This is a genomic window from Sorangium sp. So ce295 (genome assembly GCF_051527405.1).
Lineage (GTDB): Bacteria > Myxococcota_A > Polyangia > Polyangiales > Polyangiaceae > Sorangium > Sorangium cellulosum_B.
Genome location: NZ_CP150324.1, coordinates 3,247,501 through 3,305,171, shown reverse-complemented (window position 1 = coordinate 3,305,171; position 57,671 = coordinate 3,247,501). Strand labels below are relative to the sequence as shown.

Below are 57,671 nucleotides of genomic sequence, written 5' to 3'. Positions count from 1 at the left end.
GGTCCGTCGCGAGGTTCTCGAGCTTTGCGACCACCATGCACTCGGTCGTCGAGGAGAAGGCATAGACCGTCTCACGCCCCGATTCGGCACGAGCGGTCCGGCTGTAGGCCGTCCACACGTTCGCGCGCCCCTGGCTCGTCGTGCTGTGATTCAAACGATCGCCACACGTGATCGGTAACGCTGCCCCACACGGGTCGGCCGCACCGTCCATGCCCCCGCCCGCGACGCTGCCTCCGCTGCCGCCCGGGTCGCCGCCGGCGCCGACCGTTTCCGCCGAGCCGACGGCGCCGCCCTCGCCGCTGTTCGCGACGGATCCGCCGGTGCCGCTGGCGCCACCGGTGGCGCCAGCGCCATTGCCGGCAGCACCACCCGTCGCGCCCGGCTCGTACACATCGTTGCCGCACGCCGCAACCATGAGCACCGCGTAGCCAAGCGTTGAGTGAAGTCGAAGCACGTTGCCCCCTTTCCGTCCACCTGCGCTCCGCAGCATATCATGCCGAGAGCCGCCTCCTGCGCGCTATGCTCCGTCATGCTCGCGTCCAGAGGTCGCTTCATGTCCAGCGCGGACATCGCAGCGCTCATGCTCGTTCTCCTCCTGCCAGCCGCGTGCGCTCACGGCCCGGCAGCGCCGTGCGCGGCGCCGTCGCGGCCCGCCGACATCGGGGCGCTGCGGCTCGCGGACTGGCAGCCCGTACCGCTTCTGGCGCTCGAGCGCACCGCGATCACCCACCTGGCCGTGCCCGCCATCGATGTCCACACCCACCTGCACCGTGTCGTGGACGTGGCGGCCGAGGTCGCGCGCATGGACGCGTTCCACGTCGAGACCCTGGTCAACCTCGATGGCTCCTCGGGCAAGCGCCTGGTGCGCGAGCTCGAGCGCTTCGACCGCGCCTATCCGGGGCGCTTTCTGACCTATGCCAACCTCGACCTCACGCTCGTGGGCGCGCCGGGCTGGGGCGAGCGTGTGGCCGCGCAGCTCGCGACCGACTTCGAGGCCGGGGCCAAGGGATTGAAGATCTTCAAGGAGCTCGGGCTCACGGTGCGCACGCCCGAGGGCCGGCGCGTCGCGCTCGACAGCCCGGAGCTCGAGCCGGTCTGGCGCACGTGCGCGCGCCACCGCCGGCCCGTGCTCTGGCACGTGGCCGACCCGGCGGCGTTCTTCGCCCCGCTGGACGCGAAGAACGAGCGCTGGCACGAGCTGCACGAGTTCCCGAGCTGGTCGTTCGCAGACCGGACGCGCTTTCCAACCCGCGCGCGGCTCTTCGAGGAGCGCAACCGCGTGATCGAACGCCACCCCGACGTCACCTTCGTGGGCGCGCACATGGCCAGCTCGTCCGAAGACCTGAAGCAGCTCGCGGGCTGGCTCGATCGCTTCCCCAATCTGCAAGTCGACATGTCGGCCAGCATCAGCGAGCTGGGCCGGCAGCCGCGCGCGGCGCACCGCTTCTTCGTGCGCTACCAGGATCGCGTGCTCTTCGGCACCGACCTCAAGAGCGCCAAGACGGCGGGCTACGAGGTCTATGCGCGCTTCCTCGAGACCGAGGACGACTACTTCGACACCGAGGCCGCGAACGGCCGCCAGGGGTCCTGGAGGATCTACGGTATGCACCTGCCCGCGCCCGTGCTGCAGAAGATCTACCGCGACAACGCGCGCCGCCTGCTCTGGCCTGCAGATCCCGCTCGGCTCGCGGCGCACCCGTGACGCTCGGCGCCCGGCGCGACACACGATGTTCCGTCCGGCGCGACGCGCGTCGTGCGCCGTTCCGCCCGTCACAAGCGTTGTTTTACTTGCCGTTCATTCGGTCGTCTGCTCGCTTGTTTCGCCCCTCGCCCTGGCCGAGGCGAGACGCTCGATCGCCATGCCGGCGGCCATCGCCGCGACGAACGCGAGCACGGCGCGCGATCCGGTCGCCAGCGAGACGAGCGCCGGCCCCGGGCAGTACCCGGCGAGACCCCAGCCGACGCCGAACAGCGCGGCGCCAGCGACGAGGCGCGCGTCGATGTCGGCGCGGGTCGGGACGTCCGCGCGGTCGGCCAGGAGGGGAAACCGCGGCGCGCGGGCGGGGCCGGCCGCGTCGGCGCCGCCCCCGCGCCGCCGCCAGCGAAGGACGCGGTAGGCCAGGAAGTGCACGGAGACCGCGCCGGCCATCACGAACGCGAGGCTCGGGTCCCAGCCGCCGGCCACGTCGAGGAAGCCGATGACCCTGGACGGCTGGGTCATGCCGGAGACGCCGAGCCCCACGGCGAACAGCAAGCCGGCGAGGAACGCCGCTGCGCCCTGCTTCATCGCGCCCCCCCGAGCAGGTGCCGGCTGACATACACCGTGATGGCCGCGGTCGCGATGAACGTCAGCGTGGCGACGAGCGACCGGACCGACAGACGGCTGAGGCCGCAGACTCCATGACCGCTCGTGCACCCGTTGCCGAGCCGCGCGCCCCAGCCGACGAGCAACCCCGCCACGATCACGAGGCCGAGCGAGCCTCCGCCCCCCGCCGAGGGGAAGGCGACCGGATGCGCGGCGACGAGCGCGAGGCCGCCGACGAGGAGGCCCGCGACGAACGCCGCGCGCCAGGCGGTATCTCCTGGCTTCCGGAAGAGCAGCCCTCCGACGATGCCGCTGACGCCAGCGACCCTCCCGTTGAAGAGCAGCAGGAGAGACGCCCCCACGCCGATGAGCGCGCCGCCGAGGAGGGGGCCTATCACGGTGAATTCATTCACGATGAGACCTCGCTGAGAGACCGGTGGCCAGCATAGCAATGCGCGTCATCCACGGAAGACGAACCACCACGCGGTGCGCAATGCCGGAGCCCGCTCGGCGTATTTCGGCCGGCCCCGCCGGCTCGCGCGCCCCCTGCCGCGTCCGCCACCGCTCGCCGCGCCACCGCTGCTGCGAGCGCGCGGCGCCACACCCCGCCTGGATCGCCGCCCGACAGCGCGGGTGGGGCTGGGAGCGGGCGTATCACACACGGCGCCGGCGGACGGCTGAGATTGTGCCGGGTCCCAGAGGTGCTGGTGTATACTGACGGCCGATGGCCCACGCAGGCTCGGACGCGGCGGAACCGGCTTCATGGCGCAGGATTCCGCGCGTCGGGGATGTCGTCGGCGGCAAGTACCGCGTCGAGCGCGTGCTCGGCCGCGGCGGCATGGGGATCGTCGTCGCGGCGCACCACATCTCGCTGCGCCACCGCGTCGCGCTGAAGTTCCTGCTGCCCGAGGGGCGCACCACGCCCGGCGCCACGGAGCGCTTCTTCCGGGAGGCGCAGGCCGCGGCGGCGATCGCCAGCGAGCACATCGCCCGCGTCATCGATGTGGGGCAGACCGACGACGATCTGCCCTATTTCGTGATGGAGTACCTGAATGGCATCGATCTGGAGGCGCTGCTCGAATCGCGGGGCCCGCTGCCCGTGGAGCAGGCGGTCAGCTACGTGATCGAGGCCTGCGAGGCGCTCGCCGAGGCGCACTCGCTCGGGATCGTCCACCGCGACCTCAAGCCGGGCAACCTCTTCCTCGCGAGCCGCAAGGACGGCTCGACCCTGATCAAGGTGCTCGACTTCGGCATCTCGAAGGCGTCCGAGGAGGGCGTGCTCGGCTTGAACGCCCAGCTGACCGCATCCGCCGTGGTGCTCGGCTCTCCCCGCTACATGTCCCCGGAGCACATCCGCAGCACCCGGACGGTGGACGCCCGCAGCGACATCTGGGCGCTCGGCATGACGCTCTATCAGCTCCTGACGGGACGGCTGCCGTTCGAGACCGAGTCCGTCTCGGCGCTGTTCGTGAGCATCGTGACCGACGTGCCCGTGCCCCCGCGCAGCCACCGGCCGGAGATCCCGCTCGCGCTCGAGTGGATCATCCTGATGTGCCTCGAGAAGGATCCAGCGCGCCGTCCCCAGACGATCGCCGAGCTGGCCACGCTGCTCGAGCCGCTCGCGTCGGAGTCCGCGCGCCAGACGGTGGCGCGCATCCTGCGCAGGGCGATGGGGAACGAGGCCGTCGACGCGCCGCCGCCGCCGGATCGCCCGCGCGCCATCGACGAGGAAGCCGAGACCCTGACCGGGCCGATCGGCCCCACGCGCGGGTCCCGGCACAGCTTGGGCGAGCAGGCGAAGGAGCGCGCCTCCTCGATGCCGCCCACGCAGGCGTCCGTCGCTCCACCCTCCTTCGCGACGGCGGCCTCGCCATCGATGCCGCCTGCGCGGGTGTCCGTCGCGCCGCTCACGCTCACCGCCACGGCCTCGCCGTCGGTGCCGCCCGCGCGGGTGTCGGTCGTTCCTCTCACGCTCACCGCGGCGGCCTCGCCGTCGGTGCCGCCCGTGCAGACGTCGGCTGCCGGACCTCCCTCCGTGCACGCGTTGCCCCCGGACGAGTCGCTGGCGCCGACGGCGGCGCCGTCCAGACGGGGCGAGCGCGTCGCCTCGGGGGATCCGCAGGGGCGGCGCCGGCGAAGCCTGATCGCGCCCCTCGCGGCGGCGGCGCTCGTCGCGCTCCTCGGGGGCATTGCGGCGACCGCGTGGCTCGGGCGCGGCGCGGCGCCGGCCGCGGGCGCGCCGCCCGCCGTCGAGGCGGCCTCGCAGGTCGCGCCGGCGCAGGACGAGCCTCCCGCGCCCTCGAGCGAGGATCCCGGGCCTTCGTCCCTCTCGCCGTCGGAGGTCGCCTCGCCGCCCACAGCGGCGGCCGCCGCGGCGAGCGGGTTCGCCACGGCCGGCGCCGCGCTCGCGCCGCTCGGCTCGGCGAGGGCGGGCCGCCCGCGCGCGGTGCTCGCGCCGTCGTCGCCGTACCCGGCCAGCAGCGAGCCGGCGCCGACGAAGGCGACGCGCCTGCGCGAGCACCGCTAGCGGCATGCGTCGAGCGCCCTCGAGCACGCGCGCTCGCCGGTGGAGGCTCGCCGCGGTGCCCCTCCTCGCGGGCGCCCTGCTCCAGGCCCCCGCCGCCCGCGCCGACGGCGAGGGCCAGGCCGACGAGGCCGACCTCCACTTCGACCTGGGCCGCGACCTCTACAAGCAGGGGCAGTTCCAGACGGCCCTCGAGCACTTCCTCGCGTCGAACCGGCTCGTACCGAACCGCAACGTCGTCTTCAACATCGCGCTCACCTACGAGGAGCTGGGCCGCTTCGCGGACGCGCACCGGTACTACGACGACGCGCTCGAGGGCGAGGCCGACCCGGAGGTCGTCGCCGAGCTCCAGGCCGCGCTCCAGCGGATCGCGCCGCGCGTGGCCGTGCTCCAGATCGTCACGTCGCCGCCGGGGGCCAGGATCTACGTCGATCGCAAGGACCTCGGCGCGCGCGGCACCGCGCCGCGCCGGCTCGCCATGTCCGAGGGGCGCTACCGGATCCTCGTCGAGCTCGCGGGCTACGAGCCCGTGGCCGTGGACGACGTCCCGGTGAAGCTGGGGCAGAGCAAGGAGGTCCTCATCGTGCTCCGCCGCATCGTCGGCACCGTGCGGGTGGACGTGCGCGGCGCGAGCGAGGCCACGGTGCACGTCGATCACGACGGCGCCCCGCCCGCCTGCACCGCCCCGTGCGATCTCGATCTGCCGCCGGGCCGCCACGTGCTCCATTTCTCGCGCCCGGGCTTCGAGGCGGCGCCGCAGCCGCTGACCGTCGCCGCGCACGAGACGGTGCCGATCACGGCGACGCTCAGCCCGCTCACCGGCTCGATCCTCGTGCGCGCCGACGAGCCCGACGCCCTCGTCGAGATCGACGGCCGCCCCATGGGCTTCACGCCGTCGGTGATCCAGGGCGTCCCCGTGGGCCGGCGCCGCGTCCGCGTCAGCCTGCGGGGCTTCGCCCCCGTCGAGCGGACGATCGACGTGACGGCCGGCCAGCAGGCGGAGCTGCGCGACGTCACGCTGGCGCCGCTCCGGGAGGTGTCGTCGGCCTCGCGCGTCCTCGAGCGCCTCGAGGACGCGCCCGCATCCATCAGCGTCATCGAGCAGCACGAGCTGCGCGCCTTCGGGTACCCGACCATCGCCGAGGCGCTGCGCGGCACGCGCGGCATCTACCTCTCGAACGATCACGTCGTCTACTCGGCGGGGATCCGCGGGCTCGGCGAGCCGCTCGACTACGGCAACCGGCTCCTCGTCCTCTCCGACGGCCACTCGACGAACGACAACGTGCTGAACGCCTCGTTCGTCGGCTCCGACGCGCGCGACGACCTCCACGACGTGGATCACATCGAGGTCGTCCGCGGCCCTGGCTCGCTGCTCTACGGCACGGGCGCGCTCTCGGGCATCGTCAACCTCGTCCCGCGCGGGCGCGACGAGCCCACGAGCGCGCACGTGGCGGCCGGCACCTACTACGACGGCGTGGGCCACGCGCGCGCCGGGTTCCACTACAACGCCCGCAGGGACGCGGGCGTGCAGGCGAGCGTCTCCGGCGCGCGCTCCGACGGGTTCGACGTCCCGGTGGCGCTGCGGGATCCCGGCGAGGGCCGGCGCGTGCAGATCGCCGAGCGCGCCGAGACCTTCCGGGCCGGCGGCACGTCCGGGCGCGCCTGGTACGGGCCGTTCACGGCGCAGTGGATGTACCACGCGCGCGAGCAGCTCGTCCCGATCGGCTACGTGGGCACGCGGCTCAACGACCTCGGGACGAGCTACGAGGACGCGCACATGATGGCCGAGGTGCGCTTCGAGCCGCGGCTCACGCCCGACCTTCAGCTCATGGCGCGCGCCCACGTGAACCGCTTCGTCTGGCACGGCGCCTACGCGTTCGAGGAGGGGACGATCTTCGAGCAGCAGCACGGCACCTGGCTGGGCGGCGAGCTCAGGGCGGCGTGGACGCCGCTCCCCTGGCTGAGGGTCACCGGCGGCGGCGAGGTGCAGGAGCACTCCGAGGCGACGCTGAGCAGCGTGCTCGCGGACGGCCGCGCGCACACGAAGCCCGTGCCGTACCGCTTCGGCGCCGGCTACCTCATCCTCGACAGCTCGCCGGCCCCGTGGGTCCGCCTCTCGTGGGGCGCGCGCCTCGACGTCTACAGCACGTTCGCGCCGATCGTCGTGCCGCGCGCCGCGGTCATCCTCCGGCCCGCGCCGGGAGGGGTCCTGAAGATCATGGGCGGGCGCGCCTTCCGCGCCCCGAGCATCTCCGAGCAGTTCTACACCGACGGCAAGACGCAGGTGCCCGCCGTCGACCCCGAGCGCGGCCTCGTGCTCAAGCCGGAGTCCATCGCATCCGCCGAGATCGAGTACTCGCAGCGCCTCGGCGACGACTGGACGGCGCTCGGCGCCGTTCACGCGAGCAAGCTGTCGGACCGGATCACCTCCGCCCAGGACAGGCCCGGCGTGCCCGGCGTGGTGCGCTACGTGAACAGCCGTCGAGACGCGTTCGTGGCGGGGTGTGATGTCGAGCTCCGCCGCGAGTGGCGCCAGGGCTGGATGCTCGCGGCGACGTACGGCTACCAGCGCGGCGAGCTCAGGCGCGGCGAGCGGCTGATCAACGCGCCGGAGCACCTCGCGTCGTTTCGCGGCGTCGTCCCGGTGGTGGAGCGGCTCGCCGCCGCGGCGCTCCGGATCAACCTGGAGGCGCCCCGGCGCATCGGCCGCAGCTCGGCCGACGAGACCGCGGGCGCGATCGTCGCGGACCTCACGGTGTCCGGGGAGCTCCAGCGCTTCCACAGCCGCTATGTGATCGGCATCTACAACGCGATGGACACGCGGTACGACTACCCGGCCGCGGAGAGCTACCTCTCGGCCACGAGCCGGCAGAACGGCAGGACCTTCCTCGCCGAGATCACCGTCAGCTATCCATAGCTCCGCGCGTCCAATGTGCTGCTGCGCGCGGGTCTGCAGCGGCCCGGAGATGCTGACCACGCGGACACGCTCGAGCCACGCGGAAAAGAGCAAACAGTCTGCCAGACGCCGCCGTCACGGGGTGCTGTACTCGTGCCGGAAGCGGCGGAACAGGTTCCTGACCGCGCTCGCCGAGGGGACGCCGGAGACCGCGAGCGCCTCCAGGATGGTGCCGTCATGCGGGAAGCTGCTCTGGCTGTCTCCGCCGAGCGTAAGCCCGGTCACCGTCACATTGTTCAGCGACACCGTGGTCGAAGCGCCGTCGATGAGGATCGCTGAGCTGGCCCCATTCACGATCACGCCCACGGCGTGCGCCACGAGCGGGTTGTACCCGGCGACCTGTCTGGTCACCGCGCCGTCGCTGAAGGCCAAAGAGGTGGCCGTGTTGTTGTAGAGCAGCGCCCCTGAGCTAGCGCTCGTCCTTCCGATAATGGCACCGAGAGCCGTGGAGTTCTTCTTGAACACGGCGAACAGGGCATAAGGCGCGGCGAGAGAAATCCCGTTCAGTCGATACTGCTGCAGGATGTTAGAAAACGAGATTGCCGGTGCGTGGTTGAGGCCGTCGATCTCGAACGCTGCGGGGCTCCCTGGGAACTGGATCGTCCAGTGCCTCGAGTTCCCGCTCCGGTCAACGGCCTGGCCAATCCCGAGCGGCAACCTCCAATAATGCAGGTTGCTGTACGTGGCAGAAGGGAACGTGAGCGTGATCCCGGTCGTACCAAGCGCAACAACGCCGCTCGACGGCACCAGGACATGATTCTCTGCCCACACGCCACCGCCGTGGACGCTCCAGTCGAACCTCGCGGTACCGCGCGGCCCCCCCAGGACCATCTCGACATGCAGCAAGCCAGTGACCGTCGACGTGCCGGCAGCGGTCAGGGCAGGCGGTGCGGAGCCGAACCCGGTGGGCGTCCCGGTCACGGCTCCACCGGGGAGGTCAAACCCGGCTTTGACCCAGGTAAAGAGCCCCGGAAGATGGTTCGGGCTGAACGGGAAGGCGTCCCCGGCGCATATCGCCGTCATCTTCTCCTGCCCTTTTTCGTTGGGATGAACGGTGTCCGCCGCGTTGTGCGCAGCCGCCGCCTCCGCCGTCCACGCGGAATCGGCATGGATCACCTCGCCCCACGGAGCGAGCGCGGCGACCGCCGCAGCCTCCGCATCGCGCTGCGAGTCCCAGGACGTGCCGGCGACGTCGTTCTCGGTCACCTCGCGCGTGTAGGTCATGGCGCGCACCACCACGCGCGGATCGGCCTCTTTGATCGCGTTCGCGAGGTCGACCTTGAACTGAACCAAGTTCGCGGCCGTCGTCTTCTGGTTGGCGAAGTCGTTCCTTCCGATCTGGACAATCACCTCGTCGGGACGGTTCGCCAGAATCTTTCTGGCGAGCGCGCGGCACGCAGCAACGGAAGGCGTCGCCGTCCCGGTAAGATGCACGAGGCCATCCCCACCGCTGCCTTGGGTCATGAACTCGAGGCCCTTGCGTTGCATCTGGAGCTGCCACGACGTCATGCCAGAGAACGCGGTGTACGCGCCCGCGCCCTTCGAATCGACGATGGCGATGATCACGCGAGCCCGGGGAGGTGTGACATCGAAGATCGATGCGCCTGGCACGTAGATCCCACCAGGGAAAACGCCGATGTTCTCGCCACGGATGGCGACCAGCGACGCCGTGTACGGTGATGCCATCTGAGGACCAGAATAGACTCTGATCTTGCGCGGCACGGCGCTGCGTGCGGCCGGAACGCTCACCCTGCTGAACGTGGTCGAGTTCCACGCCACGGGGAGCACCGGATCGATGGGCTCGCCGTCGGCCCAGACGGACGGATACGACCGGTTTCCGTTTCGTCGGTTCACCGTGTCGTAATACTCGACGTCAAAGACGTCGGCGTCGGTGGACAACGCGTAATACGCCAGGTTGGACATCTGGAGATGTCGAGGGTTGCGCCAGGCAGTGAGCTTTTCGTACCCCGCCTCGCTGGAGCCGTGGAGCAGCGCCGGGTGCACGTCCAGACGGTAGAAGTCGGGGTAGAGGACCCCCGTGGCGTCCACCGGGCGAATGCGGAGCCTGCCGCACAGGAACGTGGCCTGCGTCGCGCCGCTGCGAACGACGACCCGCGCGCGGTACGACAGCCCCGCGGTGACCGCGAGCGATGGCGTGATGCAGTCCGTCGGGGAGCTCGTGGGCGTGAACGACGCCGACATCAGGACGGAGGAGCCCACCGCGTCCAGGATCTGGAGCTGGAACGCGCCGGAGCTCCCGACCCCGGACGGGAGCGACACCCTGTCGAGCTCGAGGCGCACCGCGGGGACCTCGGACGGGACCGCGAACCAGCGCTCCTTCATCGCGCCGTCCGGCGCAGCCTGGTCGTGGTTCACCCAGATCAGGCTGCGTTGCCCGTCGGCGTCGACCCCCGCCAGGGGCAGGCACCGCGGGGCCAGGTGCGGCCGCTCCACGTGCCAGGCCATCGACTCGAGTCGCCCGGGGCCGAGCGAGTTCCGATCCACGTGCAGCCCGGCCGGATACGCGAGGCTCATGTGGTGCTCCGCGCGAGCTGACAGGCGTGCTCCCAACCCGGGCCGACATGGGTCCACGTGCGCGTCGCTCCCGCAGACGCCTCGGTGATGACCGCCAGGACTCCGAGCTGCGGACCTTTGACGATCTCGATCGTGCGACATCGAGCATCAACACCCTCCGCCGGGATGGGATCGGGGAGCTCGAACTCCTCCCCATCCGGCGGCACACCGATTGAATCAGGATCTGCCATGGCATGTTGTCTACTATACAGTGCCAATCCTGTCGAGGTCGCCCGTCAGGCGTCCGATGCCGGGACGCCGGCGTGGCGGGGGTCGGCGGAGGCGGCGACGGAGAGGGCCTCTCGAGCGCGCGGGGGCGGAGGGCCGCCCTTGCTCAGGTTCGGCGCCACGACCCCATGGCGTGTGGCCATGTCGTCCGCCTCCTCCTGGTCCACGTCGACCCCCGCAGCGCAATCTCTCTTCGCTCGCGCGACAGATCCATGGCCGGATTTCTGACACGCGGAGAGAGCGATCAAGAGCGCAGAGGGCGCTGGCCCAGGTCGGTGAAGAACCTCAGGAGATAGCCGTCGGGGTCGGCGACGACGAACTGGCGGTTGCCGAGCTCCGTGTCGCCCTCGCGGTACCACCTCTCCTCGAAGGGGATCACGATCTGGAAGCCGCCTGCGCGCACGCGCTCGTACAGCGGCGTGACGTCGGAGACCTCGATCTGAAAATTGACGCCGCGTCCGTAAGGATGCTCCAGCGGTGCGGTGCGGAACCTGCGGCCCGGCCCCGCCGCCTCCTGCAGCATGAGCTGCGCGCCCTCGAGGTCGATGAAGGCAAATCGCTCCTCGGGCCTCTCGTACCGCAGCGTGCAGCCGATGACACCAACGTAAAAGCCGAGCGAGGCGTCGAGATCCGCCACGTCGAGCTCCGGGATGAGCTTCTGCCCGCTCATGGTCCTTCCCCTCGAGATCGACCGATGGATCGAGCGGAGCGGCGGGTCATCGGGCAGAGCCTAGAACACCGAGCACGTTGAAACCCGGAGAATTTTCACAGGGAGGCGGGGAGGCGGGGAGGAAGAAAAAAAAATGAATTTCTCCCTCTTGCCGTCTCTCGCTCCCCGCCTCCCCGTCTCCCTGTGAAATTCTTGCTTTTTCTCGTGGTTTCAACCCGTTTGTCGCTCTAGCTCACAACGGAGACATCCACGCTGGGTTGGATCACCGACGAGGTGCTGCCATGCCCCGAAATCGCTGCCCGCCCGCGCCGCGGCGGCGGCGCGCCGGGGCCCCCCAGCTGCGTCACAGGCTCGCCCGTCTCGAGGTCGATCTCCTTCTTCGGCCCGTCGGGCCAGGGCGCCCTCGAGTCGAGCAGCGTCGCCCGGCGAACCCCGAGCGCCACGAGCTCGCGCGCGGCCACGGCGAGCTCGAGCCCCAGGGTGACGTCGGCTCCCGCCGATGTCGGCTCGGCCGGCGGGGGCACATAGACGACCGCGCCGGCGCCGGCGGCCTCGATGTCTCGCAGGGCGTCGAAGAGATGGGCGTCGCCGAGGAGGTCCGAGACGAGCGCGGCGCGGTGGGTGTACACGATGGCGGGGTCGCCGGCGTGCGCCGGCGCGCCGTGCGTCAGGAGGAGCAGCTGCCTCTCGCGACGTAGCGTGTACGTGTGCGCCCGCCACTCGCCGCTCAGGCCTGCGGGCCGGAACGGGGCGCTCCGGACGCGCGCGGCGACGTCCTCGCTCCGCACCCGGTGGCGGATGAGGTCGTCGATGGAGACGAGCGGCAGCCCCTGCCGCGCCCCGAAGCGCGCGAGGTCCCGGCGGCGCGCCATCGTCCCGTCGTCGTTCAGGATCTCGCAGATGACGGCGGCCGGCAGCGCCCCGGCGAGCCGCGCCAGGTCGACCGCGCCCTCGGTGTGCCCCTCGCGCTCGAACACCCCATCGCGGCGCGCCCGCAGCGGGAACACGTGCCCTGGCGACACCACGTCCCGCGGCGACGCGTCCGGCGCGATGGCGGCGGCGACGGTGCGCGCCCGGTCGCGAGCGCTGATCCCGGTCGTGACGCCCTCGCGCGCCTCGATGCTCACCGTGAACGCCGTCGACCGGCGCTCGCCGGGCCGGGTCGCCATGAGCGGCAGTCCGAGGCGGTCCACCTGGTCCTCGGCGAGGGCGAGGCAGATCAGCCCCCGGCCGTGGGTCGCCATGAAATTGATGGCGGCCGGCGTCGCGCGCTCTGCCAGGACGACGAGATCTCCCTCGTCCTCGCGCGCCTCGTCGTCGACGAGGATCACCATGCCACCGGACCCGAGCTGCTCGACGGCAGCCTGAACACGCAACGTGGATGTCGAAACGGCCATGGATTCCTCTTCGCTCAGCGGGCCTGGAGCGGCGCCAGTCGATCGATCTCTTCCAGATCGGCCCCGGTCAGCCGGAAGCCCGGGCCGTCAGCCCTTCGGCTTGCCGTTCGCGTCCCACTCGGCCCAGAAGCGCTCGAGTCCGGTGTCCTTCAGCGCCCGGTTGAGGAAGCGCCGATCGGTCCAGGGCTCGACCTCGAACGTGCTCCTGATCAGGCCGTACTTCTTCGAGTCGGCGACCGCCGACTTGTACCGGGCGATGGCGTACTCGTCGAGCAGCGGGCTGGCGTTCTGCTTCATGTCCTCGCCCTGCTGCGCTTCCTTGTAGTTCGCGAAGGGCGTGCCGGACTTCGACCAGAGCTGGAATGCCTGCGTGCGGTTCTTCTCATCCGCGAGCCACGCCGCGGACTTCACCGCGAGCGTGATGATCTTCTGCACGACGTCGGGGTATTCATTGATGAAGTCCTCCCGCGCGATGATGCCTGAATTGCTCGGGTAGGTCGGGGAATCCCCCTTCGTCGTGTAGACGACCTTCCCGATCCCCTGGTCGCGCAGCGAGAGGTAGTCCGTGCCGCCGAACACCGCGTCGATGTCCTTCGTGGCGATCGCCGCCTTCGCGGTGGAGGCATCCATGCTGATGGACCGGATGTCCTTCTCGCTCAGCCCGTGGCCCTCGAGGATCCGGTTCGCGGACAGCTGCGAGGCCGTGCCCTTCTGGAAGGCCACCTTCTTGCCGCGCAGATCCTTGACGCCGGTGATCGGCGAGTCGGCGGGCACCACGAGGTAGGCGTGTCCGCGCCGGCTGGCGCTGGCCAGGAGCCGCGTCTTGAGGCCGCTCGCCCGACCGACGACGGAAGGCAGGTGACCGTGGGTCCAGATGTCGAGCAGGTTGTTCGCGACCGCCTCGTTCACGGCGGGGCCGGCGCCGCGGAAGAAGCTCCACTTCACCTCGATGCCGTCCTTCTTGAACTCCTCGGCCAGGGTCCCCTGGAGGTGCAAGAGGGAGAAGAAGCTTCCTCCGGTGACGGGGCGATTGCCCACACCGACGCCGGGCACCCCGACGCGGATCACGCTGGGCCCGGCGGCCCGGGCCCTGCCTGCCAGAAGCGCTGCCGACACCGCCGCAGCGGCGCCTCCCAAGAACTGACGTCTTTGCATGGCGCCGTGATGTGCACCGTGCGTGCCATTCCACGAAACGCTTGGAATCCAGGGGCTGCCGCGAGGCGCTGTTGCCAGGGAAGCACCCGATCCGCAGGGGTGCTGGCGAGCGGCCCACGCGGCCCACGCGGGGCCGCCTCAGCCGCCGAGACCTCCCAGCCGGGCGCTCGCGAAGATCGCGACGTTCCTCGGCGTCACCTCGGGCTCGAACACGATGGCCGCCTCGACCTCGTGCCCGCGCTCGCCGAGGGCCATCGCGCGATCCAGCGCGACCGCGACCTCCGTGAGCCGGGCCAGGAGCGCGCGCGGCAGCGTGAGCCGGCGCATCTGGCCGAACGCCGCGCGCGCCGCGACCTCGCGCTCGCGGAGCTCGGCCTCGGTCGCCGGGCCGAGGCCCCGCAGCGCGAGCGCCCTCGCCGCGAGCTCGCGCAGCCCGCCGTGCGCGCGCCGCCGGTTGATCCCGCGCATCTCCTCGCCCAGGGCGACGTCGAGCCCGCGGCCGCGCAGCAGCGACAGCAGCGCGTGCCGCCGTTCGCGGGCCAGAAGCTCCTCGTCCAGGCTGGCCTCGACCCCCGCCGGGCGCGCCGTCAGGTTGGTGAGCCCCAGCGCCTCGCGCCGAAGGACGAGCCCCGCCGCCCTGGCCGCGGCCGAGAGCGGGGCGCGCGCCGGCGCGCCGATCTTTTGCAGGCAGCACGAGACGAGCGCCAGATCGCAGGGCGCCTCGGCCGCCGCCGTCACCGTGCGGTCCCCGAGCTCGCCGCAGGCGTGCAGGCCGACCGCCAGGTCGTCCGGAGCGAACGCCAGCGCCTGCTCGAAGGCGTCGAACGCCACGAAGCGCGCCCGCCCCCCGGCGGCCAGCGCGGAGGCGGTGGCCACGCGGTCGGGCTCGCGCTCCAGGCCGATCGCGTCCCGCTCGAAGCGCGCGGCGGCCAGGCGGGTGAAGTGGCCGTGCCCCGCGCCGACGTCGACCAGGCGGCGGGCGCGCGCGGCCATGGGGGCCACGGCGCCGAGCAGGGCCTCCAGCTGGAGCCGCTTGCGCGCGGGCACCGCCCGGAGCTCGTCCAGCGACGCCGGCGGGAGCGGCTGGACCGGCCGCCGAGGCAGCCTTGCGGCCTCGTCCGCGGCCCGCGCCAGGGCCACGAGGCTCGGGGGCGCGCCCTCGAGGCCGTCGATGCACGCCGCGAGCCCGCCGGCCTCGCAGCGGGCGAGCTCGGCGTCGGAGAGCGACAGGAGGAAGCCCGTCCAGCCCCGCGCCTCGCACCAGGCCGGCGGCGGCCCCTCGTCGACGCGGGCCTCGACGATGTCGAGCGCCGGCACGAGCACATCGAGGGCACGCGCGAGGCGCTGGGCGACGGAGGGAGGCGTGATCGACGGGGGCATGCGAGAGCCGGAGGCCGGGCGAGGACTACCGGATCCGCGCCGCGCCAGGAAGGCGCCTCGGGATCGATCCTCCGGCGGGGGTCAAGCGAGGTCAACTCTGGGCCTTCGTCGGAGCGGACCTGGTAGCATTCCTGTATGCACCGGGCTGGAGGGCGAAGCATCCAGCATAGTGCCGCATCTACCCCAGTGGGTTCACGGGCTGCATCTGCCGCTCGCCCCCGGCACGCCGCAACTCATACGCCATCGACCAGGAGGCCGCGTGGCAGCGGTGGTCACCTTCACCGCCGCCCCTTGGCAGGGCTGGAAGCCCTCGTTCCGAACTGTAGTAGAGTGCCCTGAGGAGGGTTCCGAGGGACTACGCAAAACTCGGACGGACCGGGCTGGATGTGTCGAGGATCTGCCGGTCTTGGCCGCTCGGAGCGCGCCGCGGCGCACGGCATGCTCGCGGTAGAACCGATCCGTGTTTACCGTTCCATCACTGCCTCAGGGCGGGAGCGCGGCGATGAAGTCGCGGATGCACGCGATCTCGGTGTCGCTGAGCGCCGCGCCGCCGAACGGCATCCGCTCGTTGCACGGCGGGTCCGGCGTGACCTTCGTGTAGATCGCGCTGGCGTCCGGGTCGCCCGGGACGAGCACCGAGCTGCCTTCGCCGCACACGGACGCCTGGCCCCGGAGCGTGTTCTCCCACCCGGCGGCCAGCGAGAGGCCCGCCAGCTTGGAGTTCTCGTCATGGCAGCCGGCGGTGGCGCACTTCATCGCGACCAGGGCCGGCGCTTCGGCGCATCCGCTCGCCCCCCCGCCCGTCGTGGCGCCGCCGCTGCCGGTCACCGCGGCGGAGCCGCCGCCGGCCCCCTGGTCGTCCAGGGGGAACTCGTCCTCGTCCAGGGTCCCAGCGCAGTTCGGGAGGAGCGCGCCGCCGGTCAGCAGGGCGGCCGCGGTGAGCGCGGCGCGCCCGTAAAAGGAAGTCATGAACGTCACGTGCTACCTCTCTCAATAGACGTAGGCTCCGGCGAGCCGCAGTCCCAGGTATTGGTCGATGGCCCCGCCTGCGATGTACGCGTCGCCCTGCTCGGGCTGGAACGACGAGAAGAACCGGGCGTACTCGACGAGCAGGCGCGCCTCGATGCCGGTCGCGACCGGGATCATCACCCCGGCCAGCGCGCCGACGCCCTGCACGCTCGCCCCGGTGAACCGCTCGTAGACCGGGCCTGACGAGAGCGGCAGGATGTACTCGGCGCCCAGCGCCAGCGCGATCGGGCCGACCGGGAAGCGCCCGTCGAGGCCCGCCCGGAACAGGGTGTACGAGACGTTCGGCACCGTCCTGGCGAGGTCCGCCGACGCGTCGATCTCGAAGGTCAGGAACCGGAGCCCGGCGGAGATCCCGAGCACGGACGCCTCGCCGAGCGACAGCCGCTCCCGGAGCCCCAGGTTGATGCGCTCGTAGGTGGTGCTGATCGGGTCGCCGCTGCCCACCGCCGAGTCGAGGCCGAACGCCCGCGCATAGCCCGCGGTGACCCCGAGGCCCTTGAGCACCGCGATGTCCGTCGACGCGAGCGGGTACAGCTCGCCCGAGACCGACAGCGCGGGCTGTCCGAAGACGCTGTAGGGCGGGAGGTTCCGCGTGCGCGGATCGGAGTAGTCGAACCAGCGGCCGACGAACTCGACGCCGAGCTCGATCGAGAAGAGCGCCGAGCCGGCCTCGTGCGGCTCGCGCTCGCCGCCCTTCCCGCCCTCGTCAGCGTCCCTCTCCTCGCCGCCTTTTTCCTTCTCGTCCCCCCCGTCGCCATCCTCGCCTTCGCCTTCCCGGTCGCCCTTCACCCCGTCCTCCTCGGCGGGCGGCGCGGGCGGCGGCGCGACCTGCGCCAGCGTCGGGCCGAGCAGCTCTTCCAGCGCCCTCTTGCGGTCGTCCCGCGAGCCGCTCAGCGGCACCGCGCTGTCCACGGCGAGGTCGCCGGCGTTCTCGTCGACGTAGACGAGGTGGACCTCTTTCTTCTTCTTGTTGGTCCGCGAGACGCCGTAGATCACCCCTTCTGCCTTCGCAGCCCTTCCTGCCTTGCGGATGCGGTCGATGGCCTTCTTCCGCTGAGCCTTCGACACGAGCGCGTCCCCGACGGGCTTGGTCTGGCCGGCGCCTTTCAGCGACCTCGAGAACGCGTCAGGGTCCACGACCCCCAGCGTCTCCGGCATGATGGCGAGGATGTCCTCGCGGATGTCATCCGCGTTGGGACCTTCGATGCGCACCGCGATCGACTTCGACGCCTTGGGGGCGGCGAGCGTGGCGGGCGCGAGCGCGAACGTCGCGGCGGTCGCGGCAGAGAGCCCGAGCAGGATCCGCCCGCAGAGGCTCATGGAAAGGAACAGCGTTGTAGTTCTGGCGGGTTTGCGCACGGGCCTCTCGCTGGCGGCAGAGACGTCAACCGGGGCTTGCACGCGCGTCAGCCTACAGGGGACCTGGACGAGCTCCCGCAGGCTGTGGAGTGAAGGCGGCCCCTTCGATGCACGGATAAGTTGCTGGCGTAGCGTCGCTATTCCAGGGGGGTCGTATAGAAAAGTTGTCTGTCAACCCAGAGCAGGTCCCGCAGTGTGACGGAACCTGGAGCGCCTGATCCCGGACGGGGCCAATGTGATGACACCGTGCACCCGAGGAGGGGCCGAGCAGAGCCCGCCGCAACCCAGGTCACGCTGCACCCGAAGTTGCCGTCCGCCCGCCTTGCCGGATCTCGGAGAACTCCGGTGGAGAATACCCTGGATCTCACGACAGCCGAACCGAGGCTTGCCGTGGTCTCCAGTGCATTCAACCTGGCAAAACGCCAAGCACCATCGATCGGCGATCGCTTCCGTGATGACCGACCGAACGGGATCGGTGCCGAGACCGATCAGATGACAAAAGTCTCGGCGCGCATGGCGACCCACCCGAGGCGAAGCAAAAGGAACCCTGTCGAGGGGAATGTGAACGATCACATGGCCGATGTCAACGCCAATTGATGGGCCGCGGGGATATCCCGGAGCCCGATGGAGGGCGAGGCTGGCGGGGCTCCTCCAGCGCGCCGCGTCAACATGGGCGGACGCCGGACAGCGTTGATCGCCGGCCCGCCCGACGCGCTCGAAGCCGAGCAGCGCATCGCCGGTCGGCGCTCGACGCTGCGAGCCCGCCGGTGCCTGGGCGCCGCCTCTCGTGCGCGGCGATCTGGTGCGCGGTGACTCGAACGCGCGGTCCAGCGCGAGCTCGCCCGCTGCTCCTGCGCTCGCCGGACCTCTCGGAGCTCGGGCGCCGCGGCCGGCCGCCGCTGCGCGCCCACCGGGATCGAGGAGAGCCGCGCGTCAGCCGATTCTGGTTGACGTCAGTAATGTGAACGTTCACAATTTGATGCTCCGAGCTGCGATAACTTGGCTGAGGTTGCTTCTTACATGACAGGAGACGTCGGATGTCGATGAGCATGAAGCTGATGAGCGCGGTGTTGATGAGCGTCGGCATTGGCTTTGCAGGCGCAGCATGGGCCGCGAACGGGACCGCGGACCTCCCCGGTTCTGTCGCCGAGGGGAAGGATTTTGGCTGCGGTGCAAAAGGACAGAAGGCCTGTCCGATGCAGGGCTGGATGAAGACGGTGATGCAGTCGGCGACCACGAGCGGCGACGGCGCGAAGATCGCGTCGGCGCTGGAATACGTGGCGTCGAAGCCGCCGCCCGGGATGCCCAAGTGGGTCGCGATCTCGAAGGATGGCGTGGAAAAGGCCAAGAAGGGCGATATCGACGGCGCCAAGGCGAGCTGCAAGGCCTGCCACGATCTGTACAAGGCGGAGTACAAGGCGAAGCTCCGCGACGCCGCCTTCTGAGGCGCCTCCCTCTGCTATCTCCCTCTCCGGTCCTCGCGCCGGGCGCGCGCTCTCCTGGCAGCCCCGGCCGTACCCGCCGGGCCGAGGCGAACACCGGTCCGGAGAGCTCGACGTATCCCACGGGCAGGCTCGCCGCCTCGCCGGGCCGTGGTACGAGCCGAGCGCATCGGAGAGCTCCCACGGGCGCCGCTGCGCCCCCTCGGGATCGAGGAAGCCCGCGCCGTTCCATTTCCGGTTGACACCGAAATGTGACCGTTCACAATGCCTTCTAGGGGTATCCTTCTGTTTTGCCCTGGACAGGCCGACGTGCGCGCCGGCCCTTCGTCCCCGGGATCGGGATCGATCTCGGCACCGGGTACGTTCGTTCGGTCGTCGAGCACGCGTGCAGCGGCGCGTTTGCGGGTACGCCACGGGAGGTCCGCATGGCCAGTGGACGCCTTTCACGCCGACGATTCCTCGCTCCTGCTGGGGTGACCATAACCCTTCCTCTCTTGCCTTCCTTGTTGCACACGCCGAACGCCGCGGCCGCGCCGTGCGCGCCTGTGAGGCGGTTTCTCGAGTACGCCACCATGAACTACAAGGAGCTCGATGTTCGGATCGCGCTTGGATTTCCTGGCCTCACCCAGCTTCCTCTAACATTCCATCCTAGCAAGAGCGTTCCATGCCAATCGCAAAACGAATCGGTGTACTACGTTCACTCATGAGCCGCTCGTTTGGCCTTGCGGCGCCGCTCGCGGTCGTCGTGGCCAGCGGGTGCACGGGCGTCTTGGGAGTCGAGGGCGAGGCGCCGCCGGCGACCGAGACGCCGCCGGCGGCCGAGTGTGGCGCCACCCCTGCGCTGGCCAAACCGCGCATCTGGCGGTTGACCAACACCCAGCTTGCCAACACCTTGCGCGACGAGTTCGACGTCCAGCCGGCAGCGCTCGCGAACTTGCCGAGCGAGGCCAGGCTCGACGGCTTCGCCAACCAGGCCTCAAACCTGCGAATCGCGCCGCTCCTCGCGGACGTATATTTCGCCGTCGGTGAAGAGCTCGGGGCGCACGCGCTCCAGAACCCCGACAAGTTCGGGATCGCTTGCGACGTCGACAGCTTGGCGCCTGGCCCTTGCCTGGACGGCTTCGTCACCGAGACGGGGCGAAAGCTCTGGCGCCGCCCGCTCTCGACGACGGAAGTCACCTCCTTGAGCGCGCTCTTCGCCAAGACCGCCGCGCAGGGCGAAGGTGCTGCCGGAGGCGTCAAGAGCGTCGTGCAGGCGCTGTTCATGTCGCCGAACAGCCTGCACCGCACGGAGCTCGGCACGGTGAAGGACACCGGAGCGGTGACGGCGCTGACGGACCACGAGGTCGCTTCGGCGCTCTCGTACCTGCTCTGGGATAGCGCGCCGGATGCCGAGCTCACCGCGCTCGCGGATCGAGGGGAGCTGCGCGACCGTACAGCGCTCTTGGCCCAGGCCAAGCGCATGTTCGAGGCGCGCGACAAGGCGGCGCCCGCCATGAACCACTTCTTCGAGCAGTGGCTGGAGCTCGAGAATCTCTCGACTTCGGTGAAAGAGGCCAGCGTCTTTCCGATGGTAACGCCCGAGTTGGCGCCCGAGTTCACCGCCGATTTGAAAGAAGAGCTGCGCCTGCTCACGAACAGCGTGCTCTTCGACGAGGGAGCGGATCGTCGCTTCGACTCGCTGTTCATGGGCACGTACGCGTTCGTGAACGAGCGCACCGCTCCGCTCTACGGTTTGAGCGGGGTGACCGGCGACGCCATGGTGCGCCGCGAGCTCAATCCGACGGAACGCCGAGGCATCTTCACCTCGCTGCCGTTTCTCTGGGGCCACGCGCACAGCCAGGATACGGCCCTCGTCGGGCGCGGCGCCTACGTCCGCGCAGAGGTCCTGTGCCACCGCGTGCCGCTGCCGCCCGGCGGTGTTCCGAATGCCGGCCGTTTTGCCCCGGAGGACGCCACGGGTCGGCAGAGACTCGGCGTTCATGCGAGTCCGGGCTGCGCCGTCTGTCACGATCTGTTCGATGGAATCGGGTTTGCGCTCGAGAACTACGACCCCATCGGTCGCTACAGAACGACGGAGCACGACCAGCCGATCGATGCAAGCGGCAGTCTGCCGCTGCCGAGCGAGGAGAATGCGCTTCCCGGAATCGTGTTTTCCAACTTCGTGGAGCTCGTGGACGAGCTGGCGCAAAAGCCGGATGTCTACAGCTGCTTCGCACAGCAGTTCGCCGCCTACTCTTCAGGATACGACTTTCCGGAGCTCGACGCCTGTGAGAAGGAGCGCCTCGTGGACGAATTTGCGCGCTCACAGCACGCGATTGATCAATTGGTGCTGGGCGTGATCGCGTCGCCCAGCTTCATCGACCGGAGGAACTAGGAGCTCGCCATGCGCAACGTAAAATTTTCCCGGCGTACGATGCTTCGTGGCCTCGGCTACGGAACGCTCTTCTGTTCTGGGCTGGCCGACAACCTCTACGCACAAACCGTCCCGCGGATCACGCGCGTCGCCATGTTCGGCTACGCAAATGGCTCTCAGTATCAATCGGAGCCGACCGGCGGCGAAAGAAATTTCGTCCTCAAGCCGCACATGGCGCCGCTCGAAGCGGTGCGCGACGACATCCTGGTGTTCAAGAACCTGACGCTCAAGCGCGACGGCGGTAACGCGCACCGCTCGGCGTCGTTTTCGGTGTTCGGCCTCGGCGCGCGGACCAGCATCGACCAGGAGTTCGCCAGGTTCCTCAAGGACACGACCCCCCTGGCATCGCTGGAGATCGCGGTCGGTCAGACGTCCGGCGACGGCGGCGTCATCCCCGGACTGTCTCAGGTCGATGGGAAGTTCATCCCCAGCGTGAAGAACCCGCTGGCTGCGTATCAGCGCATCGCCGACCGCATCAGCGGGGGCGGCATGTCCATGAACACGCCGAACGCCGCCGAGCAGGCGCTGCTCCGCCGTCAGAGCGTGCTCGACTTCATCAAGGACGATGTCCGGTCCTTCCGCGGGCGGCTCGGGCCGGAGGAAGCCACCAAGATGGACTTCTACCTCGAGTCGCTGCGCACGCTCGAACGCGATGTCGGCGGCAGCATCCCCACAGATGGCTCGTGCAAGCAGATCGGGTCGACGCTGCTCAGCAAGGACACCATGATGAACGACATGCCGGAGCACAGCCGGCTCTATCTCGACATCATGGCGATGGCCTTCGCCTGCAACATCACTCGCGTGGCGACCATGATGTGGGGCGGCGGCGAGAACAACGAAGCCGTCAAGTTCGGTGACATCGATATCTCGGCCTGGCACTCCGTCTCACACGGCGATCCGGACGGCGCTCCTGGACAACAAATCACCCGGCTCCAGGCCTATTTTGCGGGAGAGTTCCGCTATTTCATCGAAAAGCTGAAAGGCCTCTCCGACGGCGAGTTCTCGGTGCTCGACAACACCGCAGCGGTTCTCTGCACCCAGAACGGAAGCAGCCAGTTGGGCTCCGGCCAGAACTTCGCCGAGACCGACCACCCGCCCCAACACGCACCTTTCGTGGTTGCCGGCAGATGTGGAGGTGCTTGGACGACCGGGCGCATGCTCGACGCCGGTGGGCGCAATCACAACGACGTCTATGTCAGCATTGCCCGGGCGATCGGCATGAACGTGACGTCTGTCGGCCGCGCTGACTGGTGCAAGGGTCCGCTCATCACCTAGCTGGCGGCCGATCGCGGCGCGGCAACGGCAGCGCCGCGCCGCTCCGCGGGTTCCCGATCCCGTGACCGAGCCCCGCAGGCTATGGAGTGAAGGCGCGCGCGACGACCACGCCATGGCGCATGGGCGCCAGAGGTCCGGAAGGACGGTCCTCTCGGCGCGCTCCCCCTCCCCTCATCGCCGCGCCGCCCCTACAACGCCGCGCGACGCGGCAGCACGCGGTGGCGCTGCGCCAGCGACAACGGCCGCATCACGCCGAAGTTTCACCATTTCCTTCTACGGAACGTGGTGTCAAGGTGGATCCGGGTCCCCCTGACGCCTCGCGGGTCAGGCGCCTGGAGAGACGACGAGAGGAGAGGAAATGAGCGGCGGGCTGTTCTCGAATGACGCGATCGCGACCGCACCGGGCTGCGCCGCCGCGGCCATCGCTTGGCGCTATCGGGGCCGTATCCATGCGACGATCGTGGTGAAGGCGACATTCTGCCTCGTGCCCGACGGCACCATGCGACGGGTCGAGCCCGAGCGCATCGTCGAGCACGACGTCCCACATCACGACGACCCGAGCAGCAGCGCCCGGATCACCCGCGATCTGGCACCTCATTTGACCAAGGTCGATGTCGTCCTGACGGGACACGCCTACTCACCCACCGAAGCGCCTGCGCGGTCGGTGCAGGTGGGGCTGGCCGTGGCCGACGAGGGGCGCACGCTCCTGCAGAAGTCGCTGCTGGTCCGCCACACCGCGGCATTCCAGAGAATTCCTCTCGTGTACGAGCGGGCGTTCGGCGGGGCGGGGTATTTCGACAACCCGGTCGGTCTGGGGGCGCTCCCCGGTGACGGGCAGCCCAACCTCGTCGCGCCGGCCGAGCCGCGCAGGCCCGCGTGTCTCGGCCCGATCGGCGGGACATGGCCCTCCCGGCGCAAGCTCCTCGGCGCGTGCCAGAGGACGAGCATCGAGGCTCCGTTCGCGGATATCCCCGATGATTTTGCGTGGGAATACTTCCAGGCAGCGCCGCCCGATCAGCGGCTCGACCGCCTGCGCGGCGGGGAGTGGATCGTGCTCCACGGGGTGCGCCCCGGCGTGCCGCGCCTCGCCACGAGGGTGCCGCGCGCGCGCGGCCTCGCGAGCGTCTCCGGATTGACCGAACACGGCATCTCGGATGGGACGCTCGTGCTCACCGCGGACACGCTCCGTATCGACGCCGATGAAGAGCGGTGCACGCTCGTGTGGCGCGGGCAACTCGCGCTGCCCAGCCGCTCGGCGCTCGCGTCCATGCGGGCGGCCGCGTCCGTGGAGGTCGAGGGGGAGCCGCGGTCATGGCCCGAGCGCTCGACGCCGGCTGCGAGGGCGCAGCCGGCGCCGATCCCCGCGGTCTCCGGCAAGCCGGAGGCCGGGGCCACCGCCGGCGCCGCGCGGCACGGCGGTGCGCCTTCGAAGGCGCGCCTGCTCCACACCGTGCCGCTGGAGGATGAGCCCGAGGGGGCGCCGCGCCCGAAGGCCGCCACGCTGCCGTTCCGTCCGGACCTGCCGCCGGCGATTCCGCCCGCGCCGGCGCCTCGACCTCGGGGCCGAGGACGCGACGACGTCCTCCTCACGCAACCGTTCCCGACCGCCACGGGAATGAGGTCGCAGGGGCTGGAGCGCGACCCGCTGCCGTTCGTGGTGAATCGTCCGTCAGACGACAGCGCGCCGCACCCCGTTCGCGGCGCATCTCCCGCCGAGCTCGAAGAACCAGCGCACCGCGCGCCTGCCCCCGAGCGCGACGGCGCTGCCTCGGCGGCCGCGGAGCCTCCCCTGCCCGATGGCCCGCCGCGAGCGGCGCCGGGGCCCGAGGCGTCGCCGGCGGGCGCGGCGGTGCCCCCGAGCCCCGCGGAGCCGCGGGCCGCCGGGGCCGCGCCCAGGAGGGTTTACGCGGCGGAGCCGCGGGCCTTCTCCGAGGTCGAGTCGCCGCAGCCGGCGCCGCAGCCACCGCCGCGAGCGCCGGAGGCTCCAGTTCGTTCGGTGGACGTGAAGCGCGTGCTCTACGGCCGCTTCACCCGGTGACGGCCATCGCGGCGTTACCTCGGGCGAGCATTGCCGTGTCGCTTGACGTGGTCGGCATTCCGCGGTCTCTTGAACTCCATGTCGGCAAAACACCCGCTCACCATCCGCCTGGAATCCGCGGCGTTCCGCTGCGATCACGTGCGGGTCCGCGCGCTCCGCGGCCGTGAGGCCATCTCGCAGCTCTTCTCGTTCCAGATCTCGATCCTGTGCCTCGATCCCGAGGGGCTGCCGAGGGACGAGGTCGTGGGCGCCGAGGCGACGATCGTCATGGAGCGGGACGGCGTGGTGCTCAGGCGTGTTCACGGCATGATCGCCGAGCTCGTGGACCGCCTGGAGGTCGATGCGGAACACCGGAGCTACGATCTGCTCCTCGTCCCGCGCGCGTGGCGCCTCACGCTGGTCGAGACGCAGGAGATCTTGATGGATCTCACCATCCCGCAGATGATCCAGCAGAAGATCGAGCTCGTGGGCCTCGCGTCGGATGTCCAGCAGCGGCTCCTCGAGGCCTATCCGCCGCGCGAGTTCGTCGTGCAGTACAGGGAGAGCGACATCGCCTTCATCTCGCGCCTCGCGGAGCACCTCGGGATCAGCTTCTTCTTCGAGCACGGCGAGGAGCGCGAGGTGCTGGTGTTCACCGATCACATGGAGGGGTTCGGCGCCGTGGGCGACGGCGGCGACGTGGCCTTCCGGTCCAGGGGCGAGCGGCGCGACGTCTTCTCGCTGGAGGTGAAGACACGCCTCATCCCGGCCGGGTACGTCGTACAGGACTACAACTATCGACATCCGCGCATCGATCTGACGGCGCATCACGAGCTCCCCGCGGCGTACGCGGGAGGCGTCGTGGAGTACGGCACGCACTTCAAGACGCCGGAAGAAGGGAAATTCTTCGCCCGGGTCCGCGCCGAAGAGCGCCAGTCCACGCGCGATGTCTATGTCGGGGAGAGCGATATTCCCGCCTTCGGCGCCGGCCTGCGGTTCACGCTGGAGGGACACCCCCACGTGCAGGAGAGCGGGCTCCTGCTCGTCGAGGTCGAGCACGAGGCGAACCAGGTCGTGGGGGGGCACGGCGGCGTCGAGAGCGCGCCTTCCTACAGGAACTCGTTCCGCGCGATCCCCGCGGGCCGCGCGTACAGGCCGCCCAGGATCACGCCGAGGCCGCGGATCCACGGGCTGCTCAGCGGGGTCGTGGAGTCGAACGCGGTGGGGCGGCACGCGCGGATCGATCCGAAGGGCAGGTACACCGTCCAGTTCCATTTCGACACCGCGGCGGGCGGCGGCGCCAAGGCGTCGCGGCCGGTGCGCATGGCGCAGCCGCACGCAGGACCGGGCTACGGCATGCATTTCCCTGTCAAGCCGGGGACGGAGGTGCTGCTCGGGTTCATCGACGGCGATCCTGACAGGCCCATCATCGTCGGGGCCATCCCCAACGAGTCGGCGCCATCCCCGGTCACGGCCTCGAACGCGCACGTCAACCAGATCAGGACCGTCTCGGGCATCGTCGTCGAGCTCGACGATTACGTCTGATCGCAGCGCGGAGCCCAGCGTTCGGCGCCTACCTCCTCGGAAAGAGCGACGACCTCCGATAGAGGACCGGGATCAACCGACGAGGTTGTGCTTTTTACCTTTGAAATTCAGGCCATCGGCGGCCAAGCGGAGCCGATTGTCCTTGGTGTGTTGCAGCACGGCTTTACCCTGCGAGAGAATCACCGCGCCGGCGCCGCCTCGCTCCAGAGCGGCGCTCTCCTGGTTCAGGACCAGCTGGCCGCCGTCCTCGAAGTTGAGCGTCAAGTCCTTGTCGGAGAGCTCCAGATAAGATTTTCCGGCAAAGACGGCGAGCTTCTTGGCATTGATCTCGATGCCGTCATGAGTGATGCGGATGTTGTTGTCGTCCGTGCCGATCTCGATGATGCCCGCGTCATTCCCAGTGCCGACGTTGATCAGGAGCGTCTCTTTCGCCTGGAGAAAGATTTGCTTCGTGCACGGCACCTTCCCTGAACCCGTGAGGTCGCCGATCCCGATTTGCTCTCCATTGAGCTCGATCGTGCCACCGGCCTGGTGATTGTTGGTCGACGCCTCGATCGAGACCTTTTCCGCGGAGTGCACGTTCACCGACTTGCTACCGAACACCTTCACGGAGCCCGTCGAGGCCGTGATGCCGACGTCGTCCCCCGCCCAGATCGTCGCGTCGATCAGGCCGAAGATCGCCGGGTAGGTGGAAACGAGGGCGAGCCCCGCCACGCCGTGGACGACGGTATACGCGGGGCTGAAGATCGAGATGCCGCCCGCCCCGAAGAGCGTGACGCCCGGGACCACGGCCGCGGCGCCCAGCCCACCGAAGGCGACGGCGCTGCAGGCCACGGCCGCGCCGGCGATCTCCAGGAACTGCTTCCTGCGCGGCGTCTCGGCGCGATCTTCCCGGTAGCTCTGCACCGCGTCGTAGGCGAGCTTGCTAGCGACGAGCATGTCGAACACGGTGAAGGTGATTGCAAGGGCGTCAATCGCTCCGGTGTCCGGCGTGCTGTCGAACGTTGCACCGTCGTCCCGCTTGACCTTGAGGCCGGCGCTGATGGTGACGCCGCCCTTTCCCGCCACGTACGCCGTGCCGTTCGAGCTGAGGATCGCTTTCCCGCTCGATCCTTGCTGGTGCAGCTGCGCGAAGCCGTCTCCAGCTTCGCCGCCGTCGGCCTGGAGGAAGACGTCAGTGCCCGCTTGCGCGAAGATACGGCCGGTGCGCGCGCTGAGGTAGATGTTCGAGTCGGCGTCGAGGCCGCAGCCGTCGACGTTCGAGAAGGTGCCCGCCGGGCTGCTGGTGACGCCGGCCCCGAGGAAGAGGCGCGCGTGGTCGAACGGCACCTCGACCTTGAAGCGCTGTGCGTTCGCGTCCACGAACTCGATGTCGCCAGGGTCGACACCGGCTCCCGAGAGCGATGCGGAGAGCGGCGAGCCCGAGAGGCGGAGCGTGGCCTGGGCGGGGCCGATCGCATCCGGCACGTAGGTGACCGCGATCACCGTCGGCACCGACGTGCTCGGCACCCTCGCGGGGGAGATCGTGAACGTGCCCCCGACCTCCGGGCTCAGCACGAGCTCGACGTCGCTGCCGGTCGCATTCGTGACGAAGAGCACCTCCACGCGGGTCTGCCCGACCGGCACGTCTCCGAAGGCGATCGCGCCGGGATCGATCGTCAGGCTCGGGATGGTCGTGCCGGAGAGCGCGCAGCGCCCGAGCTCGCCCGACAGACCCGTCGCCGTCAAGGTCGCCCTGTGCGTGCCTTCGGCCGCCGACTGGTATTGCAGGAACAACTCGGCCTCTTGCCCGGCGTCGACCGTCGTCGTGTCACCCAGGACGCTGAACTCGGCGGTGCCGGGATCGAGCGCGAGGCTTACCGCCTCGTCCGTGCCGTTCTGCACCACGACCACGCGCACGTCGGCCGCCCCCGCGGGCACGGGCCCGAAGCGCAGCGCGGCGGGGGAGAAGGTCAGTGAGCTCGAGCTGCCGGTGGAGGGGAAATTCGGCTGGGTCGACGTCATGGGTGCGCCCACTATGCCGGAAAGACGACCGTTCCCATACCCCCAAGCTCGGCATTCTGCTATGCCGCCTGCCATGAGCAGCCCCGACGAAGCCGAACGCGCGCTCAAGGTGATGCAGGAGGCCATGAAGATGCAAGAGGCCATGAAGGCGAGCGGCGCCGCGACCCCTGCCGAGCCGGGCGCGATGCCGATCGACTGGTCCACGGAGGCGACGCCCGCCGCGGCGAACGGCGTGCAGGTCCTGCACTCGCCGCGCCAGTTCGCCGTCGTGTTCACCGAGCACGCGCCGTTCCCGGGCCGCAACGCGCCCGATGGGCGCGCCGGAGCGGAGCGCGCGCGTGTGGTCTCCTCGCTGCGGCTCGACCCCGAGACGTATTTCCAGGCCCTCTGCGTGATGGCGTCGAACTGGAACCGCTTCGTGGAGGCGCATATCCCGCCGCAGATGCGACAGCCGCGCTTCAAGCTGCTCGACGCCGGCGACGGGCAGCTCTACGGGATCAAGCGTCCCAAGGAAGAAGACGACGGCGCGTGACGCGGAGGAGGGCAATTTCACGCTGGAGGGGCACCGCCACGAGCAGGAGAGCGGCCTCCTCCTCGTCGAGGTCGAGGTCGAGCACGAGGCGAGCCAGGTCGTGGGGATGCACGGCGGCGTCGAGCGCGCGTCTTTCTACAGGAACTCATTCCGCGCGATCCCGGCGAGCCGCGCGTACAGACCGCCCAGGATCACGCCGAGGCCGCGGATCCACGGGCTGCTCAGCCGAGTCGTGGAGTCGAACGCTGTGGGGCGGCGCGCGCGGATCGATCCGAAGGGCAGGTACACCGTCCAGTTCCATTTCGACACCGCGGCGGGCGGCAGCGCCAAGGCGTCGCGGCCGGTGCGCATGGCGCAGCCGCACGCAGGACCAGGCTACGGCATGCATTTCCCTGTCAAGCCGGGCACGGAGGTGCTGCTCGGGTTCATCGACGGCGATCCTGACAGGCCGATCATCGTCGGCGCCACGCCGAACGAGTCTGCGCCATCCCCGGTCACGGCCTCGAACGCGCACGTCAACCAGATCAGGACCGTCTCGGGCATCGTCATCGAGCTCGACGATTACGTCTGATCGCGACGCGGAGCCCAGCGGTCCAGATCGTCGGGAAGAGCGACGACCACCGCTAGATGTCCGGGTTCAAAGGCCAAGCTTCTGCTTTTTTCCAGCGAGGTACGCGCCCTCCCTGTCCAAGTGAAGCCTGATCGTCGATCTGTATTTTATCACGGCCTTGTCTTCCGCGAAGTACACCCCGTTGTCACGGTCCTTGTACAGAGAGGCAAGGTCCCGGTCGATGGCCAGCTTGCCGCCGTCCTTGAACTCGAGCAGAGTTTTCTTGTCGGAGAGTTCGAGCTTGGACGCGCCGCCGCTGGCAGTGACGCGATTGGCGTCGAGCTTGATGCCTTCGGGACCAATGGTGATCTTGTTGTCGCCCGTGCCGAGCTCGATGTGGCCCTGGGCGTTCATCGTGATGAAGCCAACGCCGATCCGGATCTCGAGCGACTGCGCCCCCATCTTGATCTGGCTCGTTTCCGGCACCTTCGCTGAAGCCACGTCGCTGCCGATCGAGATCGATTTCCCCATGAGCTTGATCTCGCCGCCGTCCTTGTGCTTGTTGGTCGACGCCTCGATCGACACCTCTTTCGCGGAGTGCACGTTCACCGACTCGCTACCGAACACCTTCACGGAGCCCGTCGCGGCCGTGATGCCGACGTCGTCACCCGCCCAGATCGTCGCGTCGACCATTCCGAACATCGTTGGGAAGAGGGAGACCAGGGCGAGCCCCCCCACGCCGTAGACAGCGGTGTACGCAGGGCTGAAGATCGAGATGCCGCCCGCCCCGAACATCGTGATGCCCGGGATCTTGCCGGCGGCGCCCAACACACCGACAAACGGGGCGGTCGAGGCGATGCCCGCGGCGAAGAACTCGATGCACTGCTTGTAGGGCGGCGTCGATTTGCGATCGTCCAGGTAGCTTCTGATCGCGTCGTACGCGAGCTTGGTGGCGACGACCACGTCGACCGCGGCGAAGAACTTGGTCCAGTTGTCGATCTTGTCCGTGTCGGGCGCGCTCTCGTCGAACGAATCCCCGTTCTTCCGCCCGACCTTGACGCCGGCGCTGATGACGACACCGCGCTTTCCCGCGACGTACGTCGCGCCGTTCGAGCTGAGGATCGCCTTCCCGTCCGATCCTTGTTGGTGCAGCTGCGCGAAGCCGTCTCCGTCGATGCCGCCGTCGGCCTGGAGGAAGACGTCAGTGCCCGCTTGCGCGAAGATGCGGCCGGTGCGCGCGCTGAGGTAGATGTTCGAGTCGGCGTCGAGGCCGCAGCCGTCGACGTTCGAGAAGGTGCCCGCCGGGCTGCTGGTGACGCCGGCCCCGAGGAAGAGGCGCGCCCGGTCGAACGGCACCTCGACCTTGAAGCGTTGTGCGGCCACGAGGTTGACATCGTCCGGCTCCTCCGGGACGATCCCGTTTCCCGAGAGCGATGCGGTGAGCGCGTCGGAGAGACGGATCGTGGCCTGGGCGGCGCCGACGTCGTCCGGCACGTAGGTGACCGCGATCAGCGTCGGCACCGCCGTGCTCCGCACCGTCGAGGGCGAGATCGTGAACGTGCCCCCGACCGCAGAGATCAGCTCGAGGTTCACATCGCTGCCGGTCGCGTTCGTGACGAAGAACGAGTCCACGCGGGTCTGCCCGACCGGCACGTCGCCAAAGGCGATCGCGCCGGGATCGATCGTCAGGCTCGGGATGGTCGTGCCGGACAGCGAGCAGCGCCCGAGCTCGCCCGACAGGCCCGTCGCCGTCAAGGTCCCCGCGTGCGTGCCTTCGGCCGCGGACTGATACTGCAGAAACAGCTCGGCCGTTTGCCCGGCGTCGACCGTCGTCGGGCCGCTCAGGATGCTGAACTCGGCGGCGCTGGCATCGATCGCGAGGTTTGCCGCCTCGCTCGTGCCGTTTCGCACCACGACCCTCTGCACGGCGGCCTCCCCCGCGGGCACGGGACCGAAGCCCAGCGCGGCGGGAGAGAAGGTCAGCGCGCTCGAGCTGCTGGTGGAGGGGACATCCGGCTGGGTCGACGTCATGGGTGCGACGATTATGCCGGAGAGACGACCGTTCCCATACCCCCCAAGCTCGGCATTCTGCTATGCCGCCTGCCATGAGCAGCCCCGAGGAAGCCGAACGCGCGCTCAAGGCGATGCAGGAGGCCATGAAGATGCAGGAGGCCATGAAGGCGGGCGGGACCGCGACCCCTGCCGAGCCGGGCGCGATGCCGATCGACTGGTCGACCGAGGCGACGCCCGCCGCGGCGAACGGCGTGCAGGTCCTGCACTCGCCGCGCCAGTTCGCCGTCGTGTTCACCGAGCACGCGCCGTTCCCGGGCCGCAACGCGCTCGATGGACGCGCCGGAGCGGAGCGTGCGCGTGTGGTCTCCTCGCTGCGGCTCGACCCCGAGACGTATTTCCAGGCCCTCTGCGTGATGGCGTCGAACTGGAACCGCTTCGTGGAGGCGCATATCCCGCCGCAGATGCGACAGCCGCGCTTCAAGCTGCTCGACGCCGGCGACGGGCAGCTTTACGGGATCAAGCGTCCCAAGGAAGAAGACGACGGCGCGTGACGCCGAGGAGGGCACTTTTCCCCCCGGGCACCCGGCGTCTCCGGTAGCATGGCGCGTGCGCCGGGCCGGCGCCGAGGAGCCTCGATGACAGCAACCACCGTCGTCACGAACCGCGCTCAGCTGATGGAGCTCTGCGCTCAGGGCAGGGCGCGGGGTGTGCGCGTCGAGGCGGTGGACCTCGCCGGCGTCGATCTGCGCGAGATGGACCTCCAGCGAACGCAGTGGGTGAGCGTGTCGCTCGCGGGGGCCAGGCTCGCCGGGTCGCGGCTCACCGGCGCGCAGTTCTCGGGGGTCGAGCTCGCCGGGGCCGACTTCACCGGCGCCGACCTGGCCGATGCCCGGCTACTCGGCGCAATCCTCACGCGGGCGCTCCTCGTGGAGGCCAACCTGGAGGGAGCCGACCTGACCGGCGCCGATCTGCGCGAGGCGCGCTTCCACCGCACGAACCTCTCGGATGTCACGCTCGCTGGCGCGTCGCTCGCCGGGCTGGATCTCACGACGTGCCATGTGGGGACCTCCGCGCTCGGCGCCGCCGATCTTCGGGGAGCACGCTTCTTTCTGGCGGACTTCAGCGGCGCGGACCTCACGGCGTGCAAGCTGGACGAGCGCACCGAGCTCCGCCAGTGCCTGCTGGAGCGGGTCGAGGGCTCGGGAGTGAGCTTCCGCGGCGCGAGCCTCGAGGATGCCAATCTGTCCGACGCCAGGCTCGAGGGCGCCGATCTGCGCGGGGTCAAGGCGGGCCAGAGCTGCTTCGCGCGGGCCGATCTGCGGCGCGCCAAGCTCATGGGCCTCCAGGGCAAGCGCGCGGACTTCACCGAGGCGAGGCTCGAGGGGGCCGATCTCTCGCAGGCGCTCCTCGAGGACGCAGAGCTCGTCCGCGTCATGGCGCCGGGGGTGCAGCTTCGAGGCGCAAAGCTGGGTCAGGCCAGGCTCGCCAAGGCCGATCTGCGGGGCGCCTCGCTGGAGGGCGCATCGCTTTCGTGGGCAGACCTGTCCCACGCGGACCTGAGCCACGCCACGCTGGCCGATGCCATCCTCGATTTCGCGAACACGCATCGAGCGAACATGAGCCAGGCGCGGCTATCGGGCGCGAGCAGAAATGGCCTTCGCGGGACCGATCCAGACCGGGCGGCGGCGGAAGATTTCTCTACGAGCGGGTGACGTCATGAAGACAGGACATGGGGCAGCGCAGCGAGGAGCAGTGTCCGTCCAGCCCGTGGTCGAGGCGCTCGTGCTGGGCGTGGAGGAGGGGCGCGTCCGACTGCGCGGCGTTTCGCGCTCGGAGACCGAGTGGACGGCCCGCATCGCGGTGCCGGGTTATCGCCCCACGACGGGCGATCGCGTGCTCGTTCAGGAGGCGGACTCGGGCACCGCCTACGTGACGGGCGTCGTGCACGCCGCGCAGCCATCCCAGCTCGTGGCGCCTTCCGGGGCCAGGGCGACCGTCGAGGGGCAGGTGCTCGCGCTCTTCGATCCCGGAGGCGCGCTGGTCGCGAGCCTGGATGGTGCCACGGGCGAGCTGAGGATCTCCGCGACGTCCGATCTCGAGCTCTCGGCGCCGGCCGGCCGCGTGATCCTCTCGGCAGGCGTGGACGGGAGCAAGATCGAGCTGACGCAGGATTCGATCGCGCTGGCGAGCGAGAAGGCGCGCGTCTCCGCGGGAGCGCTCGCGGTCGATGCCGTCAAGGCGGACTGGGCGGTGGGCCAGTGGGAGCTGCGCGCCGGCCGCGTCATCGAGCGCGCCATGGATGTGTTTCACGACGTCGAAGGGCTCCTCGAGACGCGCGCCGGGCGCCTTCGCACGCTGGTGTCGAGCACCCTCGAGCTGCTCGGGCGCCGGACGACGATCACGTCGGAGAAAGATACGCGCATCGACGGCGAGCGCGTGCTGCTCGGCTAGCGGCAGGAAAAAGGAGCGAGCGCGATGATGCCAGCGGGATCGAAGGGTGGGGGCACGTGCATGGGCATGCCCGACGTGTGCAAGGTTCCGGCGCCGCCGGCCCCGCCCATCCCGATACCGTTTCCCAACATGGCCATGGTGAGCAACGCCACGGCGACCTCGACGAAGGTGATGATCGAGAACAAGCACGCTGTCGTCGAGATGTCCGAGATACCGACCAGCACCGGCGATCAGGCGGGGACCGCGGGGGGTGTCGTCTCCGGGACGGTGGCGCAGAAGGTGGTGTTCAAGCGCGGCAGCTCGAAGGTCAAGATCGAGGGGAAGGGCGCCGTATACCTCACGGCGCAGACGGCGCATAACGGCGCCAACGCCAACATGCCCGCGGGGCTCCACGACTCTCCCAGCCAGGCCAAGGTCCTGGTCGCGCCCTGAGCCATGGTCGATCTGCCGGTTCGCCCCAGGGAGACGGTGCCCGTCGTCACCGATGGATCCATCGCCGCGGCCGTCCGCCCGTGGCAGCTCCTGCCGCCTCAGGACGCGCTCGTCGTGGTGGTGAAGAGCTCGATGACGATCGTCCCGGACGGGCTGGCCGAGCCGCTCCCGCCGGACGATCAGGAGCCCCCGACCGGAGACGCGTACTTCGACGAGGATCCACAAGGGACCCTCAGGTACGCGTCCGACCATGCGCCTTTCAAGCCGACCGCCGATGTATTGATGGTCGGGCACGCGTACGCGCAGCCGCAGCGATCCGGCGTCACGAACGTGCAGCTCGCCTTTGGCCAGGCGTTGCGGCTCTCGCTGGCGGCGATCGGCGATCGGAGGTGGCAGACGAGCGGGCCGTCGGCGCCGAGCCCGTTCGATCGCATCCCGCTCCGCTACGAGCGGGCCTTCGGCGGGCCGGGGTACGAGGAGAATCCCGTGGGCAGGGGTGTCATCCAGGGGGTCGCCGGACCCTGGCTGCCGAACCTGGAGCGAGGGGACAAGCTGCTCCGCAGCGAGCAGGATCGCCCGGCCCCCGTGTGCTTCGCGCCGGTCCCCGCCGCCTGGGCGCTCCGGGCTTCGCGGCTGGGCACGTACGACAGCACCTGGCTCAAGGAGCGATGGCCGTACTTCCCGCGGGACTTCGACTGGAGGTACTTCAACGCGGCGCCGCCCGAGCAGCAGATCGCCTATCCGCGCGGCGACGAGGACTTCTATCTGGCGGGCGTGCACCCCAGGCTCTCGGTCATCAACGGCAAGCTCCCTGGCCTCGCGCCCCGGGCCTTCGCGCAGCCGTCCCGCGAGGCAGGCGGCAAGCTCAGGGAGATCCCGCTGAACCTGGACACGGTGTGGTTCGACGCGGACGCGCTGAAGGTCTGTCTGGTGTGGCGTGGCCTCCTCAACGTCACCCGTGAGGACGCGCCCGAGATAGCGCTGCTCTATGCGTGCATGGATGATGTTCATGCCAAGACGGACATCGAGACGATACAGCAGCGATTCCTTGCCCAGATCGAGGGCGAGACGGCTCCTCGGGTCTCGAACGCGCCTGACCCCGAGGCCCCGCCGCCCGTCGGCAGCGCCAAGGACGGGTTCCTGGCGGGGCCGGTAAAGCTACCGCCCGCGATGCCGAGGGAGGAGGCAGCGGCGCTCGTGGCGTCCGGGGCCGTCCTGTCGGGCGTGAGCTTCTTTCATTGCGACCTCACCGACATGGACTTTCGCGGCAAGGACCTCACGGGCGCGCGCTTCAGCGGTGCCAGGCTCGAGGGGGCGCTCTTCGACAGCGCGGTCCTCGCGGGTGCTGCTCTCGACCGGGTCGCTGCGGCGCGCGCGAGCTTCAAGGGCGCAAACCTCACCGGTGCGAACCTCTCCGGAGCGAACCTGACGAATGCGATCTTCTCCGGCGCGAGGCTCGCCGACGCGACGCTCGCCGATGCCAGCGCTTCCGGGGCATCGTTCGACGGCGCGGAGCTCGCGCGAGCCAACCTGGCCGACGCGACGCTGATCGGCGTCGTCTTCGACGGGGCCAGCGCCGCCGGCGCGACGTTCTCGGGCGCGGCGCTGCGCCTCGCGACGTTCCGGCGCGCGGTCCTCGACGACGCGCAGATGTATGAGTGTTCGGCCGAGGAGTCGACCTTCGACGACGCGTCCATGGTGCGGCTCAGGGCGGATGACGCGAAGCTGTCGAAGGGCTCATTTCAGCGCGTCAGGGCGTCCGGGTGCTCGTTTCAGGCCGCCGAGCTCCGGTCGGCGAACTTCACCGAGGCGGATCTGAGCGCAGGGATCTTCTCGTACAGCGAGCTCGATCATGCCGTGCTCCACCGGGTGACGGCCAAGGGCGCTCGTTTCCGGCACGCCAGGATTCACCGGGCGCATGCGGTCAAGGCGAACTTCATGGAGGCCGATTTCGAGAGCGCCGATCTGAGCCACGCCGATCTTCGTGGCGCGAACCTCTACTCGGCGGAGACGTGGAAGGCCACCTTGGATCAGACGCGCCTGGATCAGGCCCTCTTGGCAGGCTCGAAGCTCGCCAGGAGCTAGGCGGAGGGCGGGGACCTTCGCCTTCGGAGCATCATCAGGAGGCGCGTGATCTCAGAGCCCGCGGGTCTCGCCGACGTCGAGGATCCAGAGGCGCTCCAGGTCGCCGCGGCCCTTCAGGAAGGCCTCGCGCGCGAGGACCGGCGGCTCGCCGATCGGCTCGTCGGTGAGCTTGTACGTGCCCCAGTGCATCGCGACGAAGGTGCGCGCGCCGAGCAGCTGGGACGCCCGCACGGCCTCTTCCGGGCCCATGTGCTGCGGCTCCATGAACCAGCGCGGGGCGTAGGCGCCGATGGGCAACATGGCCCAGTCGATGGAGCCGCCGCTGCGCTCGCCGATCTCGGCGAAGCCGTCGAAGAAGCCGGTGTCGCCCGAGTGGTACGCGGCGCCCTCGGGGCCGCGGATCACGAAGCCGCCCCAGAGCGCCTCGTTCCTGTCCCAGGGCATGCGCATCGACCAGTGCCGCGCGGGCACGAGCGTGATCTCGACCTGGCCGACGTGGACAGACTGCCACCACGCGAGCTCGTCGACCGCGCCCGCGCCCAGCTTCGCGAGGAGCGCGCCGTTGCCCTGCGGCACCACGAAGCGGGGCCGGAGCGGCGCGCTCTTCTTGCCGAGCTTGCCCGGGTGCACGGCGTGCGCCGCGAGGATGCGCGACAGCGTGGGCGTGTCGAGGTGATCGCGGTGGTTGTGCGTGATCAGCACCAGATCGATCTCGGTGAGGTCCTCGAGCGGGATGCCCGCCGGGGCGAGCCGCCTCGTGGTGCCGAGGCCCGCCGCGAGGATGGGATCGATTAGGATGCGCAGGCCGCCCAGCACGAGCAGGAACGACGCGTGGCCAATCCACGTGAGCGAGGCGCGGCCGCTCTCGACGAGCGAGCGGTCGTACGTGCGGTGCGGCGTGACGAAGCCGTCGGCGACGGCCTTCTCGCGGGCGCCGAGCTTCCACTTGAGGACGTCGGCCGCGCCGCGCGCGGGCGTGGTGGCGAGATGATCGAAGCGTCCCACACCCGGCGGTATACCACGCGGAGCGAGGCGGCGAAGAGGGTCAGCCCGCGCTCGCGAGAGACACAGGCGCCCGCCGCAACGCGAGCTTCCTCAGGAACGTCACCGGGTCGAGGTAGTACGGATTCTCGTGCACGTGTCCGCCGATGATCACGTGCGAGTGCGTGGCGAGCACATCGGCGATCACCCGGCCGCTGAAGCGATTGACGTCGTAACAGCAAAGAAGCGTGCAGTCGTGCTTGAGCGCCAGCGTGTTCAGCTTTGCTTCGTAGACCATCAGGTCCTCGGTGCCAGGCAGGTTCTTCAGCGCCCATTCCATGTCGCCGCAGGTGCGAACGGACTTGAACTCGCCTTCGGCCGCGCCCTCGAGCACGCCCTCGACGGTCGAGTACATGCGGTCCGCGACGAACACGTTGTCCTGGATGTACGTCTGCTCGGAGGGCACGACCTTGAGCTGGCCACGCTGAATCGCATCCTGCACGGGCACGCCGCCCTTTTGCATCCGATTCACATGGTCCTCATGCACGCTCGACTCGAAGATGGTCACCACCTCGTCGCCGGTATCGATCCCTTCCTGGAAGTACGGATTGAGTACGTCGTACATCTCCTTGCGTGAATCGAAGAACGCGCAGATGTGTTGCAGGCCGTGCAGCTCCTTGCCGCAGAGACTCACTTTTCGCGTACGTGTCGGCGTCATGTTGCACTCCTGGAGATCGCACGTCTACCACCTCGTCGCGTCGGCGTCGACCCATCCTGGTACAGCATCCTTCCCGGAGCTCGTCCCTGAATTGACGCTGCGTCCGCCTGGCGACGATCCGGGCTGGGCGGGTTACTAAAAGAAGCGAGCTCGTCGGGGGACAACGCCGCAAAGCGAGTTACTCGATGGGCGCGAGCGTCCAGGGGAAGTCGGTCAAAACGGATTTCGCGCGAGCTCGGGTCACCTACGCGCGTGTGGGGGTGCCCCCGCACGTCGGGCCGATCGCGCGCACGGTCGGTGACGCAGCGGTGCTCCTCTCGGTCCTCTCCGGTCCTGACGACCGCGATCCGTTCCGGGCCCCGCCGCCGCGCGAGGACGCGCTGTACCTGGGCGCGCTCGACGCCCCCGGCGCGTCCGACACGCTCGACCCGTCCGACGTACGCTTCCTGCGCCGCGTGCGGGTCGGCGGAGGTGGCGCCGCCGTTCGCGGACCCGGGGGGTGTGCTGCGGACGCTGTTCGCGGCGCGCGCCGCGCACACGGTGCGGGAGCTCGGGCCGGCGCAGCGCGCGCTGCTCGATCCGGCGGTCCAGAGCGCGGCAGCCCAGGGAGAGGCGCTGAGCGCCGTGGCGTATCTGGAGGCGGAGCGGCAGCGCGCGGAGCTGGCCCTGGCGATGGCCGTGTTCCATCGCCGCTTCGATCTGCTGGTGACGCCGACGTCGGCCGGGGCCGCGCCCCTGATCGAGGGCGGCGCGCTCCCGGCCTCCTTCGCCGCGCCCTTCAGCCTGACGCGCCAGCCGGCGATCAGCGCGCCGATGGGCCTCACCAGCGCCGGCCTGCCGCTCGGGCTGCAGATCGTGGGGCGCCACTTCGAGGAAGCGCTGGTGCTGCGCGCCGCGCTCGCGCTCGAGCGAGAGAGCGCCCCGCTGCGGGCGCCGCCGCTCCGCGCGGGCTGAGCGCATGCAACGGCGGCCATTTCATCGCGGCTGTTGACACACACCGCGGGGCTGGGTGTGGTCCCGACAGCATGGCGGCAGGTCTCGCTCTTCCTTCTTGCAACTGGCCAGCGAAGGTGGCCTCCTGAATCACGGGGACGAATCGCCTGGTTGATGCTGGTTCAACACCACGAGAGGAGCGCCCCATGCAGCCTCGAACGACAGCGAGCGAAGCACTCGACGCCCCGGATCGCCGGGCCGGCGCGCCGCCCATCGACATGGCGCTGAACCACGGCACGTACTGTTCCGACCGGTGCGCCGACGTCCTGCGGCGCCACGCCGGCAACATCTCCCTGCGGAGCTACCCGGCCGGAGACAACGGAGATCTCCGGCGCGCGCTCGCCGCCGACGCGGGCGTCAGGCCGGAGAACGTGCTGGTCGCCAACGGGAGCGGCCCGCTGCTCAAGACCTGCATCCCGTTCCTGATCGAGCGCGAGATCAGGCGTTCGGCGATGCGGACCCTGCGCCATTTGCTGAAGCGCACGGCGTATCCCATCATCACCACCCGGCTCACCTACTCCAAGGTGCCTGCCTCCGGCGTCCGCGTGGGGCTGCGGTGCGAGCTGCTCCCGCTCCATCCGGAGAACGGCTTCGCGCTCGACGTGGGGAGGCTCGAGTCGCGCCTCTCGCGGCAGGACGGCCTGGTTTACCTCTGCAACCCCAACAACCCCACGGGCAACGTCCTCATCACGCGGCAGGAGCTCGGTCCGCTGCTCACCCGGTTCCCGGACTCCCTCTTCTTCATCGACGAAGCGTACGTGCACTACCTCGAGGAGAGCCCGAACACCCGGATGGCCGACCTGGTGCTGCGCCATCCCAACCTGATGGTGCTCCGTAGCTTCTCCTTCGCCTACGGGCTCGCGTCGGTGCGCGTGGGGTACGCCATGGGGGACGCGAAGGTGGTGGCGCAGATGGAGGCCAAGATGACGCCGCACCGCGTCGGGCAGCTGGCCGCGGAGCTCGCGATGGCGTCGCTCCAGGACGGCGGACACCTCGGATTCGTCCGGCATCAGACAGCGAGGGAGCGGGCCAGGCTCATGGCGGCCATCGGAGCGCATCGCGCGCTGGAGGCCTATCCGTCGCAGACCAATTTTATCCTGTGCCGCGCGCGCGGGGCCTGGTCCGGGGCGAAGATCCACGACGCGCTGCTCGCCCGAGGCGTGAAGGTGAAGGCCTTCGAGCCGTTCGGCGACGAGCGATACGACGACTACTTCCGCGTGACCGTCGGCCTTCCGGCGGAGAACACCTGCTTCATCGAGCAGCTCGACGCCCTGATGAGCCCGCACCGCAGGGAGGAGCCCTCCAGGACGGCGGCGCCTGCGGTCCGCCAGGTCGAGCTCTCGGAGCTTGCTTAGCCGAGAATCGGCTCAAGGTTCAGGGGCATGGATCCCAGAGGACCGAAGCCCTTCCCAGCCTGCCTGACCGGCGCGCAGCGGCAGATCCTGGAGCCGCTGGCACCAGCGCCTGAGCCCGCTCCCCGGCCTGTAGGAAACATGCAGAGCAGGTGACGCTCCCACGGCGCACGTTCGATCGGCTCCCACCTCGGCTACCTGGCTCCGTCCGGCTCGTGTTTCTCCTGGGGGGCCTTGCGGGATCCATGACAATGGCCAGCCGCGCCGGATGACAAGGCGCATCGACATCGATGGGGGGAGAGCGCACGTGAGCCACACGTTGTCGCGCATCACGGTCCTGCTCCGTGAGCGAAGCGAGGAGATCATAGGCCAGTGGATGGTGCGCGTCCGGAGCGCGCCGAAGATCCCACGGGCCCGTGAGCACACCGATGAGGACTTGAGAGATTACACGCCGAAGCTCCTCGACGACCTCATCGACTCACTCGCGCAGCTCGCGCAGCCGGGCGCGCCGGACGGGGCCAGCGGCCCGGAGATCGGCAGCTCGGAGGCCGCCAAGGTGCACGTCTCGCATCGCATCGCCGAGGGCTACTCCCTCGCGGAGGAGCTGCGCGAGCTCGGCCTCCTTCGCGCCGTGATCGTGGACCTGTGCGCGCGGGAGGGGGTGGTGCTCGGCGGCGAGGAGGCCCAGCTCGTGCACTCGGCGCTCGACGAGGTGATGATCACCGCGGCCGTCGAATACGAGCACACGAGCTCGGCCGATCTCCGCCGTGACGTCGCGCTCCACGAGCTGTTCATCGCGGTCCTCGGGCATGATCTGCGCAACCCGCTCTCGGCCATCCGGTTCGCCACCGCCGCCCTGCTCAAGCGCGAGGACGTCACGACCGCCGCCGCGAGGCTCGCCCAGCGCATCGCCGCGAGCACGGACAGGGCGGTGCGGATGGTCGAGGAGCTGCTCGACCTGACGCGCATCCGCTCCCATCATGGTCTTCCGGTCGAACCGGAGCCCGTCGATCTCCGCGCGATTTGCCAGCGCGTGGTCGAGGAGCTCGAGCTCGCCCACCCGGAGCACACCATCCGCTTCACGGCCCACGGCGACGGGCGGGGCACGTGGGATCCGGGCCGCATGGGGCAGCTCCTGTCGAACCTGATCGGCAACGCCGTCGACTACAGCCCGCCGGAGGAGCCGGTGCAGGCGGAGCTGCGCGGGCACAAGAAGGACGTCGTGATCGAGGTGACGAACCGCGGGACCCCGATCCCGCCCGAGCTGCTGCCCGTCCTCTTCGATCCGTTTCGCCGGAGCGAGCAGAGCCAGCGGGTCGTACAACGCTCGAAAGGGCTCGGGCTCGGGCTCTTCATCGTCAAATCGATCGTCGACGCGCACGGAGGCTCCATCCAGGTCACGAGCACGCTGGAGGAGGGCACCACGTTCCGCGTCACGCTCCCCCGTTCGTCGTAGCGCGGTCGCTTCGCCGACACACGCCGTGGCGCGGCGCTCAGACCGGCCTCAGCGCCGGCCAGGCCAGCTCGATGCCCTCGCGGACCAAGAGCGCCTGGAACTCTTCGCAAAGCGAGCTCCGGGCGCGCACCTGCCGCGGCAGCACGCGGCGCTCCAGGCAGAACGTCGCGAGCAGCCCCGCCGCCTCGCCGACGCTCCACTCCACGGGGTGGACCCGGTAGGCGCCGTTCGTGATGTGCGTGACGCCAAGGTTCTTCCCGCCCGGCAACAGGTTCTCCACCCGCACCGGGATGAGCGCACCCAGCGGTATCTGGAAGGGCCAGCAGCCGAGATCGAGGTACCCGGCGCCCCCGACGCGCGGGTGCAGATCGATGCGATAACACCCGATACCGACGCTCTCCTCGAACGTCGCGGGGCCGTCGGGCCGGAGCGGATACGCGATGTGCTGCTCCAGCACCGTGAGCTCGGCCCGGATCCGGCGGGACTCGCGGATGTAGGGCGCTGGCGCGAGGCCGTCGACCGTGCCGCCGACCACGTCCCCGCGGAGGCGCAAGCCTGGATATCCGACCCCGCCGTCCGGGCGAGGCGCCTCGGTCTGCATCCAGTACAGAAGGCTCAGGCTGAGGTTCCGCGCTGCGTCCAGGTTCCGCGCGGCCTCCGCCTCGTCGACGCCGCAGACGGGCCCGAACCAGTAGTCGTTCTGTGGCCAGTTCACGATGGTGACGTCGCTCGGCGCGAACCCCGCTTCGAAGACCGTCCTGTCGAGGATCCGCCGGAAGCTCCACCAGGGATGCCGGTCTTCCGCGGCGAACAGACCTCGCGTCAGAGGCTCGAGTGTATCGGGTCGAACCGCCGTCCAGTCCAGCAGCCGACCCGGCCAGCCGGGCGGCTCGAGGGAGCGCCAGCGCTCGTACTGAGAGGGCCTGTCGATGGTATGGTCCTCTCCAGGGTGGTGCTCGATCGCAAAGCAGACGGTGATCGCCTGCTGGGCCCCCGGATCCGCGCGCTCGGGGGCGTGCGGCTCGCAGGTCTCCGCGCGAGACTCCGCCCCGAGCGCGTGCTCCACGCCAGCGAGCGAGAGGAGCTCGCCATGAGGCGTGGCGTCGATGAAGAGGTCGGCCACGAGGAGGACATCGCGCCCCGATTCAAGCCCTCGGAGCACGACGCCGGTCACCCGATCGCCGTGCGTCGACGCCGAGATGGGCCGGTGAGCATGGAGCGCGACGAGGCGCCCGTTGAGCCGGTACGGCGCGATCATCTCGTGCAGGACCGCCACCGCGACCCGCGGATCGTGGCACAGGCGGCTGACCCAGCCGTTGCCGGGGTTGAGCTCGCGGAGCGCCCTGGCCGACGCGGTGAGCGGGAGATGCCTGCGGTAATACTCGCGGATCCCCTGGCGCAGCGCGCGGTAGCTCCGGGTCGCCCCCATGTCCTCGATCCACGGGTGCTCGTCCGGCGGGACCGCCTGGTTCGTCAGCTGGCCCCCGAGCCAGCGAGTCTCCTCCGTCAGGACGACGCGGCGGCCCGTCCTGGCCGCCGCGAGCGCCGCCGCGCAGCCGCCGAGCTCTCCGCCGATGACGGCGACGTCGGTCCGGATCACGTCCATCGCCAGCTCCCCGCGCTCACGCGCTCTTCCGCGCCGGCTGCGCCGCCGGAGCTCGCCGCGCGAGGAGCTCGGTGACGAGCTGGTTGGTCTCCCTCGCCCTGGCCTTCAGGCCGGGGAGCAGCCGGCGGATCTTCGCGCGGATCTCGTGACGCGTGTCCCACGAGCGATCGAGCCTGGCGATGAGCTGCCCGGAGCTGATGGTCCCGAGGGGCGGGGTCTCCATCTCGAGGTCCTCGATGAACCCCGCGACCTTGGACGCGTAGGGCAGCGCGACGAACGGGGTCTCGCGGAGCGCCGAGAAGATCAGGAAGTGGAGGCGCATGCCCACCACGAACTCGAGGTGCCCGACGAGGCTGAGGATCTGCTGCGGCGTGTACCGTCGCCTCAAGACCTCTGCCCGCTCGGCGTTCTTCATGTGGGCGACGACCGCGTGGCTGTGCTGCACGTCCGTCCGTTCCATGGACACGAACACGACGTCCGCGTCGAGGCGCTCGACGACGAAGTCGGCGGCGTTGGCGAGCAGGCCATAGTACTCGTCAGGGTCGATGTCGGGCGCCGCCGGGCCCGGCTCCCTGACGGAGAAGCCGACGAGGTGCCGCTCGAACTCGACCCCTTCGGCCCGGATGGCCTCGATGGGCAGCGCCTCCTCGCGCAGCAGCAGGGCCGGATCGGCCGTGAGACGGATCTCGCGATTCACCCCCACCTCCTCGAGGAGGCGACGTCCCTGCTTGTCTCGTACGGTGACGATGTCCGCGGCGTTCAGCGCCGCCCGTACGGCTTGCTTCGCGCTCGGGTCCGACAGCGGCCCGGCGCTCACGGCGTAGATCACGACAGGGACGCCGCGCTCCTCCGCGATGAGCGCCTCTCTCAGATAGACCGGCGCGTCCCGATCGTACAGGATGCCTCCCCCGCCGAGGACGAAGAGATCCAGGCGCTCGATCTCGGCGGTCGATTCCATTCGTGTGAGGTCACGAACGGGGACGACGCGCTCCACCTGGTGGCGCATCTTCGTGTCCTCCGGGCACAGCGAGAACACGGTGATCTCCGCTGGTATCGACGCCCGGAGCTGCGTGACGATGCCATCGAGGATGGCCTCGTCGCCGAGGTTCATGCCGCCATAGGACCCTGAAATCCCGACCCGGAACGGCTGGTTCGCCTTGTTCATCGTGGGCTCCTCCCGCGAGCGCCTCCGCTCGATCGCCGCGCCGCCACGTCGCGTCGAGCGCGGCCCTCCGCCAGCTGCGACCCGCCCGGTCGTCCGAGATCGTCAGCGCAGCGCAGGACCTTGCCACGGCGGCGGCGAGGCGCAATGTCCGCCGGCGGAGGACGCACCATGGGACACGCGCAGGCGCGGGCGACCCGGAGTGGATCGAGAGAGCCAGGCGACGAGGCGCGCCCGGCCAAGGGGCTGCGCGCGGAGCGAGCCGCGGCGCGGGTCGCGCCGGCCGTGCCTGTAGGTGATGTCGTGGAAGAGGCCTGTCAGCAATCCTTCCCTGCCAGCGACCCGCCCGCCTGGACGCCTGCGAGAGCCGGCCTGCCGCGCGACGACCGGCCAGAATGCTCCGACCCGGGATGACCGTCCCCGTCCGCACCACCGCGCGGATCTCGCCGTCATCGTACGGATAGAGGCCGGTGTCCGGGACCGGCGCGCGCTCGTCGACGCGCGCCTCGAGAGAACGGTCATGGTAGCGTGACCTGCCGATGCTTCCGCGCCCCCTCGCCTTGCTCGCCCTGTGGACCTGCAGCTGCGCCCCGGCGCTCTCCACGCTCCAGCCGGCCCACGTGGCCGAGAAGGGCCATGTCCAGGCCGAGCTCGGGCTCGACGTCTCGATCCCGACCGGCACGCTGGCGTCGATGGTGGACGCCGGCGTCGTGCTGGCCGACGCCGCGGAGTCACGAGAGCTGTCCGAGGCCGAGCGGCAGGCGCTCTTCGAGGCGGGCGGCGCGCTCGCGTTGAACCCGCCCTCGGTCACGCCGCACCTCGGCATCGGCTACACCGCGCTCGATCGCTGGGAGATCAACCTCCGCACGACCGGCAGCGCGTTCCGCCTGGGCACCCGCTACCAGCTCCTGAAGAGCGACAGGCACGGCGTCGATCTGACGGCCGGCGCCGGCGTCGGGCGCTACGTGATGGAGTTCCCCGTCGGGAGCATCCTTGGCATCGTCGAGCTCGAGGACTTCACGCGATGGCAGGTCGACCTGCCGATCCAGATCGGGAAGGCCGGCACGTGGTACCGGGTCTGGGGCGGCCCGCGCCTGATGTTCACGACCTTCGACACCGCGCTCGTCCTCGACCTGCCCGCCTTCACCGGCTATCCGGGCGAGCGGGAGCTCGCGTCGTTCTCCGGCACCGGCTTCTACGTGGGCGGCCAGGCCGGCGTCGCGCTCGGTTATCAACACGTATTCTTCGGCTTCGAGCTGACGATGGCGGAGATCTTCTCGAGCGGCGAGCTCACGGTGCTCGGCCAGAGGGCGGTCGCGGTCGACCTCGACAGCTTCATCGTCTACCCGTCGGTAGGGCTGATGGCTGAATTCTAGAGCGCCGGACGATCGAGCCGCGTGACCTCAGCGGAGCGCTGCCGCGTGGTCCTGAGCGAACCGCTCGAAGCCGATCGGCTCACGCCCGGTGACGTCCTTCACCGCCGAGGTCACGCCGGCGCCGGCGCCGGCTCGCGGGCCCCGCACGATGCGGGTGAACGTCATGGTTGGCAATAGATCCGTGTCGGCCCGCTCGGCGCCCCGTCGCTGGTCGCCCGGCGGCACGGCGACCCTCGGCCATCGCGCGAGCCCCGCGGTGGCGCGCTCGTCCCGAAGACCCGCGTCTTTCTGGACAGGGTGGCGGCCTGGGTCACGAGGAACGGGAGCTGCGCGTAGCGCGCTGCTCCTCGCGTCGGAACGGAACCGCGCGGCGTTACGATAGCTTATCGCTCCCGAAAAGCGGCCGAAACACGCGCCGTCCGATCATGGCAGGGTCCCCGCGGCGGTGCTCGCCGTAGGGGCGCTGTTCTCCTCACCTGGAGGCATTGCGCGTGGTGACCCCTGCCGACCTCGCCATCAAGGATCTCGGCCCTTGCCGGCACCCCTCGCCCGTCGCCGAGAAGCTCGGCGAGAAGGCCACGGTGTACGTCGGCGAGGCCGACAAGGTGCTGTTCAACGATCGCCTGTCCGCCGTCCTCGCGGACGCCTCCGGCGCGCGGCCGCCGGCGTTCGAGCTGGCCGGGCCGCGCAACCGCGTCTTCTGGGATCCGAAGGAGATGCGCGCCGGCATCGTGACGTGCGGCGGGCTCTGCCCCGGCGTCAACAACGTCATCCGCGGCCTCGTGCTCACGATGGCGCAGAGCTATGGCGTGCCGGAGATCTTCGGCTTCCGCTACGGCTACGAGGGGCTCGTCGCCCGCTTCGGGCACGCCCCGATGCGCCTGGATCCCCGGAGCGTCGAGGAGATCCACCGCATGGGCGGCACCGTGCTCGGCACCTCCCGCGGCAACCAGGACCCACACCAGATGGTGGACACGCTCGAGGCCCTCGGCATCAACGTCCTCTTCGTCGTCGGCGGCGACGGCACCATCCGCGGCGCGATGTCGCTCGTCCGGGCCATCGAGGAGCGCCGCCTGTCGATCGGGGTCGTCGGCGTGCCCAAGACCATCGACAACGACATCAAGTTCATCGACCGCAGCTTCGGCTTCGAGAGCGCCTTCGCCGCCGCCGTCGACGTCATCCGCAGCGCGCACGTGGAGGCCTCGGGGGCGAAGAACGGCATCGGGCTCGTCAAGCTGATGGGCCGCCACTCGGGCTTCATCGCGTGCGCGGCGGCGCTCGCGTCGGCGGACGTGGACGTGGTCCTCATCCCCGAGGTCCACGCCGAGCTCGACGGTCCGAGCGGGCTGCTCGCGCACCTGGAGCGCCGGCTCGCCGGCCACGGCAACGCCGTGATCGTCGTCGCCGAGGGCGCCATGCAAGAACACTGCACCTCCAGCGCGGAGCCCATGGCGACGGATCTCAGCGGCAACCTCAAGCTGAAGGACATCGGCCTCTTCCTGCGCGACCGCATCAACGCGCACTTCCGGGCGCGCGGCGTCGAGGCGACGCTGAAGTACCTTGACCCGAGCTATCATATCCGCAGCGTCCCCGCGTCGCCGTCGGACAGCGTGTATTGCTGGAACATGGCCCGGAACGCGGTCCACGCGGCCATGGCGGGCAACACCGAGATGCTGATCGGCCGGTGGCACGGCCGCTTCGTTCACGTGCCCATGCCCCTGGCCGTCCGCATGCGCAAGCAGGTCGACCCGACGGACGACCTGTGGATGGCCGTCGTCGAGGCCACGGGGCAGCCGCTCTCGTTCTGTTAGCAGGATCCGGCATTTTTCCGGTATAGGTGTCGGAGATCCTGCCTCGACGAAGGCCGGCCTGAGGTGGTCCGCGATCGTGCGCCGTGGCGCCTGCGCAGTAGCCGCGAACATCGCCGCAGGTCGTCACGGTCCGCGGAGCGGACGAGTTCGCGCTGGCTTCGCGCATCGCCGCATCGGCACCGCCGCATCTGCTGCCAAGCTACGGGACGGCTCCGGAGACAAGCGAACCAGGACAAGAGCTCCGGCGGGCGTGTTGGCGCGGCAACGCTCCGCGCCGTCGTCACTGACAGCTCGGAATTGCGCGAAGGAGTGCGTCTAGCTGCTCGCCATTCCACTCAGGGTACCCATTGATGGTATTATTATGGGACGGCTCCACCAAACCGGAAAACAGCTCGACATATGCGCCAGTCGCGCGGATGCGCCCAGAGCAGACGTACACCGAGCCGCCTCTCGCGTCGTTCCTGCGCTGTAGCCGCGGCTCGGTCGTGCCGTCTGGACACCCCAAGCCGCCATGTGGGTTCACGACGACGAATCCCTTGCGCTCCAGCTCATCGACGATCATGTCTTTTCTCATCGCCATATCCCATGAACATCGTGAATTTACCGGATCCTCGTTATGCCGCCCTCAGCACGGGAGAACCTCTGGACCGCGGCTTCGGGAGAACCGTCGCGTCTATCCCGCCGCCTGGAGATCGCCGCTGGCTGAAGCCTTAATTTCTGCCTCGTGCTGTCTCTCCCACCGCTTGAGCGCCCCGCGGAGATCATTGAACACACGACGCTTGGACATGAGATCCTCGAGGCCCAAGTTCACTGAAAACACGACGCGAACAACGACTCTTCCCTCCCTAACGCACTCGACATTTGCTGGATTACGCGTCCCCTTCTCGATCGCGCTCTCGACTTCATTCAACGCCCAGTCGAGCAACTCGGACGAGTAATCACGCTCATCAAAGAAGAGATCGAGGTACGCCTCCACCCGGTTCCCGCCCCGTGGCACCTCGTTCTGATCGACTTTTTTGACCCTCGGACCTGGATCGTCCACGACCTTCCAAGGGTCGCTTTGCTCAAACACATCGGGCCGATGCAGGAAGATGTTAATGCCGCGACCTCGACTCGCGGAGTTTACACGCATCACAGTGATATACATCACATTCATATCAATTCTCCCTTTCGGCTTCCGACCTCTTGCCCGGTGCTACGTTGTCGGCATCCGCGCGTCCGCTCTCCCGCAGCGCCCGACGCCTGTATTCGTCGACCGTCTCGTCCTCAATGATCCACCGCTGAGCCTCGTCTGCGCTGGCGTCCGTACAAATAAAGACATTGGGAGCGGCGAGGTAGAAAAAGGCCACAGAGATCATCCGGGCGGGGTCCATCCCTTCTTCCTCTCGGATCGCGAGCTCGACGCTGATGACAATTCCTGCGGTCGGGAGGCCGGCGACGTCGTGGCCCGTGACGATCTTCGATACCGCGTTATCTGCGTTCCTTAGAAGCTCCACGAACAGCCCGTAAAATGGCTTGGTCCCGTGCTCCGATTCGCCGCGACGTCTCAGCAGCCGCGCGTGCAGGCAGTCGAAGCTCGTGGTCGCGTTCTTCACCATCTCGCCGCGGTCGGACTTCGTGGGAAGGAGATCAAGGTGGAGCGACGGCGAGATCAGGCCGCGGACAGCGAAGAAACCGGTAACGACGCGCAGAAAACTTGCCAGGGCACGGGTCTGGTCACCGTGGTACTCGTGAATACGCACGGCCTGTGCCCGAAAATCGTAACACGCGATGTAACTCCCGTCCTTGCCCTCGTCCATTGTGTAGGAGGCGCAATAGATCACATGTGGAATCTGAGCCTGCTCAAATTTGCTCCGGAGAGGCGATTCTTCGCCCTCGCGAGCTCTGACAGCGCCGGCCTACCACCCTTGTTCTTACCCTCAGTGTCCTGCGTTTCCTCGGGCTGTTCCTTCCCACCGCTCTCGTCCTCTTTGACCTTGGCCCTCTCCTTGCCGCGAAAAAGGACGATGGCTCGAAACGCGTTCGGTGCGAGATCGCCCAACCGAGCCGTGTGCTCGAGCGCGCCACCCGCTCCTCCGGCATTGGATAGGTCTTCTGATCCCTTATTCGTGTCCTTGACCTCGATCACCCCGAGCACGTCCGGGGCTGCCACGATATCGACATCTCCTAGGCTGAGCAGAGGTACCGCATCGGAGCTATCGTAGACGATGACATCTGTCTGAGGGGACAGCGCCCCTGCCGGCGTGATCCCCGCCAGGCTGCGGCCAGGTTCGCGGAGGAACCCCGACGTCACCGCAAGGCGCCGCGGCAGGACCAGGCGCAAGAGGTCGCGTACGCCTTTCTCGGCTGCCGAGCCCAGTGCATGCGCCTGGTCGTCTTCCCCGAGATGCTGCCGCATGACAGCGGCAGGTGCAGACATGCGATCCAGCAAGGTCTCGAGCCAACGCTTGCGCTCCTTCGGCTCCACTCTCCGAGTTTTCCCTGCGGACATTCTGGTGAGCTCCGAGTCGTAGCTACCGCCCCATGGGGCTGGGTGCAAGGGGAGCGGGCCGAACCGTTGGCCAGGGCGGACGGCAACGGACGTGGGCCACCGCCGTGTGTAGCCCGGCGTCATACCGCCGCCTTGGTGCTCCGCCCGCCCGTCGCCACCACGCCCCCTGAACTGCCGCGCGGGGGAGGATCCTACAGGAGTCCGTGGCCTCCGCGAGAGGCCAATCTGCTCATCTTCCGAGCGCGTTCGAAGCCGGTCCGCCTGGCACCAAGGGAATCGCCGACGGGTGATGCTGCCGTCTGCGGTCGCATGACGCTAGGACGGGGTTGCCGTCCGGCTTCTCGACCACGTCCCTTGCCCCCTTGGAAGGCTCTCTCTCGCTCGGTCCGCGAGCAAGGATCAGACGCCCGCTCCAGGCCGTAGCCGGCCCTGCCCTGGGCGAGGGGCAGGCCCTCATGCAGGAGCGACTGCACGGTCGAAGGGATCAGCGCACCCACGCATGCCATGATGGCCGGCATGAAGCTACTGTCGCTCTCGCGTTCGCCCGTGCTCGTCGTCCTCGCCGGTCTCCTCGGCTGCCACAAAGAAGCCCCGGCGCACACCCCGACCCCCACCGGAACCTCCGACGTCGCCCAAGCGGCGACCCCGCCGCCGGCCGGCGAGCCGCGCGCCGCGGCGTCGGAGCTTCGGTGCGAGGCCGACACCGACTGCGTGGCGTCCTGCGCGCGGGCCGGGCAGTGCTGCGACCAGCTGTGCCCGCCGTGCGACCAGGCGTTCCACCGCGACGCGCTCGCGGAGCTCCAGAAGTGGCGCGCCGCGAGCTGCGCCGCCGAAAGCTGCCCGGTCGCCAAGTGCATGGCGCCGAAAGAGGACTCGGTCGCTCGCTGCAAGGCGGGCGCGTGTGTTGTCGAGCGCGTCCCGCACATCGACCGATGAGCCGGCGCCCGGGATGAAACCTCCCCGACACCTGCGCGAAACCCAGGAAACACCCTCCCACAGCGCCCACGGCGCGTTTTGCCACAGGCTGCATCGGCGCCACACCGATCGAGCTCGACGCCAGCGGGCGGCGGTCTCCGGCCTCCTTCATGTCGAGACCGCCGTCCGTGGCCCTGCGCTTGCATTGCGCGGCGCGTAGGGCGCGGGAACATCGCGATCCCGGCGGCGAGCTCTCCTGGAGCCCACGGCGCTCGCCGTGCTGGAGGACGGACCCTCGCCGCGATCGCAGCGGGAGGTCCCTTGGGCATCGAGATCCAGCAAGACCACTTCAAGACCGTCGATTATCGGCTCTTCAAGACGCGGCTCCAGCAGAACCTCGCGGCGCTGGAGATGGTGCTCGCCCGGCCGGGGTTCGGCCACGGGGAAGCGACGATCGGCGCCGAGCTCGAGATGTTCCTCGTCGATCGCGAGGCGCGCCCCGTCCCGATCGGGGCGGAGATCGCGCGCGCCGCGGCGAGCCCGATGATCACGCCGGAGATGGGCGCGTTCGACATCGAGCTCAGCACGCAGCCGGTGCCGCTCGCCGGCAGGCCGCTCTCGGCGCTGCGCGAGCAGATGCGCGCGACCGTCGAGGCGATCCGCGAGCGCGCGGCGGCGCGGGGCGCGCGCGTGGTCCCGGTCAGCATCCTGCCGACCTTCCAGCGGCGCGACTTCAGCCCTGCGACGATCACGAACCTGCCCCGGTACCGGGCGCTCGCCGCGGGGCTCTGCAGGCTGCGCAGGGCGCCCTTCCACATCCAGATCGACGGCGCCGAGCCGCTGGAGCTCACGTCGGACGACCCCGCGATGGAGGCGGCGAACACCGCCTTTCAGATCCACCTCCGGGCCACGCCCGACGCCTTCGCGCGGCTGTTCAACGCCGCCATGATGATGACCGCGCCCGCGCTCGCGGCCTCGTGCAACTCGCCCACCTTCCTCGGCCACAGGCTGTGGCACGAGACGCGGGTGGCGGTGTTCAAGCAGGCCGGCGACGATCGCCCGCCGGCGCCCGGCGCGGACTGGAAGATGCCGGCCCGCATCGGCTTCGGGACGGGCTGGGTGCGCGACGGCGCGGCGGAGCTCTTCATGGAGAGCGTCGCGCTGCACGAGCCCATCCTCCCCGTGTGCGGCGACGAGGACGTCGTCGGCTGCGCGCGGGCCGGGGGGATACCGCAGCTCCACGAGCTCCGCCTGCACCACGGCACCGTCTGGAACTGGAATCGACCGGTGTACGATCCGGCCGGCGACGGCCACTTGCGGATCGAGCTGCGCGCCTTGCCGTCCGGGCCCACGCTCGATGACATGCTCGCGAACGGGAGCTTCCTGCTCGGAGGCATCCTCGCGCTCGCGCCCTCCATCGCAGAGCTCCTGCCATCGTTCCCGTTCGAGCTCGCCGTGAGGAACTTCTACCATGCGGCGCACTACGGCCTCGACGCCGAGCTCGTCTGGCCGGCCGTACCGGGGGCCGCGCCGAGGTGCGTCCGCGCGCGCGATCTCCTCCTCTCGCTCTTGCCGCGGGTCGAGGAGGGGCTCGTGACCGCGGGGGTCGACGGGGACGAGGCCCGCCATTATCTCCGGATCTTCGAGGCGCGGGTCGCCAAAGGCATCACCGGCGCCACATGGCAGCTCCGCGCGCTCTCGGCGCTGGAGATGGGCTCCGCGTCGCGCGAGGAGGCGCTGAGGAAGATGCTGGAGCGGTACATGGCCGAGGTCGACTCCGGCGCGCCCGTGCACGCCTGGGGGACCCCGCGCGCGGGCGCGACATGAGGTCGCCGATGAGCCAGGACGCCACGAGATCCCTCGCGGAGCAGATCGACGCCCGGCTCGCCGCGCCGGGGGCGATGGACGCGGCGCGGTTCGAGGCGTTCCTCGAGGCCCAGCGGCGGCTCGGGCTGGTCCACGGCGCGCGCCCGCTGTGCCGCTACCTGCGGCCCTACCTCATCGCCGAGCAGGACCTCGCCGCGATCGCCCGCGCGGCCGAGCAGATCGCCTCCGCGCTGGAGCGGGTCGCGCAGCGCGCGATCCGGGACGACTTCCTGGCCGAGGAGGTCGGGCTCTCCGCGGACGAGCGCGCCCTCGCCGCGATCGTGCCGGGTTCGGGGCCGCTCCACACGGTCGGGCGACTCGACATGCTGATCACCGACGGCGGCTTCTCCTTCATCGAGTACAACGCCGACTCCCCCGCCGGCCTCACCGACCAGATCCTCGTCGAGCGGACGCTGATGGCGCTCCCCCACCTCGCGCCGCTCCGCGACGGGCACGGCCTGCGCACGCCGGCGCCGCACCGGGCGCTCCTCGGCGCCCTGCGCGAGGGCTACGCCGCGTGGGGCGGGCGCGAGGCGCGGCCCGCGATAGCCATCGTCGACTGGGCCACGGTCGACACCTCGGCCGAGCTCAGGGTGCTCGCCGACCTGTTCTCGGCCGAGGGGCACCGGACCACGATCGTCGATCCGGACGAGCTCACGTACGACGGCCGCCGCCTCGGAGCGGGCGGGGAGCGGATCGATCTCGTCTACCGGCGCGTGATCACGCAGGAGCTCGTCGGGCGGCGCGGCCTCAATCACCCGCTGATCCGCGCCTACTGCGATCGCGCGGCGTACGTGGCGAACTCGTTCCGGATCAGGCCCCTCAACAAGAAGGCGGCGTTCGCCGTGCTGAGCAACCCCATGTTCTCGGGCCTGTTCACGCCCGAGCAGCGCGCGGCCATCGCGGAGCACGTCCCCTGGACGCGCCGGGTGACCGCGGGCCGCGCCGCGTGGCGGGGCCGCGAGGTGGATCTCGTCGAGCTCCTCCTCGGAGAGCAGGAGAGCTTCGTGCTGAAGCCGAACGACGAGTACGGCGGCAAAGGCGTGCTGCTCGGGTGGACGGCGACGCCGGCGGCCTGGAGAGAGGCAGTCCGGGCCGCCGCGGATCAGCCCTGGATCGTGCAGGAGCGGCGCCGCCCGCGCACAGCGCGCATGCCGACGTTCCGCGGCGGCGCCGTGGAGGAAGAGCAGGTCTATTTCGACCTTTGCCCCTTCGTCTTCGCCCGCGGCGTGGAGGGCCCGCTCCCCACCTTCACCACGCGCATGGAGGGCGCCATGGTCCGGCTCTCGGCCTCGGAGGTCAGCAACGTCTCCGCGGGAGGCGGGGTCACGGGGCTCGTGATCGTCGACGGCGCGCGCGCGCCGCGGGAGGATGCCCGTCATGTGTGAGCTGCTTGGCATGGTGTCGAACGTACCGACGGACATCGTGTTCTCGTTCACGGGGCTCGCGCTCCGCGGCGGGCAGACGGGGCCGCACGCGGACGGCTGGGGCGTCTCGCTGTACGATGGGCTGTTCGCGCGCACGTTCCTCGAGCCTCACCCGGCCTTCTCGAGCCCGCTCGCGCGGTTCATCCGCGAGAACCCGATCCACACCGCCCTCGCCATCGCGCACGTGCGCAAGATGACGCGCGGGGGAGCGGCCCTGAAGAACACGCACCCTTTCATGCGGGTCCTCCACCGCCGGCACATCGTGTTCGCGCACAACGGCACCTTGCCCACGGTCAGGGATCGGAAGCTCCACGTCGAGACGCCGGTCGGCGACACCGACAGCGAGCACGCCTTCTGCATCCTCCTCGAGGCGATCCGGAGCGCGTTCGGCGAGAGGTACCCGGGCGACGCGCGGGAGCTGGGGCGCCTTTTGTACGAGCTCGGGAACGAGCTGGGCGCCGATGGCGTCTTCAACTTCCTGTTCGCGGACGGCGAGCACCTCTTCGCCCGGTGCGGTGACCACCTGTCCTGCATCCTGCGCCAGGCCCCGTTCGGCGAGGCCACGCTCGTGGACGCGGATCTCAAGGTGAACTTCAACGACCTCCACGGCGTCGGCCCCGACGCGCGGATGGCGGTCGTGGCCACCGAGCCGCTCACGCGCGACGAGCTCTGGCGCAAGGCGACGCCCGGCACGCTGTGGGTCTTCCGCGCCGGCGAGCTCCTGGCGACGTTCCCCGAGGGCTCCGGCCCCGAGCTCCCCGGGCCGAGCACGCTCCCGGGAGCGGACGGACGGGCTCCTTAGAGCGGTTCCCTCCCCCGCCTCTGGTGCACGCGACGCAGAGCGGCGCTCTAGCCGCGCGGGCGCGCGAACAGGTCCCGGAAGAAGTCGCTCAGCGTGTGCTCCTTGTAATCGCGGAACTCGCCGGCATCGAAGTAGACGCCTCCGCAGACGCTGCAGTTCTCGTACCAGATGTGCGACTGCTGCGGGTCGACCATGCGCACCATCGGCGTCGAGCAGCGGGGGCACGGCACCCGCCGGATCTGGTTGTTCTTCCGCCCTACCGAGGGGTCGCCGGTGTCGATCTGCTGGGAGCCGTCCATGGCCTTGAGGGACTCCTTCTCGCGGCTGTCGAACCAGATCCCGCCGCACGCCGTACACCGGTCGACATCGATCCCGCCGAAGGTGACGATATCCATCGAGGCCGTGCATTTCGGACAGTTCACGTCATGCTCCAGTGCGGCAGGCGCCGCTGTCGGGAGCGATGGTATCAGACGCCCCGGATCGCGGGAAGAGCGTCGATCCCCTCGCCGGAGACGGTCGGCGGCATGCACGGTCGCCGGGCAGCGGGCAGGCTGCGTCGACCGCGCGGCGCGCGACGTCATTTCGAGCCCATCTTCTCCTTCACGATCTGCTGCAATCGATCGAAATACGGGCTGTCGCGCCGGACGGCGATCCCGAACTGGGATGTCCCGAGCTTCGACTTCGAATAGACGACATAGCCGGACATCTCGCGGTGGGCCGTCAGATCCTCGGTCATCTGCACGTAATGCGGGTGTGGCATGTAGATGAGATCGGGCTTGTAGGCCTCGAAGAACCTGTCCGCGGAGAACGGCTCGAGCGCGAAGCGCCGGTCGTTGAGGCCGGCCATGTCGATGATCGTCTTGTTGAGGTTCATCGCGCCGAGCATCCCGACCTCGGTCGTGGCGATGACGAGGTCGTCGGGGAGCTTCGAGACGCGATCGATCGCGAACCAGTATTTCTGCGGTCCCGAGGTGCTGCCGTGCTTGACGATGTTGAAATGCCCGAGCCGCTTCGCCGTGACGGCGCCGGCGAGGTCCCTGCCTGCCGCGGCGAGGGGAGTCGACAGCTGGAGCCAGAGGATCGCCAGCGCGGCCACGCCGGCCAGGGGCAGGGCGGCCGTCGCGGGCTGGCCGATCGCGTCGGAGAGCGTCCGCGCGAGCCGGGCGGCGCTCCGGCAAGCGAGGTAGATGAGGCCCGGCAGCGGCGCGTAATAGAACCGCTGCGCGAACCCCATGATCGGCACGACGAACATCCACGAGTAGGCGAGGCACAGGAGCGTCGCGGCGAGGACCCCTTTGTCGAATGCCGAGGACTCCGCCCAGAAGGCCCGGGGGCCGCTCCTCCGCCCCTCGCCTGCCGGCGCGCCGGGCCTCGCCTGCCGCGCGCCGAGGCCCACGAGCACGTCGAGCGCGATGACGGTGAAGAGCGGCCAGAAGAACTCGAGCCAGTCGACGAGATCGATGGTCGGCCGGCCGCGGTAGGCGCGGAGGATCCCTGATCCGTAGAGGTTCGTCGACTTGGCATAGAACGGGAGCGGGAGGGGCGAGCCGAAGTACAGCTTGGCGGCCGCGAGGTGGAGGGCGAGGACGCCCGCCGTCGTGGCGAGGGCGGCGAGCCCGAAGCGCCGGCGGTCGCGGTCGCGCTCGAGCGCGACGAGCGCGAGCGGGACGAGGACGGCGAAGGCCGTGAGTTCTGGCCGCACCGAGAAGGCGAGCCCGCCGAACGCCCCGAGCGCCACCCCGCCGGCGAGCCGGGCCGTGCCGAGCAGCCGCAGCGTGAGGAGCAGGTACGCGGTGAGGAAGCAGAGGCCGAACGACGTGTCCATGCCGCTTACGAAGTGATCGGTCAGCGTGGACCGGGCGGCGCAGAACGCGACGAGGGCGAAGCAGGACAGGCGCGCGACCTTGCCGTCGCCGGCCGCCCGCAGGACGAGCAGGGCGAGCAGGACGAGCAGCACTGGCCCCCAGACGAGGCTCTGGAGCATCGCCGCGAGGCTCGTGTTGCCGCCGGCGATGAGGTGGAACGGCACGGCGGCGACGATGAAGGCGAGCGAGGTGAGCCCGTAGGACGGCGGCCCCTTCGGGTTCCACGCGATGCTGTGGTCGGTGAGGATGTTGTGCGCGTACCGCTGGAACATGTACGCGTCGTCCCAGAGCGTCGTCAGGTCGAAGCGCACCACCGTCTTGAACGCGAGCAGCGCGAAGCAGAGCGCCATCGTGATCCAGAAGCAGACCGAGGCGAGCCTGCGCACCGCCTCACGTGGCAGCGACGGAGCGCGCTCCACGGCGTCCTCCGCCGCGCCCTGCCCTGCCGGTGCATCCGCGGACGGTTCAGTTCGCTGCTCCTCCGGCAGCGTGGTTTCTACGTGCGTCGTCA

At 69.8% G+C, this 57,671-nt stretch carries 49 protein-coding genes (2 of these 49 only partly in view); 25 read left to right on the top strand and 24 right to left on the bottom strand.

Annotation, left to right across the window (positions count from 1 at the left end; translation table 11 throughout):
- Positions 1–490: the 5' portion of a hypothetical protein gene (locus WMF11_RS12790; protein WP_437977679.1), read on the bottom strand. The gene continues 194 nt to the left of window position 1, outside the view; the window shows 490 of its 684 coding nt (coding positions 1–490); its start codon is at positions 488–490; the stop codon falls past the left edge of the window.
- A 63-nt stretch (positions 491–553) separates the two neighbouring features.
- On the opposite strand from WMF11_RS12790, the gene WMF11_RS12785 reads away from it, so the two are divergent.
- Positions 554–1,702, top strand: coding sequence for an amidohydrolase family protein (locus WMF11_RS12785; protein WP_437977678.1), 1,149 nt, complete (start codon positions 554–556; stop codon positions 1,700–1,702).
- A 93-nt stretch (positions 1,703–1,795) separates the two neighbouring features.
- Here the strand turns inward: WMF11_RS12785 and WMF11_RS12780 are convergent, their stop codons facing one another.
- Both WMF11_RS12780 and WMF11_RS12775 read right to left on the bottom strand, forming a co-directional pair.
- Positions 1,796–2,287, bottom strand: a complete 492-nt coding sequence (locus WMF11_RS12780; RefSeq protein WP_437977677.1) for a DUF6691 family protein — start codon at positions 2,285–2,287, stop codon at positions 1,796–1,798.
- Positions 2,284–2,718: a YeeE/YedE family protein gene (locus WMF11_RS12775; RefSeq protein ID WP_437977676.1), complete on the bottom strand. Its 435-nt coding sequence runs from the start codon at positions 2,716–2,718 to the stop codon at positions 2,284–2,286. The genes WMF11_RS12780 and WMF11_RS12775 overlap by 4 nt, the downstream gene beginning before the upstream one ends.
- A 311-nt stretch (positions 2,719–3,029) precedes the next feature.
- On the opposite strand from WMF11_RS12775, the gene WMF11_RS12770 reads away from it, so the two are divergent.
- Together WMF11_RS12770 and WMF11_RS12765 are read left to right on the top strand one after the other, a co-directional pair.
- Positions 3,030–4,832: a protein kinase domain-containing protein gene (locus WMF11_RS12770; protein ID WP_437977675.1), complete on the top strand. Its 1,803-nt coding sequence runs from the start codon at positions 3,030–3,032 to the stop codon at positions 4,830–4,832.
- A gap of 55 nt (positions 4,833–4,887) precedes the next feature.
- Positions 4,888–7,746, top strand: a complete 2,859-nt coding sequence (locus WMF11_RS12765; protein ID WP_437977674.1) for a TonB-dependent receptor domain-containing protein — start codon at positions 4,888–4,890, stop codon at positions 7,744–7,746.
- 114 nt (positions 7,747–7,860) lie between these two features.
- Here WMF11_RS12765 and WMF11_RS12760 read toward each other — a convergent pair whose 3' ends face one another.
- The 8 genes from WMF11_RS12760 to WMF11_RS12725 all read right to left on the bottom strand — a co-directional run bounded on the left by WMF11_RS12760 (position 7,861) and on the right by WMF11_RS12725 (position 17,538).
- Complete coding sequence (locus WMF11_RS12760) at positions 7,861–10,086, bottom strand: SGNH/GDSL hydrolase family protein (RefSeq protein ID WP_437977673.1); 2,226 nt, start codon at positions 10,084–10,086, stop codon at positions 7,861–7,863.
- 509 nt (positions 10,087–10,595) lie between these two features.
- On the bottom strand, positions 10,596–10,730 hold the full coding sequence (locus WMF11_RS12755; protein WP_437908657.1) for a hypothetical protein: 135 nt from the start codon (positions 10,728–10,730) through the stop codon (positions 10,596–10,598).
- Between the two features lie 101 nt (positions 10,731–10,831).
- Positions 10,832–11,257 carry a bleomycin resistance protein gene (locus WMF11_RS12750; protein ID WP_437908656.1) on the bottom strand — a complete coding sequence of 142 codons (426 nt, stop codon included), beginning with the start codon at positions 11,255–11,257 and terminating at the stop codon, positions 10,832–10,834.
- A gap of 227 nt (positions 11,258–11,484) precedes the next feature.
- Positions 11,485–12,654, bottom strand: a complete 1,170-nt coding sequence (gene ribB, locus WMF11_RS12745; protein WP_437977672.1) for a 3,4-dihydroxy-2-butanone-4-phosphate synthase — start codon at positions 12,652–12,654, stop codon at positions 11,485–11,487.
- A gap of 87 nt (positions 12,655–12,741) precedes the next feature.
- Positions 12,742–13,809 (bottom strand): ABC transporter substrate-binding protein, encoded by a 1,068-nt coding sequence (locus WMF11_RS12740; RefSeq protein ID WP_437977671.1) that lies wholly within the window; start codon positions 13,807–13,809, stop codon positions 12,742–12,744.
- Positions 13,810–13,947: 138 nt separating this feature from the next.
- Positions 13,948–15,189, bottom strand: coding sequence for a methyltransferase (locus WMF11_RS12735; RefSeq protein WP_437977670.1), 1,242 nt, complete (start codon positions 15,187–15,189; stop codon positions 13,948–13,950).
- A 483-nt stretch (positions 15,190–15,672) separates the two neighbouring features.
- Positions 15,673–16,167 (bottom strand): hypothetical protein, encoded by a 495-nt coding sequence (locus WMF11_RS12730; RefSeq protein WP_437908644.1) that lies wholly within the window; start codon positions 16,165–16,167, stop codon positions 15,673–15,675.
- Between the two features lie 12 nt (positions 16,168–16,179).
- On the bottom strand, positions 16,180–17,538 hold the full coding sequence (locus WMF11_RS12725) for a hypothetical protein (RefSeq protein ID WP_437977669.1): 1,359 nt from the start codon (positions 17,536–17,538) through the stop codon (positions 16,180–16,182).
- A 384-nt stretch (positions 17,539–17,922) separates the two neighbouring features.
- On the opposite strand from WMF11_RS12725, the gene WMF11_RS12720 reads away from it, so the two are divergent.
- The 6 genes from WMF11_RS12720 (at position 17,923) to WMF11_RS12695 (ending at position 26,272) form a co-directional block, all read left to right on the top strand.
- The gene (locus WMF11_RS12720; protein WP_437977668.1) at positions 17,923–18,174 is read left to right on the top strand and encodes a hypothetical protein; all 252 of its coding nucleotides are present in this window, start codon (positions 17,923–17,925) and stop codon (positions 18,172–18,174) included.
- 440 nt (positions 18,175–18,614) lie between these two features.
- Positions 18,615–19,022 carry a hypothetical protein gene (locus WMF11_RS12715; protein ID WP_437977667.1) on the top strand — a complete coding sequence of 136 codons (408 nt, stop codon included), beginning with the start codon at positions 18,615–18,617 and terminating at the stop codon, positions 19,020–19,022.
- Positions 19,023–19,683: 661 nt separating this feature from the next.
- Positions 19,684–21,396 carry a DUF1592 domain-containing protein gene (locus tag WMF11_RS12710; RefSeq protein WP_437908640.1) on the top strand — a complete coding sequence of 571 codons (1,713 nt, stop codon included), beginning with the start codon at positions 19,684–19,686 and terminating at the stop codon, positions 21,394–21,396.
- 9 nt (positions 21,397–21,405) lie between these two features.
- Positions 21,406–22,710 carry a DUF1552 domain-containing protein gene (locus WMF11_RS12705; RefSeq protein WP_437977666.1) on the top strand — a complete coding sequence of 435 codons (1,305 nt, stop codon included), beginning with the start codon at positions 21,406–21,408 and terminating at the stop codon, positions 22,708–22,710.
- A gap of 358 nt (positions 22,711–23,068) precedes the next feature.
- Positions 23,069–24,748, top strand: a complete 1,680-nt coding sequence (locus WMF11_RS12700) for a DUF2169 domain-containing protein (protein ID WP_437977665.1) — start codon at positions 23,069–23,071, stop codon at positions 24,746–24,748.
- Positions 24,749–24,826: 78 nt separating this feature from the next.
- Positions 24,827–26,272, top strand: a complete 1,446-nt coding sequence (locus WMF11_RS12695) for a type VI secretion system Vgr family protein (protein WP_437977664.1) — start codon at positions 24,827–24,829, stop codon at positions 26,270–26,272.
- Positions 26,273–26,344: 72 nt separating this feature from the next.
- On the opposite strand, the gene WMF11_RS12690 is transcribed toward WMF11_RS12695, so the two are convergent.
- Positions 26,345–28,276, bottom strand: coding sequence for a hypothetical protein (locus tag WMF11_RS12690; protein WP_437977663.1), 1,932 nt, complete (start codon positions 28,274–28,276; stop codon positions 26,345–26,347).
- A gap of 73 nt (positions 28,277–28,349) precedes the next feature.
- On the opposite strand from WMF11_RS12690, the gene WMF11_RS12685 reads away from it, so the two are divergent.
- Entirely contained in the window at positions 28,350–28,808 is a 459-nt protein-coding gene (locus tag WMF11_RS12685; protein WP_437977662.1) for a hypothetical protein, read from the top strand.
- A gap of 106 nt (positions 28,809–28,914) precedes the next feature.
- Complete coding sequence (locus WMF11_RS12680) at positions 28,915–29,379, top strand: phage baseplate assembly protein V (protein WP_437979306.1); 465 nt, start codon at positions 28,915–28,917, stop codon at positions 29,377–29,379.
- Between the two features lie 66 nt (positions 29,380–29,445).
- Here the strand turns inward: WMF11_RS12680 and WMF11_RS12675 are convergent, their stop codons facing one another.
- Complete coding sequence (locus WMF11_RS12675; protein ID WP_437977661.1) at positions 29,446–31,389, bottom strand: choice-of-anchor D domain-containing protein; 1,944 nt, start codon at positions 31,387–31,389, stop codon at positions 29,446–29,448.
- 74 nt (positions 31,390–31,463) lie between these two features.
- On the opposite strand from WMF11_RS12675, the gene WMF11_RS12670 reads away from it, so the two are divergent.
- The 5 genes from WMF11_RS12670 to WMF11_RS12650 all read left to right on the top strand — a co-directional run bounded on the left by WMF11_RS12670 (position 31,464) and on the right by WMF11_RS12650 (position 36,339).
- Positions 31,464–31,922, top strand: coding sequence for a hypothetical protein (locus tag WMF11_RS12670; RefSeq protein WP_437977660.1), 459 nt, complete (start codon positions 31,464–31,466; stop codon positions 31,920–31,922).
- A gap of 84 nt (positions 31,923–32,006) precedes the next feature.
- On the top strand, positions 32,007–33,083 hold the full coding sequence (locus WMF11_RS12665; RefSeq protein WP_437977659.1) for a pentapeptide repeat-containing protein: 1,077 nt from the start codon (positions 32,007–32,009) through the stop codon (positions 33,081–33,083).
- 4 nt (positions 33,084–33,087) lie between these two features.
- Positions 33,088–33,822 carry a DUF3540 domain-containing protein gene (locus WMF11_RS12660; protein ID WP_437977658.1) on the top strand — a complete coding sequence of 245 codons (735 nt, stop codon included), beginning with the start codon at positions 33,088–33,090 and terminating at the stop codon, positions 33,820–33,822.
- A gap of 24 nt (positions 33,823–33,846) precedes the next feature.
- A complete protein-coding gene (locus WMF11_RS12655) occupies positions 33,847–34,254 on the top strand; it encodes a PAAR-like domain-containing protein (protein WP_437977657.1) in 408 nt (135 codons plus the stop codon).
- Positions 34,255–34,257: 3 nt separating this feature from the next.
- Positions 34,258–36,339 (top strand): DUF2169 domain-containing protein, encoded by a 2,082-nt coding sequence (locus WMF11_RS12650; protein ID WP_437977656.1) that lies wholly within the window; start codon positions 34,258–34,260, stop codon positions 36,337–36,339.
- 51 nt (positions 36,340–36,390) lie between these two features.
- On the opposite strand, the gene WMF11_RS12645 is transcribed toward WMF11_RS12650, so the two are convergent.
- Both WMF11_RS12645 and WMF11_RS12640 read right to left on the bottom strand, forming a co-directional pair.
- On the bottom strand, positions 36,391–37,344 hold the full coding sequence (locus WMF11_RS12645; RefSeq protein WP_437977655.1) for an MBL fold metallo-hydrolase: 954 nt from the start codon (positions 37,342–37,344) through the stop codon (positions 36,391–36,393).
- A 40-nt stretch (positions 37,345–37,384) separates the two neighbouring features.
- Positions 37,385–38,038 carry an MEDS domain-containing protein gene (locus WMF11_RS12640; protein WP_437977654.1) on the bottom strand — a complete coding sequence of 218 codons (654 nt, stop codon included), beginning with the start codon at positions 38,036–38,038 and terminating at the stop codon, positions 37,385–37,387.
- A 471-nt stretch (positions 38,039–38,509) separates the two neighbouring features.
- Here WMF11_RS12640 and WMF11_RS12635 point away from each other — a divergent pair, with 471 nt between their 5' ends.
- The 3 genes from WMF11_RS12635 (at position 38,510) to WMF11_RS12625 (ending at position 41,839) form a co-directional block, all read left to right on the top strand.
- Positions 38,510–38,992, top strand: a complete 483-nt coding sequence (locus WMF11_RS12635; RefSeq protein ID WP_437977653.1) for an amidase family protein — start codon at positions 38,510–38,512, stop codon at positions 38,990–38,992.
- 185 nt (positions 38,993–39,177) lie between these two features.
- Positions 39,178–40,386: a pyridoxal phosphate-dependent aminotransferase gene (locus WMF11_RS12630; RefSeq protein WP_437977652.1), complete on the top strand. Its 1,209-nt coding sequence runs from the start codon at positions 39,178–39,180 to the stop codon at positions 40,384–40,386.
- Positions 40,387–40,690: 304 nt separating this feature from the next.
- Positions 40,691–41,839, top strand: coding sequence for an ATP-binding protein (locus tag WMF11_RS12625; protein WP_437977651.1), 1,149 nt, complete (start codon positions 40,691–40,693; stop codon positions 41,837–41,839).
- A gap of 37 nt (positions 41,840–41,876) precedes the next feature.
- On the opposite strand, the gene WMF11_RS12620 is transcribed toward WMF11_RS12625, so the two are convergent.
- Complete coding sequence (locus tag WMF11_RS12620) at positions 41,877–43,445, bottom strand: FAD-dependent oxidoreductase (RefSeq protein WP_437977650.1); 1,569 nt, start codon at positions 43,443–43,445, stop codon at positions 41,877–41,879.
- A 16-nt stretch (positions 43,446–43,461) separates the two neighbouring features.
- Entirely contained in the window at positions 43,462–44,610 is a 1,149-nt protein-coding gene (locus tag WMF11_RS12615) for a polysaccharide pyruvyl transferase family protein (RefSeq protein WP_437977649.1), read from the bottom strand.
- Positions 44,611–45,146: 536 nt separating this feature from the next.
- On the opposite strand from WMF11_RS12615, the gene WMF11_RS12610 reads away from it, so the two are divergent.
- The gene (locus tag WMF11_RS12610) at positions 45,147–45,983 is read left to right on the top strand and encodes a hypothetical protein (protein ID WP_437977648.1); all 837 of its coding nucleotides are present in this window, start codon (positions 45,147–45,149) and stop codon (positions 45,981–45,983) included.
- A 27-nt stretch (positions 45,984–46,010) separates the two neighbouring features.
- Here WMF11_RS12610 and WMF11_RS12605 read toward each other — a convergent pair whose 3' ends face one another.
- Positions 46,011–46,148: a hypothetical protein gene (locus WMF11_RS12605; protein WP_437977647.1), complete on the bottom strand. Its 138-nt coding sequence runs from the start codon at positions 46,146–46,148 to the stop codon at positions 46,011–46,013.
- A 326-nt stretch (positions 46,149–46,474) separates the two neighbouring features.
- Between WMF11_RS12605 and WMF11_RS12600 the strand changes: the two genes are divergently transcribed.
- Positions 46,475–47,794 carry an ATP-dependent 6-phosphofructokinase gene (locus WMF11_RS12600; RefSeq protein WP_437977646.1) on the top strand — a complete coding sequence of 440 codons (1,320 nt, stop codon included), beginning with the start codon at positions 46,475–46,477 and terminating at the stop codon, positions 47,792–47,794.
- A gap of 280 nt (positions 47,795–48,074) precedes the next feature.
- On the opposite strand, the gene WMF11_RS12595 is transcribed toward WMF11_RS12600, so the two are convergent.
- The 4 genes from WMF11_RS12595 to WMF11_RS12580 all read right to left on the bottom strand — a co-directional run bounded on the left by WMF11_RS12595 (position 48,075) and on the right by WMF11_RS12580 (position 50,261).
- Entirely contained in the window at positions 48,075–48,368 is a 294-nt protein-coding gene (locus WMF11_RS12595) for a hypothetical protein (protein ID WP_437977645.1), read from the bottom strand.
- A gap of 99 nt (positions 48,369–48,467) precedes the next feature.
- Positions 48,468–48,950 (bottom strand): hypothetical protein, encoded by a 483-nt coding sequence (locus tag WMF11_RS12590; RefSeq protein WP_437977644.1) that lies wholly within the window; start codon positions 48,948–48,950, stop codon positions 48,468–48,470.
- 1 nt (position 48,951) lies between these two features.
- A complete protein-coding gene (locus WMF11_RS12585) occupies positions 48,952–49,593 on the bottom strand; it encodes a hypothetical protein (protein WP_437977643.1) in 642 nt (213 codons plus the stop codon).
- Positions 49,594–49,613: 20 nt separating this feature from the next.
- Positions 49,614–50,261, bottom strand: coding sequence for a DUF6602 domain-containing protein (locus WMF11_RS12580; protein ID WP_437977642.1), 648 nt, complete (start codon positions 50,259–50,261; stop codon positions 49,614–49,616).
- 540 nt (positions 50,262–50,801) lie between these two features.
- On the opposite strand from WMF11_RS12580, the gene WMF11_RS12575 reads away from it, so the two are divergent.
- The 4 genes from WMF11_RS12575 (at position 50,802) to WMF11_RS12560 (ending at position 55,295) form a co-directional block, all read left to right on the top strand.
- Positions 50,802–51,221, top strand: coding sequence for a hypothetical protein (locus tag WMF11_RS12575; RefSeq protein ID WP_437977641.1), 420 nt, complete (start codon positions 50,802–50,804; stop codon positions 51,219–51,221).
- A gap of 300 nt (positions 51,222–51,521) precedes the next feature.
- Entirely contained in the window at positions 51,522–53,027 is a 1,506-nt protein-coding gene (locus tag WMF11_RS12570; RefSeq protein WP_437977640.1) for a hypothetical protein, read from the top strand.
- An 8-nt stretch (positions 53,028–53,035) separates the two neighbouring features.
- Complete coding sequence (locus tag WMF11_RS12565) at positions 53,036–54,454, top strand: hypothetical protein (RefSeq protein WP_437977639.1); 1,419 nt, start codon at positions 53,036–53,038, stop codon at positions 54,452–54,454.
- The gene (locus WMF11_RS12560; RefSeq protein WP_437977638.1) at positions 54,447–55,295 is read left to right on the top strand and encodes a class II glutamine amidotransferase; all 849 of its coding nucleotides are present in this window, start codon (positions 54,447–54,449) and stop codon (positions 55,293–55,295) included. The genes WMF11_RS12565 and WMF11_RS12560 overlap by 8 nt, the downstream gene beginning before the upstream one ends.
- A 47-nt stretch (positions 55,296–55,342) precedes the next feature.
- Here the strand turns inward: WMF11_RS12560 and WMF11_RS12555 are convergent, their stop codons facing one another.
- The gene (locus WMF11_RS12555) at positions 55,343–55,717 is read right to left on the bottom strand and encodes a zf-TFIIB domain-containing protein (protein ID WP_437552054.1); all 375 of its coding nucleotides are present in this window, start codon (positions 55,715–55,717) and stop codon (positions 55,343–55,345) included.
- Between the two features lie 155 nt (positions 55,718–55,872).
- Positions 55,873–57,671, bottom strand: the 3' portion of a protein-coding gene (locus WMF11_RS12550) for a hypothetical protein (RefSeq protein ID WP_437977637.1). The gene runs 1 nt beyond the window's last position; the window shows 1,799 of its 1,800 coding nt (coding positions 2–1,800); only part of the start codon is in view: it crosses the right edge, with 2 bases visible at positions 57,670–57,671; it ends in the stop codon at positions 55,873–55,875.

Coding starts and splice junctions, on each gene's coding strand:
- WMF11_RS12780 (WP_437977677.1), bottom strand. CDS start 2,287: ATGAAGCAGGGCGCAGCGGCGTTCCTCGCCGGCTTGCTGTTCGCCGTG.
- WMF11_RS12575 (WP_437977641.1), top strand. CDS start 50,802: ATGAAGCTACTGTCGCTCTCGCGTTCGCCCGTGCTCGTCGTCCTCGCC.
- WMF11_RS12700 (WP_437977665.1), top strand. CDS start 23,069: ATGAGCGGCGGGCTGTTCTCGAATGACGCGATCGCGACCGCACCGGGC.
- WMF11_RS12725 (WP_437977669.1), bottom strand. CDS start 17,538: ATGAGCCTCTGCGGGCGGATCCTGCTCGGGCTCTCTGCCGCGACCGCC.
- WMF11_RS12675 (WP_437977661.1), bottom strand. CDS start 31,389: ATGACGTCGACCCAGCCGGATGTCCCCTCCACCAGCAGCTCGAGCGCG.
- WMF11_RS12735 (WP_437977670.1), bottom strand. CDS start 15,189: ATGCCCCCGTCGATCACGCCTCCCTCCGTCGCCCAGCGCCTCGCGCGT.
- WMF11_RS12630 (WP_437977652.1), top strand. CDS start 39,178: ATGCAGCCTCGAACGACAGCGAGCGAAGCACTCGACGCCCCGGATCGC.
- WMF11_RS12740 (WP_437977671.1), bottom strand. CDS start 13,809: ATGCAAAGACGTCAGTTCTTGGGAGGCGCCGCTGCGGCGGTGTCGGCA.
- WMF11_RS12610 (WP_437977648.1), top strand. CDS start 45,147: ATGCTTCCGCGCCCCCTCGCCTTGCTCGCCCTGTGGACCTGCAGCTGC.
- WMF11_RS12685 (WP_437977662.1), top strand. CDS start 28,350: ATGAGCAGCCCCGACGAAGCCGAACGCGCGCTCAAGGTGATGCAGGAG.
- WMF11_RS12705 (WP_437977666.1), top strand. CDS start 21,406: ATGCGCAACGTAAAATTTTCCCGGCGTACGATGCTTCGTGGCCTCGGC.
- WMF11_RS12785 (WP_437977678.1), top strand. CDS start 554: ATGTCCAGCGCGGACATCGCAGCGCTCATGCTCGTTCTCCTCCTGCCA.
- WMF11_RS12650 (WP_437977656.1), top strand. CDS start 34,258: ATGGTCGATCTGCCGGTTCGCCCCAGGGAGACGGTGCCCGTCGTCACC.
- WMF11_RS12695 (WP_437977664.1), top strand. CDS start 24,827: ATGTCGGCAAAACACCCGCTCACCATCCGCCTGGAATCCGCGGCGTTC.
- ribB (WP_437977672.1), bottom strand. CDS start 12,654: ATGGCCGTTTCGACATCCACGTTGCGTGTTCAGGCTGCCGTCGAGCAG.
- WMF11_RS12640 (WP_437977654.1), bottom strand. CDS start 38,038: ATGACGCCGACACGTACGCGAAAAGTGAGTCTCTGCGGCAAGGAGCTG.
- WMF11_RS12605 (WP_437977647.1), bottom strand. CDS start 46,148: ATGACGTTCACCCGCATCGTGCGGGGCCCGCGAGCCGGCGCCGGCGCC.
- WMF11_RS12755 (WP_437908657.1), bottom strand. CDS start 10,730: ATGGCCACACGCCATGGGGTCGTGGCGCCGAACCTGAGCAAGGGCGGC.
- WMF11_RS12690 (WP_437977663.1), bottom strand. CDS start 28,276: ATGACGTCGACCCAGCCGAATTTCCCCTCCACCGGCAGCTCGAGCTCA.
- WMF11_RS12770 (WP_437977675.1), top strand. CDS start 3,030: ATGGCCCACGCAGGCTCGGACGCGGCGGAACCGGCTTCATGGCGCAGG.
- WMF11_RS12710 (WP_437908640.1), top strand. CDS start 19,684: ATGCCAATCGCAAAACGAATCGGTGTACTACGTTCACTCATGAGCCGC.
- WMF11_RS12665 (WP_437977659.1), top strand. CDS start 32,007: ATGACAGCAACCACCGTCGTCACGAACCGCGCTCAGCTGATGGAGCTC.
- WMF11_RS12620 (WP_437977650.1), bottom strand. CDS start 43,445: ATGGACGTGATCCGGACCGACGTCGCCGTCATCGGCGGAGAGCTCGGC.
- WMF11_RS12660 (WP_437977658.1), top strand. CDS start 33,088: ATGAAGACAGGACATGGGGCAGCGCAGCGAGGAGCAGTGTCCGTCCAG.
- WMF11_RS12680 (WP_437979306.1), top strand. CDS start 28,915: ATGCACGGCGGCGTCGAGCGCGCGTCTTTCTACAGGAACTCATTCCGC.
- WMF11_RS12565 (WP_437977639.1), top strand. CDS start 53,036: ATGAGCCAGGACGCCACGAGATCCCTCGCGGAGCAGATCGACGCCCGG.
- WMF11_RS12715 (WP_437977667.1), top strand. CDS start 18,615: ATGTCGATGAGCATGAAGCTGATGAGCGCGGTGTTGATGAGCGTCGGC.
- WMF11_RS12590 (WP_437977644.1), bottom strand. CDS start 48,950: ATGAATGTGATGTATATCACTGTGATGCGTGTAAACTCCGCGAGTCGA.
- WMF11_RS12670 (WP_437977660.1), top strand. CDS start 31,464: ATGAGCAGCCCCGAGGAAGCCGAACGCGCGCTCAAGGCGATGCAGGAG.
- WMF11_RS12750 (WP_437908656.1), bottom strand. CDS start 11,257: ATGAGCGGGCAGAAGCTCATCCCGGAGCTCGACGTGGCGGATCTCGAC.
- WMF11_RS12560 (WP_437977638.1), top strand. CDS start 54,447: ATGTGTGAGCTGCTTGGCATGGTGTCGAACGTACCGACGGACATCGTG.
- WMF11_RS12615 (WP_437977649.1), bottom strand. CDS start 44,610: ATGAACAAGGCGAACCAGCCGTTCCGGGTCGGGATTTCAGGGTCCTAT.
- WMF11_RS12655 (WP_437977657.1), top strand. CDS start 33,847: ATGATGCCAGCGGGATCGAAGGGTGGGGGCACGTGCATGGGCATGCCC.
- WMF11_RS12595 (WP_437977645.1), bottom strand. CDS start 48,368: ATGAGAAAAGACATGATCGTCGATGAGCTGGAGCGCAAGGGATTCGTC.
- WMF11_RS12585 (WP_437977643.1), bottom strand. CDS start 49,593: ATGGACGAGGGCAAGGACGGGAGTTACATCGCGTGTTACGATTTTCGG.